The sequence below is a fragment of the Agromyces mediolanus genome, assembly GCF_023715325.1.
In the GTDB taxonomy this organism is placed as follows: Bacteria; Actinomycetota; Actinomycetes; order Actinomycetales; family Microbacteriaceae; genus Agromyces; species Agromyces mediolanus_A.
Genome location: NZ_JAMBNX010000001.1, coordinates 734,929 through 791,187 on the forward strand (window position 1 = coordinate 734,929; position 56,259 = coordinate 791,187).

Consider the following 56,259-nt stretch of genomic DNA (forward strand, 5'->3'; position numbering starts at 1 on the left):
CGGGCGCCGCCGCGGTCTGCGGTCGATCGGCTTCGCGTCCGCCGCGCTCGGCTGAGCGGTGTTGGTTCGCTGAGCGTGTCGAAGCGGGTGGCGTTCCCTTCGACGAGGTGTTGGTTCGCTGAGCTTGTCGAAGCGGGTGGCGTTCCCTTCGACGGGGTGTTGGTTCGCTGAGCTTGTCGAAGCGGGTGGCGTTCCCTTCGACGGGCTCAGGGAACCAACCCTTAGACGGGCTCCCTTCGACGAGCTCAGGGAACCATCCCTTCGACGGGCTCCCTTCGACGGGCTCAGGGAACCAGCGGCCGAGCGCAAGCCCCCCGCGGGCGCTGAGCGGCGGCTGTTAGCCTGGGCGTGAGCCCGAGGAGGGATCTCCATCACCATGCCGGACGCCCAGACACCCAACGCCGCCCGCGGTGTATCCGCCTCCTACGAGATGATCGTCGTGTCGAACCGGCTCCCGGTCGACTACGTCGAGTCCGCTGACGGAACGCCGGGCTGGCGCAGTTCGCCCGGCGGGCTCGTCACCGCCCTCGAGCCGGTGATGCGCGCAGAGGACGGCGCCTGGATCGGCTGGACCGGCGTCGCCGACCGGGAGTTCGAGCCCTTCGCCCACGACGGCATCGAGATCATCCCCGTGCCGCTCACCGCGGACGAGCTCGAGGACTACTACGAGGGCTTCTCGAACGACACCCTCTGGCCGCTCTACCACGACGTCATCGCCCCGCCGTCGTTCCACCGCGAGTGGTGGGACGCCTACGTCCGGGTCAACCGTCGCTTCGCCGACGCCGCGATCGAGGCTGCCGCGGAGGGCGCCGTCGTGTGGGTGCACGACTATCAGCTTCAGCTCGTGCCGAAGATGCTCCGCGAAGCGCGTCCCGATCTCGTGATCGGCTTCTTCAACCACATTCCGTTCCCCGCATACGGCATCTACTCGCAGCTGCCCTGGCGTCGTCAGGTCATCGAGGGGCTGCTGGGGGCCGATGTCGTCGGCTTCCAGCGGGCGGCGGATGCCGGCAACTTCACCCGCGCGGTGCGCCGGCTCTTCGGCTATGCGACGCGGGGATCGATCATCGAGGTGCCGGAGGACGACGGCGAGCTGCGCCGCGTCGTCGCCCGGCACTTCCCGATCTCGATCGACGCCGCGGGCTTCGAGGAGATCGCCCGCCGGCCCGAGGTGCAGGAGCGCGCCGCCGAGATCCGTCGCAATCTGGGCGATCCCGACACGATCATGCTCGGCGTCGACCGGCTCGACTACACGAAGGGCATCCGGCACCGGATGAAGGCCTTCGGCGAGCTGCTGCGCGACGGCCGTCTGTCCGTCGAGGACGCGACGCTCGTGCAGGTGGCGAGCCCGTCCCGCGAGCGCGTCGAGACCTACCGGCAGCTCCGCGACGAGATCGAGCTCATGGTCGGCCGCCTGAACGGCGATCACGGCGAGCTCGGCCATCCCGCCATCTCCTATCTCCACCACGGCTACCCGCGCGAGGAGATGGTCGCCCTCTACCTCGCCGCCGACGTCATGCTCGTGACCGCGCTCCGCGACGGGATGAACCTCGTGGCGAAGGAGTACGTGGCCTGCCGCTTCGACGACGACGGCGTGCTGCTGCTCAGCGAGTTCACCGGGGCATCCGACGAGCTCCGGCAGGCGGTGCTCGTGAACCCGCACGACATCGAGGGCCTGAAGGACGCGATGATCGCGGCCGCGGAGATGCCGAAGAGCGAGCGCACCCGGCGCATGCGGGCGCTGCGCCGTCGCGTGCAGTCGAACGACGTGGCGAACTGGTCGGCCACGTTCCTCGAGGCGCTCACCGGTGCGGGCAAGATCCCCGCCGGGGTGCAGGAAGCGCTCATGGCGGCGGTCTCCCGACTCGCGCAGACCGAGCGTCTGCTCGTCGCACTCGACTTCGACGGTACCCTGGCGCCGCTCGTCGACCGGCCAGAAGACGCACGAGCCACCGCCCGGGCACGGGAGGCCGTCGAGCGGCTCGTCGCGAGCGACGACACGAGGGTCGCGATCGTGTCGGGGCGCGCGCTCGAGAGCCTGCGCGAGGTCGCCGACCCGCCCGAGGGCGTCCTGCTGAGCGGGTCCCACGGCGTCGAGCTGCAACTCGACGACGGGGGAGTGACGATCGAGCTGCGCGATGTCGAGCACGCCCGCCTCGCTCGCCTGACGGAGCTGCTGGAAGATGCCGCCTCCGAGGCCGACGGCGCGTGGGTCGAGCACAAGCCCGCGGGCGTTGCGCTGCACACCCGGAAGCTGCCGGTCGCGGTCGGCGCCGCCCTGCAGCACGCCGCGCGGGAGCGCATCGAGGACGAGCTGCCCGGCATCACCGTCCGCACCGGCAAGTCCGTCATCGAGTTCGCGGTGCGCTCGAGCGACAAGGGCGAGTCGCTCACCCGGGTGCGCCAGTACCTCGGCTCCACGGCCGTGCTCTATGTCGGCGACGACGTCACCGACGAGGACGCCTTCGCCGCCCTCGACGTCGACGATGTGGGTGTGAAGGTCGGCCAGGGCAAGTCGCTCGCCGGGTACCGGCTGCGCGGGCCGGAGGACGTCGCACTGCTGCTGGAGGCCCTCGCGGAGGCGCGGGAGGCGGCGCGCGAACACACCTCGCGCTAGCCATAGACTCGATGCATGTCGGAGTTCGATCCCAAACCGCGTAGCCGCACCGTCACCGACGGCATCGAAGCCATGACCAGCCGGGGCATGCTCCGGGCCGTGGGCATGGGGGATGCAGACTGGGACAAGCCCCAGATCGGCATCGCGAGCTCCTGGAACGAGATCACCCCCTGCAACCTCTCGCTGGGCCGCCTCGCGCAGGCCGCGAAAGAGGGCGTGCACTCGGGCGGTGGCTACCCGCTGCAGTTCGGCACCGTCTCCGTCTCCGACGGCATCTCCATGGGCCACGAGGGCATGCACTTCTCGCTCGTCTCCCGCGAGGTCATCGCCGACTCGGTCGAGGTCGTCATGGAGGCCGAGCGCCTCGACGGCTCCGTGCTGCTCGCCGGCTGCGACAAGTCGATCCCGGGCATGCTGATGGCGGCCGCGCGGCTCGATCTCGCCTCGGTCTTCCTCTACGCCGGCTCGATCGCGCCCGGCTGGGTGCGCCTGTCCGACGGCACCGAGAAGGACATCACGATCATCGACTCCTTCGAGGCGGTCGGCGCGGTGAAGGCCGGCACGATGAGCGCGGCCGACGCGAAGCGCATCGAGTGCGCCTTCGCGCCGGGCGAGGGTGCCTGCGGCGGCATGTACACGGCGAACACGATGGCCTCGGTGGCCGAGGCGCTCGGCCTGTCGCTGCCGGGCTCGGCGTCGCCGGCCTCGGCCGACCGCCGCCGCGACTACTACGCGCACCGTTCCGGCGAGGCGGTCGTCAACCTGCTGAAGCACGGCATCACCGCGCGCCAGATCCTCACGAAGAAGGCGTTCGAGAACGCGATCGCGGTCGGCATGGCGCTCGGCGGCTCGACGAACATCGTGCTGCACCTGCTCGCGATCGCCCGCGAGGCCGAGGTCGACCTGACGCTCGAGGACTTCAACCGCATCGGCTCGAAGGTGCCGCACATCGGCGACCTGAAGCCCTTCGGCAAGTACGTGATGAACGACGTCGACCGTCGCGGCGGTGTCCCGGTGCTCATGAAGGCACTGCTCGAGGCCGGGCTGCTGCACGGCGACGTGCTCACCGTCACCGGCAAGACCATGGCCGAGAACCTCGCCGAGATGGACCTGCCGCCGCTCGACGGCGAGGTGCTGCACACCCTCGACGACCCGATCCACGAGACCGGCGGACTCACGATCCTGCACGGCTCACTCGCGCCCGAGGGCGCGGTCGTCAAGACGGCCGGCTTCGACGCGGCCGTGTTCGAGGGGCCCGCCCGGGTGTTCGAGCGCGAGCGCGGTGCCATGGACGCGCTGACGAACGGCGAGATCAAGCACGGCGACGTCGTCGTCATCCGCTACGAGGGCCCCAAGGGCGGTCCCGGTATGCGGGAGATGCTGGCCATCACCGCGGCCATCAAGGGCGCGGGGCTCGGCAAAGATGTACTACTCTTGACGGACGGTCGATTCTCAGGCGGCACAACCGGCCTGTGCATCGGCCATCTGGCACCCGAAGCAGTCGACGCAGGTCCGATTGCCTTGGTGCGCGATGGTGATCTGATTCGGGTCGATATCGCGGCCCGGTCCATCGACCTACTGGTCGACGAGGCCGAGCTGGCCGCCCGCCGTGAAGGCTGGGCGCCGCTTCCTCCGCGCTACACCCGAGGCGTTCTCGCGAAGTACTCCAAGCTCGTGCGCTCCGCTGCCGAAGGCGCGACCACTGGCTGAGTGCTGCGCTCATTCGCACACCCGTTCACCCAGATAGGAATCGCATGCCCACGGAATCCCACCCCGTGCCGTCGCCTGCCCCAGCACCGCCGGGCGCGCCCGAGATCATCACGGGCGCCGAAGCGGTCGTCCGCTCGCTGGAGAATCTCGGCATCACCGACGTGTTCGGTCTGCCCGGCGGCGCCATCCTCCCCGTCTACGACCCGCTGTTCGAGAGCCGGAAGCTCCGGCACATCCTCGTCCGGCACGAGCAGGGCGCCGGCCACGCCGCCCAGGGCTACGCGTCCTCGTCCGGCAAGCTCGGCGTCGCGATCGCGACCTCGGGCCCCGGCGCGACGAACCTCGTGACGGCGATCGCCGACGCCCACATGGACTCGGTGCCGCTGCTCGCGATCACCGGTCAGGTCTTCTCGAACCTGATGGGCACCGACGCGTTCCAGGAGGCCGACATCGTCGGCATCACCATGCCGATCACGAAGCACTCCTTCCTCGTGAAGCGTGCCGAGGAGATCCCGGCGACGATCGCGGCCGCGTACCACATCGCCACGACCGGCCGCCCGGGCCCCGTGCTCGTCGACATCACGAAGGACGCGCAGCAGAACACCTTCGCGTTCCGCTGGCCGCCGAAGGTCGACCTGCCGGGCTACCGACCGATCACCAAGGCCCACGGCAAGCAGGTGCTCGCGGCCGCGCAGCTCATCGCCGAGGCCGAGCGCCCGGTGCTGTACGTCGGCGGCGGGGTCATCCGCTCCGGCGCCTCCGCCGAGCTCCTCGAGCTCGCCGAGGCGACGAAGACCCCCGTCGTGACCACCCTGATGGCCCGCGGCGCCTTCCCCGACTCCCACTCGCAGCACCTCGGCATGCCCGGCATGCACGGCACGGTGCCCGCGGTGCTCGCGTTGCAGGAGGCCGACCTCGTCGTCTCGCTCGGCGCGCGCTTCGACGACCGGGTGACCGGCAAGGCGGCACTCTTCGCCCCGAACGCGAAGGTCGTGCACGTCGACATCGACCCGGCCGAGATCTCGAAGATCCGCACGGCCGACGTGCCGATCGTGGGCGACCTGAAGGACGTGCTCGTCGACCTCCTCGCGGCCTACCGCGACGTGGCCGCGCGCGGCACGGCCGACACCGCCGAGTGGTGGGCGACGCTCGACGGGCTCCGCAACGAGTACCCGCTCGGCTTCGCACCCACCTCCGACGGACTGCTGTCGCCGCAGTTCGTGATCCAGCGCATCGGCGAGCTCACCGGACCCGAGGCGGTCTACGCCGCGGGCGTCGGCCAGCACCAGATGTGGGCCGCGCAGTTCATCAAGTACGAGCGCCCGAACGCCTGGCTGAACTCGGGCGGCGCGGGCACGATGGGCTATGCGGTGCCGGCGGCGATGGGGGCCAAGGTCGCCCAGCCCGACCGCCACGTGTGGGCGATCGACGGCGACGGCTGCTTCCAGATGACGAATCAGGAGCTCGCCACGTGCACCCTGAACGACATCCCGATCAAGGTCGCGATCATCAACAACTCCTCGCTCGGCATGGTGCGCCAGTGGCAGACGCTGTTCTACGACGGCCGCTACTCGAACACCGACTTGAACACCGGGCACGACTCGGTGCGGGTGCCCGACTTCGTGAAGCTCGCCGAGGCGTACGGTGCACTCGGCATCCGCGTCACGAAGGAGGAGGAGGTCGACGAGGCGATCAAGCTCGCGCTCGAGACGAACGACCGCCCGGTCGTGATCGACTTCGTCGTCTCCGCCGACGCCATGGTGTGGCCGATGGTGCCGCAGGGTGTCTCCAACAGCTACATCCAGTACGCCCGCGATCACTCGCCGGCCTTCAGCGAGGAGGACTGACCATGTCGACCCACGTGCTCTCCCTCCTCGTCGAGGACAAGCCGGGCCTCTTGACCCGAGTGGCGGGGCTGTTCGCCCGTCGCGGCTTCAACATCGAGTCCCTCGCGGTGGGCCACTCCGAGATCGACGGGCTGTCCCGCATCACGGTCGTGGTCGACGTCGAGGAGCTGCCGCTCGAGCAGGTCACGAAGCAGCTGAACAAGCTGATCAACGTGATCAAGATCGTCGAGCTCGACCCGGCCCAGTCGGTGCAGCGCGAGCACCTGCTGATCAAGGTGCGCGTCGACAACACGACCCGCTCGCAGGTGCTCGAGGCGGTGAACCTCTTCCGCGCCCGCGTCGTCGACGTGTCGACCGATGCGCTCGTGATCGAGGTCACGGGCGACTCGGGCAAGACCCAGGCGCTGCTCAAGGTGCTCGAGCCTTACGGCATCAAGGAGATCGCCCAGTCGGGCCTCCTCGCGATCGGCCGCGGCGGCAAGTCCATCACCGAACGCGTCTTCAAGAACTAGCACTCCGCTCCCTGAGCTTGTCGAGGGGAGCACGGACCCCGTGGTCCCCTTCGACAAGCTCAGGGGGCCACACCAAAGGAGAAGGAACAGCAATGGCTGAGATGTACTACGACCAGGACGCGGATCTCTCGATCGTCCAGGGCAAGAAGGTCGCCGTCATCGGCTACGGCTCGCAGGGGCACGCGCACGCGCAGAACCTCCGCGACTCGGGCGTCGAGGTCGTCATCGGCCTGAAGGACGGCTCGAAGTCGATCGCCAAGGCCCAGGAGGCGGGCTTCGAGGTGAAGAACGTCGCCGACGCCGCCGCGTGGGCCGACGTCATCGTCATCCTCGCGCCGGACCAGTACCAGCGTCACATCTACGCCGAGTCGGTGAAGGACAACCTGAAGACGGGCGACGCGCTCGTCTTCGGCCACGGCTTCAACATCCGCTTCGGCTACATCGAGGCGCCCGAGGGCGTCGACGTGATCCTCGTCGCCCCGAAGGCTCCGGGCCACACCGTGCGTCGCGAGTTCGTCGCCGGCCGAGGCATCCCGGACATCATCGCGGTGGAGCAGGACGCCACGGGCACCGCCTGGGACCTCGCGAAGTCGTACGCGAAGGCGATCGGCGGCACGCGCGCCGGCGTCATCAAGACGACCTTCACCGAGGAGACCGAGACCGACCTGTTCGGCGAGCAGGCCGTGCTCTGCGGCGGTACCTCGCAGCTCGTGCAGTACGGCTTCGAGACGCTCGTCGAGGCCGGCTACCAGCCGGAGATCGCCTACTTCGAGGTGCTCCACGAGCTGAAGCTCATCGTCGACCTGATGTGGGAGGGCGGCATCGCCAAGCAGCGCTGGTCGGTCTCCGACACGGCCGAGTACGGCGACTACGTCTCCGGCCCGCGCGTCATCGACTCCTCGGTCAAGGAGCGCATGAAGGAGGTCCTCGGCGACATCCAGAACGGCGCGTTCGCGGAGCGCTTCATCGCCGACCAGGACAACGGCCAGAAGGAGTTCCTCGAGCTCCGCGCCAAGGGCGAGCAGCACCCGATCGAGACGACCGGCCGCGAGCTGCGCAAGCTCTTCGCCTGGAACTCCTCGGACGACGACGACTACGTCGACGGCGAGGTCGCGCGCTGATCCGGCGCTGACCCGCGGGGGCCGCAGAGCTCCCACAGGCATGAACGGCCCGTCCCGGTTCTCCGGGGCGGGCCGTTCCGCGTGCCGGGGAGGCCGGTTCAGCGCGGGCGGGACGCGGCGGATCCGGTGGATCGGCTCCATCTCGAAACATCCGATGTTCCGTGACAGGATGGACGGCGATCGCGGACGGAAGGACGAGATGACCCCGGATTGGTTCACCGAGGCCCGCTTCGGCCTCTTCGTGCACTTCGGCGCCTACAGTGTGGCGGCCCGGCACGAATGGGTGCAGAACTACGAACGGCTGAGCGACGAGGAGTACCGGGAGTACGTCGAGTTCTTCGACCCCGACCGCTTCGACGCGCGCGAGCTCGCCCGCACCGCGAAGGCCGCCGGCGCGGGTTACGTCGTGCTCACGACGAAGCACCACGACGGGTTCGCGCTCTGGGACTCGAAGCTCAGTGACTTCACCTCGATGCGCAGCTGCGGGCGGGACCTCGTGCGCGAGACCGTCGACGCACTCCGCGAGGCGGGGCTCCGAGTGGGGCTCTACTACTCGCTCATCGACTGGCATCACCCCGATTTCGCGGTCGACTGGAATCATCCCCTCCGCGACGACCCGGCGGGTGCCGCGCTGAACGAGGGGCGGGACATGGCACGCTACCGGGCGTTCCTGCACGGCCAGGTCGAGGAGCTGCTCACCGGCTACGGCCCGATCGACTCGCTGTTCTTCGACTTCACCTATCCGGAGACGAAGCAGGGCTGGGCGGGCAAGTCCGCCGCCGACTGGGATGCCGAGCGCCTCCTCGCCCGCTGTCGTGAGCTGCAGCCCGGCATCCTCGTGAACGATCGCCTGGGCATCGAGGGGGACTTCGTGACCCCGGAGCAGTATCAGCCGACGAGCCCGATCCTGCGCGACGGTCGCCCGGTGCGCTGGGAGGCCTGCCAGACGACGAACGGCTCGTGGGGCTATCACCGCGACAACGAGGAGTACAAGAGCGCTGCGCTCCTGCTGCGCATGCTCGTCGACTCCGTCTCGATGGACGGCAACATGCTGCTGAACATCGGGCCGGACGGCCGAGGCGCCATCGCGCCGCGCGACCGCGCGGTCCTCGACGGCATCGGCGAGTGGATGGCCCTGCACGAGCGCGCCGTGGTCGGCGCCGGGCACGCGGAGTTCCTCCCGCCGCGGGAGGGCGTCTACACGCGCCGCGGAGATCGGCTGTATCTGCACCTCTTCACCTGGCCGCTCGGCTACGTGCACCTGCCCGGGCTCGCCGGTCGAGTGCGGCACGCCCGTCTGCTGCATGACGGCTCGTGGCTCCGGCGGAGCGTCACCGACCCGGGCCAGGAGGCGCTGCTGACGCAGCCGGCCGGGCAGGCGGACGGCACGCTGACGCTCACGTTGCCGGTACGCCGCCCCGAGATCGCCGTGCCGGTGATCGAGCTCGTGCTCGACGACGGCGGTGATGGCGGCAATGCCGGGGAGCGTCCCCCGAACGCGGGCTTTGCGTGAGGCATCCGATGTTTGCGCATTCAAACATCGGATGAAAGTTGGCAAATCGCTGATTCCAGTGACATGATTGCACTCGCACCACCGGAGTTCTCGGACTTCGCCCGAGCAAACACCGGATGAATAACGTCCATTGCCTAGGAGGCGACATTCAATGAAGAAGATCCACGTCGGCGCGGTCGCGGCCGCCGCCGCCGCGGCCCTCGTCATGACGGGCTGCAGCACCGGCGGGGGCGACGCGTCGTCCGACACCGTCGTCATCGACATGTGGGCCGGCAGCCAGTCCGACACGGACGCGCTGAACGCCCAGCTCGAGATCGCGCGCAAGCAGAACCCCGACCTCAAGATCGAACTGCGCACCGCGCCGTGGGGCGACTTCTTCACGAAGCTCACCACGAACATGGCTTCGGGCAACATGGCCTGCGTCACCGGAATGAACTCGGGCATGCTCTCGAGCTACACCGACGGCTTCCTCGAGCTGAGCGACGCCGACCTCAAGACCGCCGGAATCGACCTCGCCGACTTCTCGGCCGGCGCCGACGAGATCCTGAGCAACAAGGGCACCATGTACGGCGTCCCCTTCGACATCGCCACGATGCTCGTCTACTACAACGCCGACCTCCTCGACGCGGCCGGCGTCGCGCACCCCGAGGCCGGCTGGACCTTCGACGATTTCGAGGCCACCGCCAAGGCGGCCACGAAGGACGGCAAGTACGGCTTCGCCGTCGGCATGGGCGACTTCCAGTGGCAAGCGCTGCCGATCGCGAAGGCGGGCCAGCAGCCCGTCGAGCAGGACGGCACCCTCGCCCTCACCGACCCGGCCTTCGTCGACGCGGCGAGCTGGTACTCGGGCCTCGTCACCGAGGAGAAGGTCGCGGCGCCCGTCGCGAGCGCTTCCGACACCGGATGGGGCGAGAACCAGTACACCGGCCAGAACGCCGCGATGGCGGTCGACGGCACCTGGAACGCGGTCAGCTACCTGAACAACGACGCCGGCTTCACCGCGGGCATGACGACGCTCCCGAGCGGTGAGAACGGTTCGCTCGGCCTCATCCTCGGCTCGGGCTTCGGCATCGCGAAGAGCTGCAAGAACCCGGACGCCGCGCTCAAGGTGCTCGGCTCCATGCTGAGCCCCGAGGCGCAGGACTACATCGCCTCCTCCGGCCGCAGCTACCCGGCGCGCACCGCCTCGCAGCCGCTCTACTTCGAGTCGATCGACGAGCAGTTCCGCCCGCAGGTCGAGGAGGTCTTCACCAAGGCCTTCGAAGAGGTCCAGGGCCAGTACGTCAGCGACAACTGGTCGAAGGTCGGCACCTACATCCAGCCGCAGCTCGTGAGCGTCTACAACGGTCAGGAGAGCATGGAGAACGTGCTCGAGAGCGCGCAGCAGCAGTTCGGCAAGTAACAGGAACCCCCACGAGATGTCGACCACCACGTACACGCCTCGCAGGGGGACGCTCGCCAGGACCGAGTCCCGTCAGGCGCTGGGCTTCGTCAGCCCGGCCCTGGCGGGCCTCGCCCTGTTCACGATCGTCCCCGTCGTCCTGTCCATCGTCATGGGCTTCTTCAACTGGCCCACCTTCGGTGACAAGGAGTTCGTGGGGTTCGACAACTACGTGCGGCTGTTCACGCAGAGCCCCGACTTCTGGCCGGCGCTGCGCAACACCTTCGTGTTCGCGCTGCTCTACGTGCCGATCAGCGTCATCCTCTCGCTCCTCCTGGCGCTCTCGCTGAGCTCCCGCATCCGGGGGCGCGGCGCGCTGCGCGTACTGTTCTTCATCCCCGTCGTGACGCCCATGGTCGCGAACGTGCTCGTCTGGAAGATGCTGCTGCAGCCGCAGGGCCTCTTCAACGGCCTCGCGCAGAGCTGGTTCGGGGTGCAGCTGCCGAACTTCCTCGCCGACCCGCAGTGGGCCATGATCATGGTTGTCGTGATGAGCGTCTGGCAGGGCCTCGGCTACAACATGCTGATCTTCTCGGCGGCGCTCGAGCAGCTGCCCGAGTCGGTCGTCGAGGCGGCGCGAATCGACGGGGCCAAGGGCTTCCGGATGATCTGGAGCGTCATGCTGCCGATGATCTCGCCGTCGATCTTCTTCGCGAGCATCATGACGATGATCACCTCGCTGCAGGTCTTCGCCCAGCCGCAGCTGCTCACCGGCGGCGGGCCCGGCAACGCGACGCAGCCCCTCGTGCAGTTCATCTACAACCAGGGCTTCAAGTTCCAGGAGCTCGGCCTCGCCGCGGCGGCCGCGTGGATCCTCTTCGCCATCATCATCATCCTGACCGCGCTGCAGTTCCGCGCGCAGAAGAAGTGGGTGCACTATGAGCACTGAGCTGATCTCCCCGGTGACGGCGATGGCCGACGCCGAGCACGACGCCGCACCGGTCGAGCAGTCCGAGCGTCGTGGGCGCGCCCCGCTCACGACCGGCGGGCGCATCCGCCTCGTCTTCGCCCACCTCGGCGTCTACCTCGCGGCGCTCGTCTTCGTCTCACCGCTCGTCTACGCCTTCTTCTCGGCGCTGAAGCCCAACTCGGAGATGTTCGCCATGCCGCCGACGCTCGTCGGCTCCGAGTTGCGCTGGTCGAACTTCGCCGACGTGTTCGCGTACGGTCCGTTCCTCACCTACATCGGGAACTCCTTCTTCGTCGCGGTCTCGGGCACGCTCGTCGTGCTCGCCGTGTCGACGATGGCGGGCTACGCCTTCGGGCGGCTGCGCTGGAAGGGGCGGGACCTCGTCTTCGTGCTCTTCCTCGGCACCCTGATGGTGCCCCAGGAAGTGCTCGTCATCCCGATGTTCCAGGTCATGCAGTGGCTCGGCTGGGTCGACAGTTACCCCGCGCTGATCTTCCCGTTCGCGTTCACCGCGTTCGGCACCTTCCTCATGCGGCAGTTCTTCCGCGGCATCCCCTTCGAACTCGAAGAGGCGGCCCGGGTCGACGGCGCGGGCCCCATCCGCTCGTTCCTGCAGATCATCCTGCCGCTCGCGAAGTCCGCGGTCGCCGTGCTCGCGGTCTTCACCTTCCTCTCCTTCTGGAACAGCTATCTGTGGCCGCTCATCGTCACGGTCGACTACGCCTCGCACGGCACGCTGCCGATCGGTCTGGCCTCGTTCTCGGGGCTGCAGGGCACCCGCTGGGACCTGCAGATGGCGGCCGCGATCATCTCGATGGTGCCGACGACTGTGCTCGTCATCGCCCTTCAGAAGCACCTGGTCAAGGGCATCGCGATGGCGGGGCTCGGCGGCCGCTGAGCCGCCGGCCCGGCCACCGACCTCCGCGACGAGTCCGCCGACCGACCCTCAGACGCAGACGGGACACCCCATGCCTCGCACTCCGCTCGCCGCCGGCATCGATTTCGGTGGCACCAAGATCTCCGCGGTCGTCACCGACGAGGACGGCCGTCGGCTCGCCTTCGATCACGTGCCGGCGCCCGCCGCGGCGGGCGGACCGGCGATGGCGGATGCTGCGGCCGCCCTCGTGCGTCGGCTCGAAGCCGAGGCGGGCGTCGCCGTCGGCCTCGCCGGGGTCGGCGCCGCGGGCGTCATCGATCAGCGCACCGGGACCGTCGTCGCCGCCTCCGCGACATTCGCGGACTGGGCGGGATTCCCGCTCGGGGCCGCGCTCGCGGATCGCCTCGGCGTGCCGGTCGCCGTGGACAACGACGTCAACGCCTTCCTCGTGGGCGAGCTCCGCTGGGGCGCCGCCCGCGGTGAGGCCGACGTGCTCGGCATCATGCTCGGCACCGGCGTCGGTGGGGCGATCGCCCTCGACGGGCGCCTGTTCGCCGGCCATCGCGGCGCCGCCGGTGAGATCGGGCACACCCCGGGCTACGGCGAGCTCGTCTGCACCTGCGGCCGGGTGGGCCACCTGGAGACGCTTGCCTCCGGTCGCTCGATCGAGGCGCGCTACGCGGAGCGCACCGGGGCGGCCGCGCCGAGCGTGCGCGGCGGCGAGATCGCCGAGCGGGCCCGCGCGGGCGAGGAGGATGCGCTCGCCGTCTTCGACGCCGCCGGACGTGCGGTCGGCCTCGCCTCCTCCTCCGCCGCCAGCATGTTCGACCTCTCCGTCGTGGTCGTCGGCGGCGGCGTGCGCGCCGCCTGGGACCTGCTCGAGCCCGCCATCCGCGCCGGGATCGACGGCAATCCGCCCGTCTCCGGGTTCCCGCTCGAGGTTCGTCCGGCGGAGCTCGGCGCGGACGGCGTCGTGCTCGGCGCCGCCGCCCTCGCCTACTCCGACGCGCCGCAGACGATGCCCGCCGAGGCATCCGCCCCGACCGCCCTCGTCACCCACTGAGAGGACCGACCATGCTGAACTTCGAGACCCGCACCGGCCCCGACTTCGGGGCTCTCGCGCCCACGTACCCCGCGAACGCGGTGCCCGAGTGGTACCGCGACGCCAAGCTCGGCTTCTTCGTGCACTGGGGCCTCTACTCCGTGCCTGCCTGGGGCACGGCTCACGGGCCGGGCGGTGTGCCCACCGAGGACGCCTACGCGCACCACCAGTACGCCGAGTGGTACGGCAACACCGTGCGCATCGCAGGCAGCCCCACGTGGAAGCGCCACCAGGACGTGTACGGCACCGGCACGAGCTACGAGGACCTCGCCGATCTCTGGGACGCGAGCGCCTTCGACCCGACCGCCTTCGTCGGCTCCCTCGTCGACGCCGGCGCCCGCTACGTCGTGCCGACGACGAAGCACCACGAGGGCTTCTGTCTCTGGGACACCGCGACGACGCCGTTCAACGCTGCCCGCCGCGGACCGAAGCGCGACCTCATCGCGGAGTTCCACGACGCCACACGCGCCGCCGGCGCCCGCTTCGGCGTGTACTTCTCGGGCGCGCTCGACTGGCACGTGAGCGACTTCCCGCCGATCGAGTCGGACACCGACCTGTTCCGGTTCCGTCGCAACGACGAGCGCTTCGCACGCTACGCGGCCGCTCAGCTCGAGGAGCTCGTCGAGCGCTTCGGCCCCGATGTGCTCTGGAACGACATCGAGTGGCCCGACGGTGGCAAGGGCCGCGAGGAGTACGGCGTCGCCGCGCTGCTCGAACGCTACTTCGCCCGGGTGCCCGACGGCGTCGTGAACGACCGCTGGGGCGTGCCGTACCACGGCTTCCTCACCCGCGAGTACACGCATGTCGAGGACGCCCTCCCGACGCCGTGGGAGTCCACCCGGGGGCTCGGTTTCTCCTTCGGCTACAACCAGGCCGAGGGCCCCGAGCACTCGCTCGCGGGCGAAGCGCTCGTGCGGCTCCTCGTCGACGTCGTCGCGAAGAATGGAAACCTGCTGATCAACGTCGGCCCGCGTGCCGACGGCTCCATCCCCGAGCTGCAGGCCGCGGCGATGGCCGAGATGGGGGCGTGGCTCCGCCGGAACGGTGAGGGCGTCTACGGCACGCGCCCGTGGCTGCGCGCGGCCTCCGAGCACGGGGTGCCGCTGCGCTTCACGAGCGGTACGGGCGGCGCCTTCGTGCACGCGCTCGATCCGGCAGCCGGCGAGTTCGCTCTGCCGACCGAGCTCGAGGGCGCGGCGGCCTCGGCGCACTGGCTGGGCGACGGCGGCGCCGTCGAGCGCGCCGTGCGCGAGGGGCGCACCTGGGTCGCGGTGCCCGAGGCACTGCGCGCTGCGCCGATCGCGGTGCTCGCGGTGCCGGCCTGAGTCAGAGCGCCGCGGAGCGCAGCCACTGCTCGACGCCGGAGACGTGCACCGTCGTCAGCGCCTGGGCGAGCTCCGCGTCGCCGGCCTCGATCGCCTCGAGGATCGCGTGATGCTCGTGCAGGGTGCGGTCGACCGCGTTCTCCTGCGTGATGCCGCGCCAGATCCGCGCGCGGATGGTGTGACTCGAGAGCGAGTCGATGAGGCTCGCGAGATAGCCGTTGCCGCCCGCCTGCGCGATGCCGGAATGGAAGTGGAGATCGTGCTCGACGAGCTGCTCGACATTCGCCTGCCGGTCCACCGCGTCGACCGCCTCGCGCAGCAACTGGATGGCGTCGGCGTCGGCATTCCGGGCGGCGAGCGCCGAGGCGGCGGGCTCGAGGATGCGGCGGACCGCGAGGATCTCGAGCACCGACTGGTCGTCGTGCAGATCGACGACGAAGGACATCGCCTCGAGGAGCAGCGAGGGCTCGAGGCTCGTGACGTAGGTGCCGTCGCCGCGCCGCACGTCGAGCACCCGGATGACCTCGAGCGCCTTCACGGCCTCGCGCAGGGAAGAGCGGGACAGGCCGAGTTGTTCGCTGAGCTCCTTCTCGGGCGGGAGGCGGTCACCGGGGGCCAGTTGGCCCCCGGTGATCATCTCCTTGATACGGAGGATCGCTTCATCGGTGACGGCCATGGGGCGATGTTAGCGTGCGCCGGCGGGTCGGAGCCGCAGGGCCTGCATGCCACCGTCGACGGCGAGCGAGACGCCCGTCGTGGAGCCGGCACGCGGGCTCAGCAGGTATGCCACCGCGTCGGCGACCTCGGCCGCGGAGACGAGGCGTCCGTGCGGTTGCCGGGCCTCGAGCGCAGCGCGCTCGGCGGCGGGGTCGTCGGCCGAGTCGAGCAGGCGCCCGACCCACGGGGTGTCGGCGGTGCCCGGGTTCACGGCGTTCACGCGGATGCCCTCACGGAGGTGATCCGCGGCCATCGCCAACGTGAGCGAGAGCACCGCGCCCTTGCTCGCGCTGTACAGGGCACGCTGCGGGAGCCCGGCGGTCGCGGCGATCGACGAGGTGTTCACGATCGCCGCGGCGGGCGAGCGGCGGAGGTGCGGGAGCGCGGCACGGCTCGTGCGCGCGATGCCGACGACGTTGATGTCGAGCACCCGGTGCCACTCGGCATCCTCGTTGGCGGCCACGTCGCCCTGCGCGCCGATGCCGGCGTTGTTCACCAGCAGGTCGAGTCGGCCGAAGTGGGCGACGACCTGCTCGACAGCCGCACGGACGCTGGCGTCGTCGGCGACGTCGACGGCGACCGCGAGGTCGGCGTGCTCGGCCCCCTCCGGGCGGAGATCGAACACGGCGACCTTCGCGCCGTCGGCGCGCAGGCGCTCCGCGATGGCGGCGCCGATGCCGCTGGCACCTCCCGTGACGACGGCGACGAGTCCGTCGAGGGGGCCGGCCGATGAGTGGGGTGCGGGGTTCATCGTGCGGCCTCCACGTAGTGCTGGCGCTGACGGCCGAGGCCGTCGATCTCGAGCTCGACGACGTCGCCCGCGCCGAGGTAGGGGAAGCGGCCGGAGAGCGCGACGCCTTCCGGGGTGCCGGTGAGGATGAGGTCGCCGGGCTCGAGCACGAGGAACTGGCTGAGCTCGTGCACGATCCGGTCGATGCCGAAGATGAGGTCGGCGGTGCGGGAGTCCTGTCGCGGCCCGCCGTTCACCCAGCTGCGCAGCCGCACATCGTCGGCGTCGACCTCGTCGCCGGTCACGAGCCACGGTCCTGTCGGGCAGAAGCCCGGGCCGCTCTTGCCCTTCGACCACTGGCCGCCGGAGACGGCGAGCTGCCAGTCGCGCTCGGAGAGGTCGTTCGCGAGCACGAAGCCGGCGATGTGCGCCCGCGCGTCCGCGGGGGAGTCGAGGTACGAGGTGCGCTGCCCGATCACGATGCCGAGCTCGACCTCCCAGTCGGTCTTCGTGCTGCCGCGGGGGATCTCCACCTCGTCGTCGGGGCCGACGACCGTGTTCGGCGCTTTCATGAAGAGCACGAGGTGCTCGGGCGGCAGCGAGCCGGACTCGGCTGCGTGCGCCGCGTAGTTCATGCCGACGCAGTAGACGGCGGACGGCCGCGCGATCGGCGCGCCGATGCGGAGTCCCGCGGCGCCGTCGAGCTCGGGGAGCTCGCCCGAGGCCACGGCCGCCCGCGCGCGCGCCACACCGTCCGCGGCGAGGAAGGCCCCGTCGAGCTCGGCGGTCAGCGGCCGCAGGTCGAGGTGGCGCTCCCCGTCGACCACGACGGGGATCTCGGCTCCGGGGGCTCCGAGGCGGGCGAATCTCATCGGGTTCCTTTCGGCGGAAGGTCAGCTCTCTCGCCCGCAAGAATTGGGGCGATTCCGGCATTCTCGCACATTTCACTCCGCTTGACGCGCTAAACATCGGATGTCTATGCTCAGATCGCCAGAAAGGACGCCATGACCACGATCGCCGACGTCGTCACCCGCGACATCCGCTTCCCGACCTCTCGTACGCTCGACGGGTCCGACGCCATGAACCCCGACCCCGACTACTCGGCCGCGTATCTCGCGATCCGCACCGACGCCGGCGACGGGCTCGAGGGCCACGCCTTCGTGTTCACGATCGGGCGCGGCAACGACGTGCAGGTCGCGGCGATCGACACGCTCCGTGAGCACCTCGTCGGCCGCGACGTCGAGGAGCTGCTCGGCGACATGGGCGGCGCCTCCCAACTGCTCATGACGGACTCGCAACTGCGCTGGCTCGGGCCCGAGAAGGGCGTCATGCACATGGCGATCGGCGCCGTCGTCAACGCACTCTGGGACCTTCGCGCCAAGCGCGCGGGGGAGCCGCTCTGGCTGCACCTCGCGCGGCTCTCGCCCGAGGAGCTCGTCTCACTGGTCGACTTCCGCTACCTCAGCGACGCGATCACGCCGGAAGAAGCACTCGCGATCCTCCGCGCCGCGGAGCCCGGCCGGGAGGAGCGCATCGCGGCGCTGCTCGAGCTCGGCTACCCGGCGTACACGACGAGCCCCGGCTGGCTCGGCTACTCGGACGAGAAGCTCGAACGCCTCTGCCGCGAGGCCGTCGCCGACGGCTTCCCCCAGATCAAGCTCAAGGTCGGCGCGAGCCTCGACGACGACCGACGCCGCCTCGCGATCGCCCGCCGCACCGTCGGCCCCGGGTTCCCGATCGCGATCGACGCGAACCAGCGCTGGGACGTCGCCGACGCCATCGCCTGGGTGAACGCCCTCGCCGAACACGACCTCGCCTGGGTCGAGGAGCCCACGAGCCCCGACGACGTGCTCGGCCACGCGGCGATCGCCCGCGGAGTCGAACCGGTGCGCGTCGCGACCGGCGAGCACGTGCAGAACCGCATCGTGTTCAAACAGCTCCTCCAGGCGCGCGGCATGGACGTCATGCAGATCGACGCCGCCCGTGTCGGCGGCGTCAACGAGAACCTCGCGAACCTGCTATTGGCCGCGAAGTTCGGCGTGCCGGTCTGCCCGCACGCCGGCGGCGTGGGCCTCTGCGAGGCGGTGCAGCACCTCTCGATGTTCGACTTCGTCGCGGTCTCGGGCACGATGGAGGGGCGCATGATCGAGTACGTCGACCACCTCCACGAGCACTTCGTCACCCCCGTCGTCATCGAGCGGGGGCGCTACCTCGCGCCCACGGCCGCCGGCGCCGGCACCGAGATGCTGGCCGCCTCGATCGAGCGGCACACCTGGCGCGGCGCGCACACCGAGGTCGGCGCGTGAGCCTCTCCCCGGCCCTCGCCGCCCGCATGGGCCGGCTCGGCTACGGCTCCGCCTCGATCGGCAACCTCTACCGCGAGGTCGACGACGAGGCCGCCGAGGCCGCGCTCGAGGCGGCGTGGGCCGGGGGCATCCGCTACTTCGACACCGCCCCCCACTACGGGCTGGGGCTCTCGGAGCGGCGCCTCGGCGCATTCCTCGGGCGGATGCCTCGGGCCGAGTACGTGCTCTCCACGAAGGTCGGCCGGGTGCTGGAGCCGAACCCCGACTTCGCCGGCGGCGACGACCGGGCGAATGGGTTCGCCGTCCCCGATCGCACGGTGCGCCGCTTCGACCCCAGCTCGGCGGGCGTGCGGCGCAGCATCGAGGACTCGCTCGAACGCCTCGGCGTCAACCGCATCGACCTCGCCTACCTGCACGACCCCGACGTCTACGACCTCGACCGTGGCCTCGCCGAGGGGCTGCCAGCGCTGCAACAGCTGCGCGAGGAAGGGCTCGTCGAGGCCATCGGCATCGGCACGAACGACGCCGCGGCGGCGACCCGCGCCGTGCGTGAGGGCGACCTCGACGTCGTCATGATCGCGGGTCGTTACACGCTGCTCGAACAGCCCGCCCTCGCGGAGCTGCTGCCAGCGTGCGCGGAGCGTGGCGTCGCGGTGGTGGCCGCGGCCGCGTACAACTCGGGACTGCTCGCGAGCGACGAGCCCTCCGCCGCCGCGCACTACGACTACGGGCCGCCGCCTGCGGCGATCCTCGAACGGGCGCAGCGGCTCGCCGCGGCCTGCCGGGCCGCCGGCGTGCCCCTCCCGGTCGCCGCGCTGCACTTCCCGCTGCAGCACCCCGCGGTGCAGGCCGTCGTCGTCGGCTCCGCGCGCGCCGTGGAGGTGCAGGAGAACCTCGCCCGCTTCGGCGCCCCCGTGCCCGAGGGATTCTGGACAGAGCTGCGGGAGGCCGGACTCATCCCGTGACCGTGATCGACACCCACCTGCACCTCTGGGACCTCGACGCCGTCGAGATCCCGTGGCTCACTCCGGCCCTCGGCCCGCTGCACCGCAGCTTCGGGCCGGCTGAGGCTGAGGCCGAGCTGCGTGCGGCGGGCGTCGACGCGGCGGTGCTCGTGCAGGCGGCGGACTCGCTCGACGAGACCCGGTGGCTGCTCCGCACCGCCGAGGCGAACCCCTGGATCGCGGGTGTCGTCGGCTGGGTGGCGCTCGACGACCGCACCGCCGCAGTCGCCGCGCTCGACGGCGAGCTGGCGGGGGAGACGAGGCTGCGAGGCATCCGTCATCTCGTGCACGACGATCCGCGCGACGAGTTCTTCGAGCTGCCCGAGGTGCGCGCGTCGCTCGTCGAACTCGGCCGCCGCGGGCTCGTGCTCGACGTGCCGGACGCCTGGCCCCGCCACCTCGCGGGCGCCACGGCCGCGGCCCGCGCGACGCCGGAGCTCACCGTCGTGATCGACCACCTCGGCAAGCCACCCCTCGGGCGGGCAGGCCTCGACGGGTGGCGCACCGCGCTCGCCGAGGCGGCCGCGCTGCCGAACACCGCCGCGAAGTTCTCCGGCCTGCACCTGCCCGGCACCGTGCTGGACATCGCGCTCGCCTCGGGGCTGCTGGAGGTCGCGCTCGAGCTCTTCGGCGCCGATCGGGTCATGTACGGCGGCGACTGGCCGATGTCGGTGCCGCACGGCGGCTACGCTCCGACCTTCGCCGCGATGCGCGCGGCCATCGACCGATTGAGCACCGACGAGGCGGCCGCCGTGCTGGGCGGCACGGCCACCCGCGTCTACGGCCTCCACGACGTCCCGTCACTACGCACCGCGAGCTGATCGCACCCACGAGAGGATCCCCATGCTGCACGGCATCCACCCGCTGCTCACCGGCGAGCTGCTCGCAGCCCTCGACCGGCTCGGCCACGGTGACGAACTCGTCGTCGCCGATGCGAACTTCCCCGCGTACTCCGCGGGGGCGCCGGTCGTGGAGGCGGCCGGGATCCCGTCGCCCGAGCTCGTCACCGCGATCCGCACCGTACTGCCGGTGGACGCCTACGAGGGGCCGGCCGTGCTGCTGATGACCTCGGAGGATCCGGAGCCGCCCGCCGTGCAGCGCGAACTCGTGACGGCCGCCGCAGCCGCGCCCGGCAGGGTCGACTCCCTCGAGCGCTTCGCGTTCTACGAGCGCGCCGCTCGGGCGCGGCTCGTCGTGCGCAGCGGCGAGCTTCGCGCGTACGGCAACCTCATCCTGCGGAAGGGCGTCGTGCGGGCCGCGGGGCCGATCGCGCCCGCCGAGTAGCGGGCGCGATTCGCTAGTTCGCGGCCGGGGTCTCGGCCGGCTCCTCCTCGGCGGGTGTCTCGGCCGGGGCATCGCTCGCCGGGGTATCCGTGCCGGCCTTGACCGCCTCGACCTCGGCCTCGGTGTAGCCGCAGTAGTTCACGGCCTCGCTCTCCCAGCGCTTGGTGAGCCGGTCCTTGCCCGCGGCGTGCGCCTCGGCGACCGTGCCCTCGTAGATCTGGTTGTCCTGCGACTCCTTGTTCACGTCGGGCACGTCGGCGCAGACGTGGAACACCGATCCGGACTTCGTCCAGTAGACGAGGTCCTCGCCGGTCAGCTGGGCGACGAGGTTCGACTCCTCGGTGTACTGCTCGACCGACGGCGGGTTGTAGTCGACGCCGAGGGCGACGGCACCGCCGCCGATGACGATCGCGATGATGCCGGCGAGCGCCTTCTGCTTGCCGTCCATGTCCTTGTTCGTGAAGATCAGCACGATCAACGGCAGGAACGCGATGACTGCGATGATCGCGCCGAGCTGGTTCTGCACGAAGAAACGCACGGTGTCCTGCTTCGACGCCGGGTCGAGGCGGTTCGCCTTCTTCCACAGCACCGAGCCAGTGATGGCGAGCGCGCCGATCACGACGGTGAGACCGATGAGGAGCCAGAGGTTCACCGGGCTCTGCCGCAGCACCCAGAAGATGGCGACGGCCTCGCCAGCGATGGCGAGCAGCCACAGCCCGCCCGCGATGAGGCGGAAGCGGGTCGCCTTGGCCTTCGCCTCGGGCGTCGGCGTCCAACCGGGGGGCGGCTCGGTGGCGTCGCCGGACCCGCCCGTGGTGCTCGTGCGTCCCGAGGCGCCCTTCGACGCCGCCGTCTCGACGCGGACGACCTTCTTCTTCCGCTGCTCAGCCACGCGATTCCCTCCAGGCGCTCGGATGTCGCGATGAGCCTATTCGACGAGCAGGCCGTGTGCGTAGCCCCCGTGGCACGCGCCGCAATGCTCGTCGAACGGGCATCCCAGCCGCCCGGTAGCCTGGCCCGATGAACCAGGAGCCTCGCCGCCCGCTTCCCGTCGAGATCGCCGTGCAGGACGCGGTCGGCGCCCGGATCGCCCTCGACGCCGGCGCCGCCCGCGTCGAGCTGTGCCTCGCCCTCGGCCTCGGCGGGCTCACCCCATCTGCTGGACTCATCGAGGCGACGGCCGAGCTCGCCACCGAGCGGGGCGTCACCGGCTTCGCGCACGCGCTCATCCGGCCACGTGGAGGCGGCTTCGTCTACGACGCGGAGGAGCGCCGCGAGATCGTGCGCGACATCCGGCTCGCCGTGCGGCTCGGCGCCGACGGGGTCGTCGTCGGCGCGCTCGACGAGTCCGGCCGGCTCGACCTCGACGCGATCGCGGAGTTCCAGGATGCCGCGGGCGACGCCCACGTCACCGTGCACCGGGCGGTCGACGCCGCCGCCGACCAGCTCGCCGCCGTCGCCGCGCTCGCCGAGCTCGGGGTGCGGCGCGTGCTCACCTCGGGCGGCGCGGCCGACTGCCGGGCGGGGCTCCCGACGCTGGAGCGTATGGTCCTCGCCGCCGACGGCCGGATCGAGATCATGGCCGGCGGCGGGGTCCGGATCGAGGACATCCCGGCGCTCGCCGCCGCCGGCGTCGACGCTGTGCACCTCTCGGCGCGCGGCCGCGCCCTCCGCGGGGGAGCGAGCGGCCCCGGCGGCGGGGTCGACGGCTTCGACGAGACTGACGCCGCGCTCGTCGCGGCCGCGGTGGAGGCGGCCGGCGGGGGTGCGACCGGGTGAGTGAGCGAGGCGCTCCGCGGACCCCCGGTGCCGTCCGCGCGGCTTTCGGCTCGCCGCGGACCATCGCCGGCGCCGCGCTCGTGGCCCGGTCGACCTGGACGGCGATCGCGGTCGTACTCATCGTCACACCCGTGTCGCTCGCCGTCCCGTGGTTGGCTTTCGCGGTCGTCTCGTACGCGCCGACGTTCGTCATCGGCACCTGGGCGACGTCGCTCGGCGCGGCCATCGGATCCCGGTTCGGCCGCTCGCTCGGCGGCCGCGCCGGCTTCGGCGCACTCGGCGGCCTGCTCATGCTGCTCGGGGCAGCGGCCGCAGCCGCCCCACTCGGACTCCCAGCGCCCTGGTGGGGCGAGAACACTTCCGGCTCGTGGCTCTGGTTCGCGACGCTGGCCGTCGCCATCTTCGCCGTCGTCGCCGGGACCGGTGCCGTCACCCGGCGGCACCCGGCCGGGCGGCGGGTCTCGGTGGCCGGCGCGTTCGTCGCCACCGCGATCACCGCGGGCATGGTGCAGCTGCTCGTCGCCATGACGGCGCTCGCCGACCCCGGCTGGGCGGAGGAACCCGCCCCGGACTGGGCCGGCCTACCCGATTCGGCCGCGGTGCTGCAGGCCGGCAGCCTTCTCGTGCTCGTCGTCTCAATGCTCGCCGCGCTCGCGACAGCGCTCGCGCCGAGTCGTCGAGCACCGGGCATCGCCGCGATCGCCGCGCTCGTCGTCGCGGCGATCGCCCTCGGCACCGCCACCTGGACGGCCCTCGCACCGCAGCCGACGCGCGGCGCCGGCCTCGCGGGGACCTCCCTCGTTTCGCCCGAACCGGCGCCGCCCGCGCCGCCTGCGATTCCGGATCCGTACCCGGTCGCCGACCTCGACACCGTACGCGCGCAGTTCGCCGAACTGGCCGAGCTCGCGGTCGCCGAGGTCGGCGAGGTCGGCGACGCCGCGGTCTGGCGCGACGCGACGCCGCTCCAGATCGACGAGGAAGCCTGCGGAGGTGGCGGCATCCGGCTCCGGATCGCGGGAGAGTATGCGCTCGGCACCATCACCGACACCACGAGCGACGAGCACGACCGCGACGTCATCGATCGCAACGTCGAGGCTGCCGACCGCATCGCCGACGCCTGGCATGAGGCGGGCCTCGGCACACCCGAGCGGCTGCACGACGAACCACGGCTCGGCGGCGGCTCGGTCGTCGAGGTGGAGTCCGCGGGCGTCGACTTCGAGTTCGGAGTCGCGCAGCCCTTCGTGACGAGCCGCTGCCTCACCACCGGCTGAGCGCCGGTCTCCCCGGACCGGGCGCGGCGCGCACTCGCGACTAGGCTGGGAGCCATGGCCCACCCCGAATCCGACGACGAAGCCCTCAGCTGGGCGGGTGACGACGACGCGACGCTCGCTCCCGGCTGGAAGCGCGTCGGCGCGGCGACCCCGGCGAGCGGCGAGCGCGCAGCGGATGCCCCGTCCGCGACATCGCCCGAAGCCACTGCGGGCGACGCCCCCGCGAGCGAGGCCGCCACGGCCCTCGACGAGGCATCCGACCCCGACGAACCGGACCGCGCCGGGCAGACCGGCTCGGTCGAGCTCGTCGTGCTCGGCATCCTCGGCGGGGTGTACCTGCTCTACGCCGTGGGCTGGCTGATCGTCGCCACGACCCCGGCCCCCGAGCTCGCCGACCCCGTCGCGACCTTCATGTTCGGCCTCGGCCGCTGGTTCGCCGTCCTCGCGCCGGCCCTCTGGTTCGGCGTCACGATGTGGCTCTGCGCCGAGCGGCATCGCGCCCGACTGCTCTGGCTCGTCGCCGGCGCCATCCTGCTCGTCCCGATCCCGTTCCTGCTGCGAGGCTGACATGACCGACGCATCCGCTCCCGCCGAGCAGCCGGAGACCGCGACCGACGCCCGCACCGACGCCGCGGCGGCCGCTGCCGGCGAGGCATCCGTCCGGCCGGCGACGCCGCTCTGGCTCGCCGTCGTCATCGCCGCCGTCACGGGAATCTTCTACGCCTACGACGTATGGGAAGCCGTCGGCAATCTCGTCGGACTGAACCTCTACGCCGACAGCCTCGGCGTCGGGCTCACCGTCTACGGCGTCGTCGTGCTGATCATCGGCGTCGTGCTGCCCTTCGCCGTCTACGCGATCGCCTTCTGGCTCGGCCGCAAGCGCGGTCCCCTCGGCCGGCTCGCGCTGTTCGTCGTCGGCTACGCCCTCGTGCAGGTGCTGGGCGCCGACGTCGCCGTGCTGTTCGGCCTCAACGGCCTCGACCTCGGCTGAGGACGCACGGGCTCGGCGTCACACAACGAGACGCTTCGTCACACTCCAGTAGCATTGGCGCAAGGCGCCCCGACGGCGTGTGGCGCATGCACCCCCACCGCAACCCGCGCTTCGCTGCGCGCATGCCCCGAAGGAACCGTTCGTGTCAAAGCCGGTCGTGCTGATCGCCGAAGAACTCTCGCCCGCCACCGTCGACGCCCTCGGGCCCGACTTCGACGTCCGCAACGTCGACGGCACCGACCGGGCGGCGCTGCTGTCCGCGCTCGCCGACGCCGAGGCGATCCTCATCCGCTCGGCCACCCAGGTCGACGCCGAGGCCATCGCCGCGGCGAAGAAGTTGAAGGTCGTCGCCCGTGCCGGCGTCGGCCTCGACAATGTCGACGTGAAGGCCGCGACCACCGCGGGCGTCATGGTCGTCAACGCGCCGACCTCGAACATCATCTCGGCGGCCGAGCTCACCATCGGGCACATCCTGAGCCTCGCCCGGCACATTCCCGCCGGCCACGTCTCGCTCTCGGCGGGGGAGTGGAAGCGCTCGGCATACACCGGCACCGAGCTCTACGAGAAGACCGTCGGCATCATCGGTCTCGGCCGCATCGGTGCGCTGATCACGGCCCGCCTGCAGGCGTTCGGCATGGAGGTCATCGCCTACGACCCGTACATCACGGCCGCCCGCGCACAGCAGCTCGGCGTGCAGACCGTCTCGCTCGACGAACTGCTCGAGCGCAGCGACTTCGTGACGATCCACATGCCGCGCACGCCCGAGACGCTCGGCATGATCGGCACCGAGCAGCTGAAGAAGATGAAGAACACCGCGTACGTCGTGAACGTCGCACGCGGCGGGCTCATCGACGAGGCGGCGCTGCACGACGCGCTCGTCGCCGGCGAGATCGCCGGTGCCGCGCTCGACGTCTTCGTGCAGGAGCCGCCGAAGGAGTCGCCGCTGCTCGGCCTCCCGAACCTCATCGTCACCCCGCACCTCGGCGCTTCGACCGACGACGCCCAGGAGAAGGCGGGCATCTCGGTCGCGAAGTCGGTGCGGCTCGCGCTCGCCGGCGAGCTCGTGCCCGACGCGGTGAACGTCGCGGGCGGCATCATTGACCCGTACGTGCGCCCCGGCATCCCGCTCGTCGAGAAGCTCGGCCAGCTGTTCTCGGGCCTCGCGCACGGCGCCCTCACGAGCCTCGACGTCGAGGTGCGCGGCGAGCTCGTCGACTACGACGTCAGCGTGCTGAAGCTCGCGGCGTTGAAGGGCGTCTTCACGAACGTGGTTTCGGAGAGCGTCTCCTACGTGAACGCACCGCTCCTCGCCGAGCAGCGCGGCGTGCAGGTGCGCCTCATCACCGAGTCGGACAGCCCCGAGTACCGCAACGTCATCACGCTGAGCGGCGCGCTCGCCGACGGCACCCAGGTGTCGGTCTCGGGCACGCTGACCGGGCCGAAGCAGTCCGAGAAACTCGTCGGCATCGACGGCTACGACCTCGAGGTGCCGATCGCGAAGCACCACATCGTGATGACCTACGCCGACCGCCCGGGCATCGTGGCGATCTACGGCCAGGAGTTCGGCGAGGCCGGCATCAACATCGCGGGCATGCAGATCGCCCGTCGCGAGGCCGGCGGCACCGCGCTCAGCGTCCTGACGGTCGACTCGCCTGTGCCCACCGAGGTGCTCGACCGCGTGCGTGAGGCGATCGACGCGAAGGTCTTCGTCGAGATCGACATCACGGAGTAGCCCCACCTCGTTGCTGTGTTCTCGACTTGCCCGACTTTCATGAAAGTCGGGCAAGTCGCGTTGTGGTGCGTCGCGTCGCGTCGCGTCGCGTTTCTGGGTTGCCCGACTTTCATGAAAGTCGGGCAAGTCGGTGGGGGATGGCGCGCCGGCGTTCGGCGGCGGCATGCGCAGCCGGGGGGAGCGGCTCAGTCGCGCGCGGCGAGTCGCTCGAGCAGGGCGACGAGCTCGTCCATCTGCTTCGGCGTGAAGTCGCCCGTCGACACCGGGCGGTCGACCGCCTCGGCGCGCGTGGCGGCGTGGTAGTACAGCCCGTCGCCGATGAGCGCGATCGCGATGGCGAGCGAGGGGTCGTCGACGTACTCGCCGAGCACATCGAGCCAGCGCTGGCGCACCTCGTCGATGGCGCGGCCCGCTTCACGGTCGCCGCCCTGCGCGAGCCGGACGACGGCGATGAAGCTGCGGTCGAGCGGGGTCTCGATCTGCACGGAGGAGCGCACGAAGTAGGAGATCGGACCGTCGGGGGCCGTGTCGATTCGGGCGACGTCCTCTTCGATGAGACGGTGCAGCCGCTCGATCAGCCCCTCGATGAGCGCCTGGCGGGTGCCGAAGTGATAGAGGAGGCCGCCCTTCGAAACGCCGGCCTCGCGCGCGGTCGCCTCGATCGTGGCGGCGCGTTCGCCCTCGCTCGCGATGAGGTGCTCGAAGGCGTCGAGCACCGCCTCTCTGGCGGCTGGGGGTCGGCTCATCGGCACAATCCTAGGAGCGAAACGGGGCGCATATCTGTTACTATACCAGCCGGACGGTACAGAAACTGAGATGGAAATGAACGAGAACACCAGCACGTCGTCGACCGAACGCCTCGGCCACTCGACGGATCCGACCCCCCGACCGGCCACCCGCCGGAGCGGCGTCGGCGATCCCGCGAGCACGGGCCGTGCGCCCCGCCGCGCCTGGTTCGCGCTGGCGGTGCTCATGCTGCCCACCCTGCTCGTCTCCGTGGACAACACGGTGCTGAGCTTCGCCCTGCCCGAGATCTCGCGCGACCTTGCGCCGACCGCGGCCGAGCAGCTCTGGATCATCGACGCCTACCCGCTCGTGCTCGCGGCGCTCCTCGTCGCCATGGGCAGCGCCGGCGACCGTTGGGGCCGTCGCCGCATGCTGCTGATCGGCTCGATCGGCTTCGCCCTCGTGTCGGTGCTCGCCGCTTTCGCCCCGACGGCGGCCGCGCTTATCGCGGCGCGCGCCGCGCTCGGCTTCTTTGGCGCGATGCTCATGCCCTCGACGCTGTCGCTTCTTCGCTCGCTGTTCACCGACCGTGAGCAGCGCCGGCTCGCGATCGCGGTCTGGGCCTCGGGCTTCGCGGCCGGCAGCGCCCTCGGGCCGCTCGTCGGCGGCGTGCTGCTCGAGCACTTCCCGTGGGGCTCGGTCTTCCTCCTCGCGGTCCCCGTGCTCGTGCCGCTCCTCGTGCTCGTGCCCATCCTGATCACCGAGAGCCGCGACCCGGCGCCCGGCCGTATCGACGTGTGGAGCATCCTGCTCTCGTTCGCGACGATGGCCCCGGTCGTGTTCGGCATCAAGCACATCGCGACCGAGGGCGTCGACCTCATCTCGATCCTGGCGATCGTCATCGGCCTCGTGGCGGGCTACGTCTTCGTGCGGCGCCAGCTCGCGAGCGAGTCGCCGATGCTCGACGTGCGGCTCTTCACTACGGGGCCCTTCGGCGGAGCCGTGCTCGTGAACCTGCTGAGCGTCGTCTCGCTCGTCGGCTTCCTCTACTTCGTGTCGCAGCACCTGCAGATCATCGCGGGCCTGTCGCCCGTGAACGCCGGTCTCGCGTTGCTGCCGGGGCTCGTGGCGATGATCATCGCCGGCCTCACCGTCGTGCCGATCTCGCGCCGCGTCCGCGCCCGCGTGCTCGTGCCGGTGGCGCTCACGCTGTCGGCCGGTGGCTACCTGGTGGTCGCGTTCGGCGCCTCCGAGGGGTCGATGGCCGCGGTCATCATCGCCTTCGTCATGCTCGGCATCGGTATCGGCATGGCCGAGACGGTGTCGAACGAGCTGATCCTGACGAGCGCACCGCCCGCGAAGGCCGGCGCCGCCTCGGCCGTGTCCGAGACGGCGTACGAACTCGGTGCCGTGCTCGGCACCGCGGTGCTCGGCAGCATCATCGCCGCGCACTACGCGAGCTCGATGGTCGTGCCCTCGTCACTCACGGCCGAGCAGGCGCATGCCGCCCGTGAGACGCTCGCGGGTGCAGCGGCGGTCGCCTCTGATCTGCCGGCGAGCCAGGCGCAGCAGCTCATGGACGCGGCGGCGGTCGCGTTCGACGGAGGCGTGCTCGTCACCTCGCTCATCGGGTTCGGCCTCATGCTGGTGGCGGCGACGATCGCGGCCCTGACGCTGCGCAACCCCGACCCGTCGCGGGAGCCCGCCGAGCACTGAGCCGCAGGGGCCCGAGACGAGGCATCCTGACAGCCGAACGGCCGCCGCCCCTCCCGGGCGGCGGCCGTTCACGGTTCCGCGGAGCTGCGTCCGCGGGACGCGGCTCAGTAGACCTCGTCGTCGGGTGCGCTGCGCTCGGTGCGCGTGACGCGATCGCCGGTCGCCGGGTCGATGCTCGTCTGCGACGTCGCGATCGAGCGGCGGCGACGGGCGAGCAGCACGATGCCGATGATCACGATGACCACGCCGGCGCCCATCAGGATGTAGCCGACGAGCTGCAGATCGATCCAGTCGACCGTGAGGTTCAGCGCGAACGCGAGGATCGCCCCGATGACGAACAGCAGGATGCCGAATCCGATACTCATGACGGACCCCTTTCTCTTCCCGGGGCAGATCGTGCCCCGGTTCGATGAGGCGGATGCCTCGTCCGGGCCCGAGCGTAGCGCGCAGCGCGGCACGCGGGACACTACGCTGGAGGGGCTGGCGCTCGAAGGAGAATTCATGGTAACGACGGTCAAACTCGCGGTCATCCCTGGTGACGGCATCGGTCCCGAGGTCGTGGCGGAGGCGCTGAAGGCGCTCGACGCGGCCACCGTCGGCAGCGGTATCGAGTTTGACCGGACCGAGTTCTCGCTCGGCGCCGCACGCTATCTCGAGACCGGCGACGTGCTCACTGACGACGACCTCGCCGCCATCGCGTCGCACGACGCGATCCTGCTCGGCGCCGTCGGCGGCGTGCCGGGCGACCCTCGGTTCGTCGGGGCGAACATCGAGCGCGGGCTGCTCCTGAAGCTCCGTTTCGACCTCGACCACTACGTGAACCTGCGCCCCTCGGTGCTCTACGAGGGTGTCCGGAGCCCGCTCGCCGATCCCGGCGACGTCGACTTCGTCGTGGTCCGCGAGGGCACCGAGGGCCCGTACGTCGGCAACGGTGGTGCGATCCGCGTCGGCACGTCCGCCGAGGTCGCGAACGAGGTCTCGGTGAACACGGCCTACGGCGTCGAGCGCGTCGTCCGCTACGCCTTCGCCCTCGCGGCGAGCCGCCCGCGGCAGAAGCTCACCCTCGTGCACAAGACGAACGTGCTCGTGTTCGCCGGCTCGCTGTGGAAGCGCACCGTCGACCGCGTCGCAGAGGAGTTCCCCGAGGTGACCGTCGACTACCTGCACGTCGACGCCGCGACGATCTTCCTCGTCACGGATCCTGGTAGATTCGACGTCATCGTCACGGACAACCTCTTCGGCGACATCCTCACCGATCTGGCCGGCGCAATCAGCGGCGGCATCGGCCTCGCAGCCTCGGGCAACATCAACCCCGACGGCACGTTCCCGAGCATGTTCGAGCCGGTGCACGGTTCCGCGCCGGACATCGCCGGGAAGGGCATCGCCGACCCGACCGCCGCCATCGGCTCCGTCGCCCTCCTGCTCCGCCATCTCGGCGAGTCCGAGGCGGCCGAGCGGGTCGAGCGGGCGATCGCCGCCGACGTCGCCGAGCGCGGCGATCGGCCCCGATCGACCTCCGAGATCGGCGACCAGATCGCGGCACGCATCCAGGCGCTGCAGCCCGCGCACTCGTAGCATCCGTAGCATCCGAAAGAAGACGACCATGACCATCGACCTTCCGCTCCAGGCCCCCACCGCCGCCGGTCTCATCTGGCAGACGGTCCGCAACCCCGAGGCGAAGCCCGACGCCGAGCGCGAGGCGATCCTCGCCGACCCGGGCTTCGGCCAGCACTTCACCGACCACATGGTCGACGTGTGCTGGAGCGAGCGGGGCGGCTGGCACCGCCCGCGCGTCTCGCCGTACGGGCCGATCCAGCTCGACCCGGCCGCGGCCGTGCTGCACTACGCGCAGGAGATCTTCGAGGGGCTCAAGGCGTACCGTCACGCCGACGGCTCCATCTGGACGTTCCGCCCCGAGGCGAACGCCGCCCGCCTGCAGCGTTCCGCGAAGCGGATGGCCCTGCCGGAGCTGCCCGAGTCGATCTTCCTCGACTCCCTCCGCCAGCTCATCGCGGTCGACGGCGCGTGGGTGCCCGGCCAGGCCGAGACGAGCCTCTACCTGCGCCCGTTCATGTTCGCCAAGGAGGCGTTCCTCGGTGTGCGCCCGGCGAAGAAGGTGGCCTACTACCTCATCGCGAGCCCGGCTGCCGCGTACTTCCCGGGCGGCGTGAAGCCCGTGAGCATCTGGCTCTCGACCGAGTACGCGCGCGCCGGAAAGGGCGGCACGGGGGCGGCGAAGACCGGCGGCAACTACGCGTCGAGCCTCCTGCCGCAGGCCGAGGCCGCCGAGCACGGCTGCCAGCAGGTGCTGTTCCTCGACGACGAACGCAACCTCGAGGAGCTCGGCGGCATGAACGTCGTGCTCGTCACGAAGGACGGCCGCCTGATCACGCCCGAGTCGGACTCGATCCTCGAGGGGATCACCCGCGACTCGATCCTGCAGCTGGCCCGCGATCGCGGCCTCACGGTCGAGCACCGCAAGGTGTCGATCGACGAGTGGCGCGAGGGTGCGGCATCCGGTGAGATCGTCGGCGCCTTCGCCTGCGGCACCGCCGCCGTGGTCGTGCCGATCGGGCGCCTGCTCGCGGAGGACTTCGAGATCGTGCACGAGGGCGACGCCGCGGGCGAGCTCGCGCTCTCGCTCCGCGACGAGCTCACCGGCATCCAGTACGGCCGAGTCGAGGACCGCCACGGCTGGATGGTCCGGCTCGACGCATGACGACGGCTCCCACGGAGCGCGCGACGGCCGGGTCCTTTCGGATCCGGCCGTTCGCCGTCTCGGACACCGAGGAGGTCGTGGCGCTGTGGCGCGCGGCCGGTCTCGTGAAGCCCTGGAACGACCCGTACCTCGACATCGAGCGCAAGCTCACGGTGCAGCCGGAGCTGTTCCTCGTGGCGGAGGCGGCCGCCTCGGGGCCGGGCTCCGCCGGTTCGGGCGCGGGCTCCACCGTCGTCGGCTCCGTGATGGCGGGCTACGACGGGCACCGCGGCTGGGTGAACTACCTCGCGGTCGCCGACCCCGAGCGCGGCACCGGCCTCGGCCGGGCCCTTATGGCCGAGGTCGAACGGCTCCTGCTCGAGCGCGGCTGCCCCAAGCTCAATCTGCAGGTGCGCTCCGCGAACACCGCGGTGATCGCGTTCTACGAACGGCTCGGCTATCGGCTCGACGACGCGGTGAGTCTCGGCAAGCGGCTGATCCCCGACGGGCCGGATGCCTCGTCCGCTTCGGGCGGGGCCGCGGATGCCTCGGCGGCCCCGGGCAGCGCGGCCGCGCGCGGCTAGGCTTGGCGTATGAAGATCGCGCGGTTCAGCCATGACGACACCATCTCCTACGGCATCGTCGACGAGGACGAGCACGAGCTCGTCGTGCTGAAGGCCGACCCGCTGTTCGCCGGCTTCGACCCGACGGGCGACCGCGTGCCGCTGTCGGCCGTGAAGCTGCTCGCCCCGGTGATTCCGCGCTCGAAGATCGTCGCGGTCGGCAAGAACTACCACGAGCACGCCGCCGAGATGGGCGGCGAGGCGCCGGCCGAGCCGCTGCTGTTCCTGAAGCCGAACACCTCGGTCATCGGTCCGGGCGACGCCATCGTCCTGCCGCCGCAGAGCGAGCAGGTCGAGCACGAGGGCGAGCTCGCCGTCGTCATCGGCCGCATCGCGCGCAACGTGCGCGAGGAAGATGCCGAGGACGTCATCTTCGGCTACACGATCGCGAACGACGTCACCGCCCGCGACCTGCAGCGCCGCGACGGCCAGTGGACCCGCGCCAAGGGCTTCGACACGTTCTGCCCGCTCGGCCCCGTCATCGAGACCGACGTGGACTTCGCCGACGGCACGATCGAGACCCGCGTCGGCGAGGAGGTGCGCCAGCAGGGCAAGCTCGCTGACCTCGTGCACTCCGTCGCCGCGATCGTGGCGTACGCCTCCAGCGTGTTCACGCTGCTGCCGGGCGACGTGATCCTCACGGGCACGCCGGCCGGCGTCGGCCCTCTCGTCGACGGCGACTCCGTCGAGGTGACCGTGTCGGGCATCGGCACCCTCCAGAACCCGGTGCGCGCCGCCGTGCAGTAAGGGCGGCGGGCGGGCGCCTCCCGGGGCTCGGACCGGCGTGCGTACCTCTGCGATCGGCCTGTGTGCCGGTCTGCGCTCGTGGCGGTTGCCCGGGGCTGGTGTGCGCCTTCGTCGGTTGCCCGGTGGCCGATCTGCGCTCTCGTCGGTTGCCCGGCAGCGTTTGCGCTCTCGTCGGCTGCCCGGCAGCGTTTGCGCCAGTTCGGTGTCGTTGCGCCACTTGTGCTGGCGCGATGGGGCCGAAGTGGCGCGCGCGGTGGCGGTGGCCCGGTGGATGGCCGATCGGGGTCTCCGTTTGCGCCACTTCTCCTGATGCACGGGTCTGCGCCTTCGTCGGCTGCCGGGGCCGTTTGCGCCAGTTCGGTGTCGTTGCGCCACTTGTGCTGGCGCGACGCGGCCGAAGTGGCGCGCGCGGTGGCGGTGGCCCGGTGGATCGCCGATCCGGGTCTCCGTTTGCGCCACTTCTCTTGATGTACGGGTCTGCGCCTTCGTCGGCTGCCGGGGCCGTTTGCGCCAGTTCGGTGTCGTTGCGCCACTTGTGCTGGCGCGATGGGGCCGAAGTGGCGCGCGCGGTGGGGACGGTCGGGTCAGTGCGACGGATCCGGGCAAGACGGGCTGCGTCCGGCCAACGCGGGGCTGGGCCCGCGCTCGCCGACCAGAAGAGCGGGCTGCCGAAGCCCGTGCTCGTCCCTACCGCGCGGAGACCGCGGCGCCGCGGAGTGCGCGGGCGGCGAGCTCGACGTCCTCCTCGTCGTTCCAGAGGTGGAACGCGACGCGGGCGCGACCGGCGCGGCCGGAAGCGATGATCCCGGCGGCGGTGAGCGCGCCGAGGTCGCAGCCGGTCTCGTCGGGCCAGCTCACGATCGCGCTGTCGGAGGCCTCGAGCCCGATCGCCGCACGGAACGCGTTCGCGAGCGAGAGGTCGAAGTCGCGCACGCCCGCGAGGTCGAGCGAGGCGGCGAAGCCGAGGGCGGCCTCGGCGCCCGCCCAGGCGTTCCAGGCGGGGGAGACCTCGAAGCGGCGCGCGCCCTCGGCGAGGTGCAGCTCGGGTCCGTAGCACGACGCCCAGGGGTCGCCGCCCGAGTACCAGCCGGCCATCGTGTGCGTGGCGAACTCGGCGATCGCGCGGTCTGAGAACGCGGCGAACGCGGCCCCGCGCGGCGCGCCGAGCCACTTGTAGGCGTGGCAGACCAGGAGGTCGGCGTCGAGGCCGGTGGTCGGCATCCAGCCGGTGGCCTGCGTCGTGTCGACGAGCAGCAGAGCGCCGTTCGCCCGGGCGGCGGTGGAGATCTCGGCCATCCGCGCCACTTCACCCGTCGCGGACTGCACGAGCGAGCAGGAGACGAGCCAGGTGCGCTCGCTGATCGCGTCGGCGAGGGCGTCGAGCGGCACGTGCCGCACGCGGAGGTCGCCGCGGGCGAGGAACGGCGCGACGACCGAGGAGAAGTCCCCGTCGACGCAGAGCACCTCGGCGCCGGCCGGGGCGGAGGCCGCGGCGATGCCGGTGAAGACGGAGACCTGCGATCCGGTGGCGATGCGCTCGGCGGCGGTGCCGAGGAGCGTCGCGGCGTGACCGCGGGCCCGTTCGAGGGCGGCGGAGTAGTCGGGGGCGGTGGCCTGGCCGGCGCTCCAGCGCTCGAGGTCGGCGCGCACGGCGTCGCGGGTCGCGGCGGCCGGCAGGCCGAGGGTGCAGGCGGCGAGGTAGCCGCGCCCCGCCTGGAATGCTGATCGAACCGGATGCATGCCATGAGTCTCCGCCGCGGGTATTCATTCGACAAGGCCAGGTATTCGATCAATCACATGCCGTTTGGTTATGATTCGAGCATGTCGAATGCCTCCACCGAAGCTCTCGCGGACGCGATCGAGCTGCAGACCGTGCGGGTCGTGCGCGCCATCGCGGAGCATCGCACCTTGACGGCGGCCGCCGCGGCCCTCGGCTACAGCCAGCCCGCGGTGAGCCAGCAGCTGCGCCGCTTCGAGCAGCGCACCGGAGTCGCGCTCGTCGAACGGGTGGGCCGAGGCATCCGCCTCACCGAAGCGGGGCGCGCCCTCGCCCGGCACGCGCACGCCGTCGCGACGAGCCTCGAAGCGGCTGCGGGGGAGCTCGCCGCCCTCCGCGGGCTCCGGGCCGGACGGGTGCGGCTCGTCGCGTTCCCCTCGGCGTCGCCGAGCCTCGTGCCCCGGCTCATCGCGGCGCTCACGGCGAGCCATCCCGGCGTCGAGGTCACCTACGTCGAGGCGGAGCCGCCCGAGGCGGTCGCCGCCGTGCGCGAGGACCGCGCCGACCTCGCGATCACCTTCAGCTACCCGGGCGACCGCAACGATCCGCACCGCGAGAGTGCCCGCGGGCTCGAGGTGCGGTCGTACGCGCACGAGCCGATGCGGCTCGTGCTGCCGGGCGACCATCCCGCCGCAGGCGCCGACGTCGTCTCGCTCGCCGAGCTCGGCGGAGAGCCGTGGATCGCCGGCTGCCCGCGCTGCCGCGGGCACCTTCTCGAACTCTGCGCCGAGGCGGGCTTCTCGCCGCGTATCGCCTTCGAGACCGACAACTTCGTCGCCGTCGAGGGCATGGTCGCGCAGGGCCTCGGAGTGGCGCTGCTGCCCGCGCTCGCGCTCGCGGCCGCGCCGAGGCATCCGGCCGTCGTCACCCGGCCCACCGATCATGGCGACGAACGCTCCCTGCACCTCGTCACCGCGCGCGGAGCGGAGCGGGTGCCGGCGATCGCCGCGGCCCTCGCGGCGCTCGCCGTGCTGCGGGAGGGCGCCGCCACTACGATTGACGGTGATGTCTGACACGGCCCACCCCACGACCACGGCGAGCGGAAGCGACATCCGCGTCCGCTTCTGCCCCTCACCCACCGGCACCCCGCACGTCGGGCTCGTGCGCACCGCCCTGTTCAACTGGGCGTACGCACGGCACACCGGCGGCACCTTCGTCTTCCGCATCGAAGACACCGACGCCGCGCGCGACAGCGAGGAGAGCTACCAGCAGATCCTCGAAGCGCTCGGATGGCTCGGCCTGAACTGGGACGAGGGTATCGGCGTCGGTGGTCCGCACGAGCCCTACCGGCAGTCGCAGCGCGGCGGGATCTACGCCGAGGTGATCGAGAAGCTGAAGGCCTCGGGGCACCTCTACGAGTCGTTCTCCACCGCGGAGGAGATCGACGCCCGCAACGAGGCCGCCGGCCGACCCAAGCAGCTCGGCTACGACAACTTCGACCGCGAGCTCACCGAGGAGCAGAAGGCCGCGTTCCGCGCCGAGGGGCGCGAGCCCGCGCTGCGGCTCCGCGTGCCCGAAGCTGACCTCGGCTTCGACGACCTGGTGCGCGGCCGCATCGACTTCCCGGTCGGCTCGACCACCGACTTCGTCGTCGTGCGCCCGAACGGCGCACCGCTGTACACGCTCGTGAACCCGGTCGACGACGCGCTCATGGGCATTACGCACGTGCTGCGCGGCGAGGACCTGCTGAGCTCCACGCCGCGCCAGATCGCGCTGTACCGTGCGCTCATCGACGTGGGCGTGGCGAGCTTCATCCCGCGCTTCGGGCACCTGCCGTACGTGATGGGGGAGGGCAACAAGAAGCTCTCCAAGCGCGACCCCGAGTCGAACCTGTTCCACCACCGCGACCGGGGCTTCATCCCCGAGGGCCTCGTGAACTACCTCGCATTGCTCGGCTGGGGCTTCTCGGCCGACCGCGACGTGTTCAGCCGCGAGGAGCTCGTCGAGAAGTTCGACGTCGCCGACGTGAACCCGAACCCCGCGCGCTTCGACCAGAAGAAGGCCGACGCGATCAACGGTGACCACATCCGCCTGCTGGAGCTCGCCGACTTCACCGCGCGCACCGTGCCCTACCTGCAGACCGCCGGCGTCGTCGAGACGCCGATCACGCCCGCGCAGGAGGCCGTGCTCGTCGAGGTCGCCCCGCTCGTGCAGGAGCGCATCACCGTGCTCGGCGAGGTGCCCGGGCTCGTGTCGTTCCTGTTCACGGATGCCTCGGCGCTCGCCTATGACGCCGATGCGGTCTCGGGCCTGCCCGCGAACGCTTCGGAGGTGCTCACCGCGGCGCGCAACGCGCTCGAGGCGCTGCCCGCGGAGTCGTGGACGCACACCGAGATCGAGGAGGCCCTGCGCGGCGCCCTCATCGACGGGCTCGGTCTGAAGCCCCGCGTGGCCTTCGGCCCCGTGCGCGTCGCTGTCTCCGGACGCCGGGTGTCGCCGCCGCTCTTCGAGTCGATGCAGATCCTCGGCAAGATCGATTCGCTCGCGCGGATCGACCGCCTCGCGGGGGAGATCGCCGGGGCGTAACCGGCCTCGTTTCGCGTCGTGTGGCCCCGGCCGGCTGAGCCCCGCTCAGTTTGGCCGGGGCCCCGGCGTAGGCTACAGTTGACTCTCGGCCCGGTACTCCGGTTTCGGGCCATTGGGGTATGGTGTAATTGGCAACACGGCTGATTCTGGTTCAGTTGTTCTTGGTTCGAGTCCAGGTACCCCAGCCAATGTAGAAGCCCGGAATACCGCGGAAGTAGCGGTGATTCGGGCTTCAGTGTTTCCGGGCGCGATCGGGCGATCCCCTCGGAAACCCCTCGGGTTCATTGGCGGGGCGAGGGCCTGGTGTTGGCAGTCTCCGCCACAATGGAGGCGTGAACTGGACCCCCATCGGTGCCGACCCGTCGACTCATCACACTCTCGTAGAAGGCGTGCCGCCGTACATGCGTAGTTCATTGCGCTCGTGGCTCGGCCAAGCATTTACCTACCCGAATGGATATACCCGCGTGAACCACCTTGAGCGCATGCGCAAGTTTGACTTGGCTTCTCGGGGGACGCCGTTGGTAGGCAAGCTCAGCAAGGATGGGCCCAACGGGGTCTTCAACTCTCTTGGTGAGGACGAGATTATCCGCCTCCTGGACTGGACGGTCTATGACTACGCGGCCCTGTACGCCGGTAAGGAACGCAACAAGGAGCTCGAATCCATCCTCAGCGCGGGATCGTCGGCATGGAAGGTTGGGGAACGCGACGGTTTCGCGGGACTGGAGCGTCGCGTTCCTGAGGGCATGCAGATCGCTGCCGAGTCCGCGATGAACCGCCCCGGCGATGGTGGACGTCTGCTTGCGGAAGCATGGCATGCGACATACGGAGTGAACCGACAGCCTGATCTCGGCTACCGGAAGTCCATTGAGGCGGTTGAAGCTGTGGTGCTGCCGCTCGTGGCACCGAAGGATGACACCGCTACTCTCGGCAAGGCCATCGGTCAGATGCGGGCGGAGGGCAATTGGAAGCTCCCCTTCATTAAGGAGCACAAGGAAAACCCGAGTCAAGGCGTCGTATTGGGCATGATGCAGGCGCTCTGGTCTGGACACAGTGACCGCCATCCGGGTACTGCAAGTTACGTTCTGTCGACCCAGGAGGCAGCGGAGGCTGCGGTTTCCCTTGCGGTGACGCTCGTCAACCTGTTCTCGAATGGCGGCATCGCTCGTCGTTAGTTCGCGCCCTCGACATCGTCGACCAGAATGAGAGCGTGACGGATCCGATCAGCGACCTCTTCGATCTGACGAGGGACGAACCTGCGCCGAGCCTGGACCTGGATACCCTGCGGGTGCTCCTTCAGACGCAGGCGAACACCATCGTCTCGGTCGGAACGGGCGGTCCTCGAATCCAAGCGGTGGAGGCTGAGTACAAGCGGAACGCCCGCCGACTGGACACGAACTTCAAGCGGCTTGGACTTGACCCGCCGTTCCCGTGGGCGACGCTCTGGGGCTGGCACGGGTTCTACTCGCAGAACCTCAGCACGTATCGAGAACGACGTGAGCATATCGTCGATTTGACGCAGTCGGCCTTGTCCGCCCTTGATGACCTCGAATCGCGCGGTGAGGTGCATGACCCTGCGGCAGGCGATGAGACGCCCACGTGGGAAAACCTGAACGCGCGCATCGCTGGTCTCGTCAAGGAGTACTCGGCTGCGCGAGATCGAGACGACTGGCAGGACGTGGGTCGTCGTAGTCGCGAGATACTCATCGACTTCGGCAAGCTAATCGCCGATCCCGCGATCGTGCCGAGCGGCCAGGAGGTGCCGAAGGGGGCCGACGCCAAGTCTTGGTTCGACCTGTTCCTTGCACGGCATGCGGTAGGTCGTGACAAGTCAGAGTTACGCGCCACGATGCGGGCCGTCTGGGACCTCTCGCAGAAGGTCACCCATGGCGACATTGCAGAAGTGGATGCCTTCGCGGCAGCGCAGGCGACGGTGCTCGTCGTCCGCACTGCGCAGAAGCTGCTCCGCGACGACGGTCAGCGGTAGGTTGACCTCGTGGGGACATTCGATGACGCAACGCTTCAGGCCGTTGGCGAGCTGATCGCGCTCGGCGAGCAAGAAGGGTTTGCCATCACCTTCCAGCCGGATGAAGACGGGTGGACGATCGGCTACATGCGCGGGATGAGCGGCGGCGATTTGCACAGCGGCTACGACCTTGAGAGCACAGCGCGCGGCGCGGTTCGTCCACTGCTCGATCTGTCTGCCCAATACATCGCCAACCGTCGAGACCGCCAGCGCTAGCTGATCTGAGAGACAGGTCGAAGTGCAGGGCGGGCTGCGACAGCAGCAAGGCGGTCCATGTCGTCGGTCAGATCATCGTTGAACGAGTGCAGATCGTGCTTGTACATCGTGGCGATGTCTGCGTGGCCCATGAACTTGGCGACGCGCTCGATGGGCAGACCGGCTGAGGCGCACGCGCTGGCGTAGAAGTGTCGAAGGTCGTGCCAACGGACAGCCGGGATGCCTAGCTCTGCGAGCGCCGGGGCGAAGTGCTTCTTGTACATGTTCCCGTGGTTGAACTGGATCGAGTAGTCCAGCGCGCCTCGGCTCTTGCCATGCCCGCCTCGACGCCTGCCGGGCCAGAGCGGAGCGTCCGGGTTCGAGAGGGAAGGGTGGTGTTGCTTCAGATGAGCGCGGAGCCGCTCGACCAGCACGGGGTGCAGCGGCACGTTCTGGATCGATTTGTTCGGCTTCGGCGCGATGTACTCCCAGCCGACGCCTGCCGTGAACTGAGCTTGACGCTGCACGCGAACGTATGGCTGCCGAGCGAACAGGTTTACATCGCCGATGCGCAGCCCCTCCAGCTCTCCTGTTCGCAGCCCCGTGTAGGCAGCGAACTGCACAATCAGCCCGTCCGGCGGTGTCACGTCCAGCCAATCCACGAGGGTCGCGCGGATCGCCGCGCCGTAGGTGGTGATCTCGCCGTTGTCGTCGCGGGGCAGATCGCCGAAGGTGTCGAGGCCGAACTCCAGGCCCTCGAAGTCGTTCATGATGCTCTCCTTGTGAATGTCGTGTCGTCGTTCACGCGTGGACGGCTTTGCCGCCTTGGATGATCTGCGCCGGGGTGCGCCCGGTGAGCCGCCAGTCGTCGGCGTCGTCCGCGAGTAGCTCGCGGACCCTCGGGGCCACCTTCTCGCCGAACAGGCGGATGCTGCGGGCGCGAGCCTCGCGCGGAAGGTGCAGCACGTCGTACTTCAGGTCGAAACGCGACAGATGGTTCGCCTGCACGATGCCGGCGATCTTGCGCGCCACGGTCTCAGGCGATCCGACGTAGAGCGCCCGGTGTCGACCTCTTCGGCGTACCGCTCCGCGGTCGGAGCGTAGAAGCCGCGCTCCTCGCTGACTTGCTTCACCACCGGCTGCCAGTGCTTCCAGTGCACGTTCTTCGCCTCGTCGTCGGTGTCGGCGATGAAGCCGAGGGAGTGCTGGGCGATCGGCAGCTCCGGCTGCCCGAACTGCGCCAGCGCCCGCAGGTACAGCTCGGCGTGGCCGGCGAACCGCTCGGGCCGGCCGCCGATGATCGCCATCATCAGGGGCAGCCCGTGCCGGGCCGCGCGGATCACCGAGTCGGGGCTGCCACCGATGCCGATCCAGGCGGGAATGCCGCCCTCGGGCATGCGCGGATGCAGGCGGACGGCCTCGAGCGGCGTGCGATAGGTTCCGGACCAGGTGACGCGGTCCTCGCGCATGAGCCGGAGGAACAGGTCGAGCTTCTCCTCGAAGATGTCCTCGTAGTCGGCGATGTCGTAGCCGAACAGCGGGAACGACTCGATCGCCGACGCCCGGCCGAGCACCAGCTGGGCACGCCCGCCGGAGATGCCGTCGACCGTCGCGAACTGCTGGTACAGCCGCACCGGATCCTGCGTCGACAGCACCGTGACGGAGGTGCCGAGGCGGATCTTCGAGGTGGCCTGTGCGGCGGCCGCGAGCAGCACCGGGGTGGCCGAGTCGACCATGCCCTCGCGGTAGTGCTCGCCGACGCTGAAGACGTCCAGCCCGACCGACTCGGCGAGCTGCGCCTCCTCGATCATCAGGCGCAGTGTCTCCGCGTCCGACAGCACGCGTCCGCCGTCCGTCGCGACGTCGCCGAAGGAGTTCAGTCCGAACTCGAGCTCTGCCATGTCGATCACGACCTCTCCCGCCGCCCGGCCTCTCCGGATTGACGTGTCAACTCTGCAACAATAGACTTGACATGTCAATTCCCATGGAGGGCGACTGCGATGAACGACGACAGGCACCGGTCGATGCCGACAGCCCAGCAGCTGCGCATCTGGCGGAACTACATCGAGACCGCCGAGGTGCTGCGCACTCGCCTGGCGAGTCGCCTGCAGAGCGAGTCGGACCTGTCGGCGGGCGATTATCAGGTGCTGCTCGCCCTCACCGAGGCCGAGGGGCGCACCGTCCGCTCCTCCGAGCTGGCAGATCTCATCGGATGGGAGCGCAGCAGGCTCTCGCACCATCTCGGCCGCATGGAGAAGCGTGGGCTGATCGGCCGCCAGGCCTGCGTCGACGACGTGCACGGCATCGACGTGGTCGCCACGGATGCCGGGGCGGCCGCGTTCCGTGCGGGATCCGTTCCGCATCTGCGGGCCATCCGGGAGCTCTTCATCGACGCCCTCACGCCCGCGCAGCTCGGCGAGGTCGAGGACCTCACCGCCGCGCTACGCCGGCATCTTGAGCGCGACCCGGCCTCGGGGGATGGGCGATGAACGATCCGAACCTCGCCGCGGGATCGAATGAACAGGGCCGTCCGATCCGCGAATACGCGGCCCCGGGAGTCGTGGTGACGTGGGAGCCGGGGCGCTGTCGGCATGCCGCGGAGTGCGTCCGCGGACTCCCGCAAGTCTTCGACTCGGATGCCAGGCCGTGGATCGATCCGTCCGCCGCGACCGTGGATGAGATCGTCGAGGTCATCGATCGGTGCCCGAGCTTCGCGCTCGGATACCGGGCCGACGACGGCCGCGTCAGATTCGCACCACTCGAGTGAACGAGCTAGGCCACTTGGTCGAGTCCAGGTACCCCAGTCAGTCTTGATGTGAACGTAGCCCCGGTGTTCCGCGGCCATTTGGTTTCGATGTACCTCGCGCTCGGGGTGCTCGGGGCGCTCGGGGCGCTCGGGGCGGCCGGGGCGGCCGGGGCGGCCGGGGTGCTGTGGCGCTCGGACTCGGCATCGCGATGCTCATTCCCGGGAGTGGCGACCGGCCCGCGGCAGGGCGGCTCAGCCGTCGTGGCGCAGGTGCAGGCCGGGCAACCGTGCTGCGCTCAGGAGTCCGGTGAGGTCGATGATGGTGCCGTGTTCCCGCACCGAGTTCAGCAGCTCGGCCTCGAGTGTGCCTCGTTCGTCGCGGTGGACCACGGTGACGAGAGCGACCTCGACGGGCGCGGCGCGGAGTGCCGCGAGTGTGGTCTCGTACTCCAACGGATCGTCGGTGAGCGGGTCGGCGATGACCACCGCGTAGCCGCGACGGGCCAGTGCGGCGCGGAGCTGCTCGGCTCCGGCGTTGCGGGTGTCCGCAACGTCGGCTTTGTAGGTGCGGCCGTGGATCAGCACCGGTCCGCCGGCCGGGTCGGGCTGCAGCGAGGCGACGGCATCCGCAATGTCCTCGGCCCGGGTCGCGTTCGTCTCGCGCGCGGCGGCCACGGTGGGCAGGGCGACGCCGTTCGACCGCGCAGCGGCCAGCAGATAATACGGGTCCTCGGCGATGCAATGCCCGCCGACCAGGCCGGGGGAGAAGTCGGCGAAGTTCCACTTCGTGCGTGCCGCGTCTAGGACATCGCTCCAGTCCATCCCCAGTGCGCCGCACAGCCTGGCCACTTCGTTCATCAGCGCGATGTTGACGTCGCGTTGGGTGTTCTCGACGAGCTTCGCGAGCTCGGCGACTTCGAGTGAGGGCGCAAGGTGTACGGGGGCGATCTGCCCGTAGAGCGCGGCGGCGGCCTGAGCCGATGCCGAGTCGTAGCCCGCGACCACTTTCACCACCGAGCGAACCGAGTGAAGTGCGTCGCCGGGGTTCACGCGCTCCGGCGAGAAGGCAAGGAGGAAGTCGGTCCCCGCCGTCATCCCGGAGACCGCCTCGAGGATGGGCAGGCAGAGTGTCCGGGTCGTGCCCGGGGCTACCGTGCTCTCGACCACGACGAGGGCCCCGGGGCCGATCGCCGCGCCGACGCTCCGGCTGGCATCGCGAACGAAGCGCAGCTCGGGCCGGCCATCGATCGTCGGCGTGGGCACGGCGATGATGAACACGTCGCATCCGTCGAGGCCCGCGGCCGTCGCGACGGCCGCGAAGCGGCCGGAGGCGCCTCGCGCTCGCACCCGCGCCCGCGCGGCGTGGCGGCGATCCGGGTCGACATCGAATCCCCGCACGGTGTGGCCGACGGCGACGAAGGCCTCGGCCAGCGACGATCCGACGTACCCGAGGCCGACGATGCCGACGCGGAGCACCTTCGACGCGTCGGCGTCGTCGTGTGCCAGCCGTTCGCGTTCCCGTGCGATGGTCATGACGGCCGCCCGGCGACGGCGACTTCGACCTTGCGGCGGGTGCCCCACGATCCCCTGCGCAGCGTCAGGAGCGCGTAGAAGCGCAGCCAGATCAGGAGGCAGAGGTGCATGAGGCCGTAGAGCGGGGCAAGGAGGTAGCCGATGGCCACGTCGGATGCGGGTCTGCGGATGCCGGTGACTTCGAAGTAGCGCGCGGACCGGGCATAGGCGAGGAGCACCGTGTAGATGAGGTACGGGCCGATGAGAATGCTGCCGGTGAGGACGGGTGCCATCACGAGCGCGTACGCGAGCAGCAACGAGAAGAGCAACCACGAGGCGAGCTCGATGAAGGTGAGCCAGAAGGCCGGACGGGAGACCGGAAGGTTCGCCAGCGCCCAGAGCGTCTCGCGGAAGTAGGACTTGTTCCAGCGGATCTGCTGCCGGATGTAGTGCCCCAGGCGTTCTGGAACGGCCGTGTAAGCGACCGAGTGGGCTTGGAATCGCACGGTGCCCTCGGTGAGCGCGTAGTTGGTCAGTCGACGATCGTCACCGAACTCGGCAGGCTTGCCGAGGAAGGTCTGGCCGAGGAAGTCCTCGCGGTACTTCGAGAGCAGGCTCACGCGGTAGAACGCGAGCGCGCCGCAGACGCACAGCACGGAACCCAGTCGCGAGTACGCCGAGCGCTCGAAGAGGAACGCATTCGCGTATCGCACATCCATCAACCGGGTGAAGAGATTGGTGCGATAGTTCAGCGGCAGCACCATGCCCGTGCTGGCCTGGACCGCCGAGTCGGCGAACGGCGCGAGGCCGTGCTCGATCGCGTCGGGGGCCAAGACGGTATCCGAGTCCAGGCTCAGCAGGATGTCGGTGGCCGCCTGTGCGTCGAGCGCCGTGACGATGGCACGGCGCTTTCCGTGGTTCGAGTCCTCGCGCACCAGCTGCAGCTCGATTCCCGCGTCGGTGAATCTGGGGATCATCGCCGTGACGAGGGCGGCGGCCGTCGCATCCATCGAGCCGTCGTCGACCACGACGACCGAGTCGGGTTTGCGTGTCTGTACGAGGATCGACTCGAGGGTGCGCTCGATCAAAGCCGGGTCTTCGTTGTACATGGGGATCGCCACGCCCAGGCGTGAATGCTCGATCACCCCGCGGGAGGCCGCGTCTGTCACGTCGACGTCGCTGTGCGACCACGACAGCACCGATTTCGCCGCGAGGATGCCGATCATGGCAAGCCCGAACCAGGAGAATCGACCCGAGATCGCCCACGATCCGGCGACGATCGCGCCGACGAGTCCGAGCGTGAGGAAGGAGAGCGCTTTCACCGGTTCGTGTCGGCGCGGCGCCTGAAGAGCCTGGCGGCGACCACCCCGGCCGCCATGAGGCCGATTCCGATCAGGGCCACCCACCAGATGTCGACGAAGACGGAGCCGATCACAATCCCACCGACGCCCGTCGCTGCCAAGGTTTCGTCATACATGAGCACCCCCCAATCGGGCTCTCTGTCGAACCGTGGTTCCAGGATGGCACTGAGCTTTCCTCGCTACAAGTGCAGCGTGCCGATCTGGCGAAGTACCTGAGGCGGCGCGTTCCCGCGAGGCTCGGGGTCGACGAGGGCGCGGCGGAGGAAACACGGGATGGAACAGCAGGAAGGGCACGACCGACTCGGTCGTGCCCTTCCCGTCTACTCAGCCGGCTGCTTCAGCCGTTCACGCCCGCTTGGCGAACCTCCGCGCCAGGAACGCGCCGAGACCGGCGAGCAGCAGTGCGCCCGCGCCGACGGCGAGGTAGCCGCCGCCGTCGATGCCGGTGCTCGCCAGGCCGGCGCTCGCGGCCGGAGCCGGAGCGGGCTTCACGGTGTCGATCGCCGCGTCGGCCTGCTCGCTCACCACGGAGCGTCCCATCGGCGTCGCACCGTCAGCCGTGGCCGTGTTCGTCAGCGCAGCTCCGCTGAGGTCGGCGGCGACCACGGTGTAGTCCGCGGTGCAGGTGATGCTCGCACCGGGCTCGACCGGGGTCGTCGGGCAGCTCGGAACGGGAGCGGTGCCCTTGCCGCTGAAGGTGCCCTCGGTGATCGCGATGTCGCGAAGCTCGATGTTCCCGGTGTTGGTGACCTTGAAGGAGTAGACGACCTTCTGGCCCACGGTCGTCGCACGCTCCGTGTCGGCGGTCTTCGTCAGCGCGAGCGACGGCGCAGCGGGGGCGATCGTCGCTTCTGCGGCGTTGTTGCTGGCGTCGCCGCGGTCCGTGACGGTGACGGTGTTGACGACCGGCTCGGTACCGGTGACGACCACGTCGTAGACGATCTCGACGCTCTCGCCCACGGCGAGCCCTCGCGGGCGCTCCACGGCCGGGTCGTCGGGCGCGGCCAGATTGACGACGTCGAACGCCTCGATTCCGGCATCCGTGATCGTCTCACCCACCTCGGGAGTCGACTGCTCGAGCCCGGTCACCGAGACGAGCACGCCGCCGGTGGCGAGTTCGTCGACCACCGAGACGGTGTCGCCGATCGCCATGTCGTCGGCTCCCTGGTTGGTGACGGTCACGGCGTAGCGCACCGTCGCGCCATCCTCGTAGACCGGGGTGCCGACCACTTGCTTGCTCACGGCGAGGTCGTACGAGCACATCACCCAGTCGAACTCGACGAACCCGCGCTGGGCCTCGCCGTCCGCGTCGCGGTTCTTCGAGAGGTCGAGCGTGTCGGGCACGAGCAGGCCGGAGTCGGACACGAAGCTGGAGCCGCCACCGCCGCCGCCGCCCGCGAAGTAGCCGATCGAGGCGTTGCCGACCTGGCCGTCGGTGCTGGCGCCGCCGCCACCGCCGAAGTACCCGCCGCCGCCGCCGGCACCGGTGTCAGCCGTGTTGTCGGCGCCGCCGTTGCCGCCCTGCAGCGACGAGCCGGCGGTCGCGTCCCAGTTGAAGCCGGGCTGGTCCGGATCGGTCTGGCTGCGCGGGTTGGTACCGCCGGCGCCGCCGACGGTGGATCCGCCGATGCCGCCACCCGGTGCGGTGGGGAGGGCGCCCGTGTCGGGGTCTCCCGTGACGCCGTTGTCCTGCCCGGCCGCGCCGTCGCCACCGGGGATCACGGTGCCGCCGGTGACCGCGATGCCGTCGCCGAGCACCGAGCCGCCGTCGCCGCCGTGGCCGAAGTCGGGCGTGTGCCCACCGCCGGTCGCGCCGCCGCCGGCCGCGAGGAGGAGCAGCTCGCCGCCGACCGTCAGCTCCGAGTATCCGCCGCCGCCACCGCCCGGGTGGACGCCGGCGCCGCCCTTACCGCCACCGGGCAGTCCGCCGGGACCGCTGTTGCTGCCGTTGCCGCCGACCTGGCCTTCCAGGATGGTGCCGGCGGTCACGGCCAGCTGCGTCGAGATCACGGCGCCAGCGCCGTTCGCGCCGCGGAGGCCGCCGGGGTTGTCCGGGTCCGGCTCGGCGTCGCCGTCGGCGATCGCGACACCACCGGCCGCGCCGGCGATGCGCACGTTGACGGCGCACACGCCGTCGGGAACGGTCTGCGTGAACGCGCCGGCGGCGGTGATCGAGGTCGCGGTGGCGTCGGGGGCGGGTGCGGCGGATGCCGCGGGCATTCCCGCGAGCGGGAAGAGCAAGGTCAGCGCTCCGGCACCCACCAGCATGGGCACCCGGGAACGCCCGTGGCCCTGGGCTCGTCGTACGGTCATAGTCGTTGAACACTCCTTCTCGTGGTCGTGGCGCTCAGCGGGCCGCCGTCGTCGGCAGACCTGAATCGCCATTCCAGAGAGAAGGAGTATTGAATCGGCGAGAAGTGACGCCGGATCGATCGGAGAATGCGCTTACTGCGGCTCCACCGTGAAGGTCATCTCGTCGGGGCTCGGCCCCCAGGGGTCGAAAATGATGAGGGGATCGTAGACGTCGAGCGCCCGCTCGGCCTCAGGCCCCACGTAGCCCTCCTCGTCCACGACTCGGAAGGTGAAGTAGTACCAGCCGCGCGATTGCATCGTGAGCCGCTGTCGGGTGTAGCCGTTCGCATCCAGGGGGATGTACGCCGTATGGCCTTCGATCGTGGAGACGTAGACCGTGCCGTTCGCCGGACCGGTCAGTGCGATGACGAGGCCAGTCGTGCTCGCCTCCTCGACCGTCATGTCCTCGGTGCCGCGGATCTGCTCGAATCCCTCCACCACCGGGGGCAGGATCGTGAAGCTGCCCGCGGTCGCCGCGGACTGGGTCTCGGCGTCGTAGACCCAGGCCTTGAACGGATACGTCCCGGCGCGGAGCTCGAGGCCGCGCGGATTGAAGTTCCACGAGCCGTCCGGCGCCACCGTCGGCGCGTACCGTTCGTCGACGAGCTCGATGGCGACCTGCTGGCCCGGGGTGGCCTTCCCCGCGAGGACGGGGGCGAGGTACCCGGTCGAATCGAGCGGGGTCGACACCCCCGGCGTCGAGTTCGGCGTGGGCTCGGAGCCGGGCGAGGGGGCCGAGTCGGTCGGATGCGGGCGTCCTGGCGAGGTCGGCCCCTCCGCGCTCGGGTCGATGACGAGCGGAAGCACCGGAACCGTCGGGTCTCCGACCTGACGCCCGGTCGCGGGAGACTCGGGTGGCGACTGGGGCGCAGCGGCCTCCGGCTCCTGGGCGGTCACCGCTTCGGGGCCGGTCGCCGCGACCGGCGTCGGTCGAGGCGTCGCGGTGATCGCCGGGGGAGCGGGCGGTCCGGCGACCGACTGATCGGCCACGGAGTACGGGATGGCGATCCCGCCCACAGTCGCGGCCACGCCGCCGGCGAGCAGCCAGGCGACGACCGCGGTTCCGGCGGCAGCGGCAGGCGGAGCGGCCAGCCACGCCACCCCGGGGCCGCCGGTGCCGAACGCGCCGAGAAGCGCCGCCGAGAAGGCGCCACCCCGCACCCGCGCGAGCGAGCCTCGCATCGCCGAGAGGACGTCGCGGCAGCGCAGGCACGCGGCCAGATGGACTCCGACCTCGGCGGCGAGCGACGCGTTCTTCGGCTCGGTCAAGTGCTGCGGGAGGAGGCGCGCGACGTGGTCGACATCGGCTCGGAGCGACACGGGGATCTGCCGTTCCAGCCAGCTCAACCGCATCCCCGCCCGTGCTCGTCGCTGCAGGGCTGACACGGCGTTCGGCTTGATGCCCAGCTCTTTCGCGAGCTGCGGGCGCCCGAGATCTTCGACCTCGGTGAGCCAGAGCACGCGCTGCCACCGCTGCGGCAGCTCCTCGAAGGTGGCGATCACCTCCACCGCGTCGGCATCCCGCGCCACTTGGCTGAGTCCGTCCCGGTCGTCGATCTGGTCGATCTCGTCTGAGACGAGCACTCGATCCCCGTCCCTCCGCCACGAGATCGCGGTGTTGCGGATCACGGTCTTCAGATAGGAGCGGAACGCGAACGTCGGCCCGGCCTCCGTGGTCGTCAGCTGCTGGAAGATCGCCAGGAACGCCTCGGAGACGAGATCGTCTGCCTGGGCCGGCAGCGCGTGCCGTGCATATCGGTAGGCCGCGTCCACGTGGCGTTCCCAGAGCGCCTGGAACGCCGCTCGGTCGCCGCCACGTACTGCCGCGATCAACTCCGAATCGTCACCACGACTTCGCACATTTCCTCCCCGGAAAGGAACATCAACATCGCGCGGCTCATCCGCCGATGACGTGGCGGCACCGCACGGCACCCCCACGATCAGAAGGAGTGTCCCGCGGTCGAAAAGTGACGCGACGTTTTCGATGCCGGCCGCGTCGAAGCTCAGCGACGAGCGCGGTCAGCTGTGCGTAGTCTACGAAGAGGCTCGAGCTGCGCCTGCGGCGGGCGGCTCGCACGGGCCGCCGGGGGCCGCTCGGCTCACCCCTCCGGGTCGAGCACCGCCGAGTTGCGGATGCCGAGGAGCGACACCAGCGCGCCGGCCGCCATCAGTGCCGCGGTGAAGATCGCGATGCGGTGGAAGCCCTCGAGGTCGAGCACGCCGCCCACGACGACGCCGAGGAGGGCGACGCCGATGAGGCCCGCGATCCTCGCGACGGCGTTGTTCACGGCCGAGGCGATGCCGGAGCGGGCGGGCTCGATCGAGCCGAGGATCGCCGAGGTCAGCGGCGCGACCGTGATGACGAGGCCGAAGCCGGTGAGCACGACCGAGGGCAGCACCTGCGTCCAGTAGTTGAACTCGGGCGTCACGGTGAGCAGCAGCAGATAGCCGACGGCCATGATCGCGGGACCGACGGTCATGAACAGGCGCGGGCCCCACTTGCCGCTGAGCGTGCCGATCGGCGAGCTCAGCGCCATCATGATGATCGTCGTCGGCAGGCTCGCGAGCCCCGCGAGCGTCGCCGAGAGCCCGGCGCCCTGCTGCAGGTACAGCGCGACGACGAGGCCGTTCAGCGAGAGCGCCCCGTAGATGAAGATGGTCGCGATGTTGCCCGACCAGAAGTTGCGCACCTTGAACAGCGAGAGCGGCAGCATCGGCTGTTTCGCGGTCGCCTGGCGTACGACGAAGCCGATGAGCGCGAGGATGCCGAGCGTGAGCGTGCCCCAGATCGCGGGATTCGACCAGCCGAGGTTCTGCTGCTCGATGAGGGCGAACACGGTGCCGCCCAGGCCGACGGTGCAGAGCACGGCGCCGGCCCAATCGATCGTGGCGCCGGGCTGGCGTACGTCGCGCTGGCGCAGCACGACGAGAAGCCACAGCGTCACCGCGATCGGCACCACGTTGATGAGGAACACGAAGCGCCACGACAGGTAGTCGACGAACAGCCCGCCCATCACGGGCCCGACGAGCATGGCCGCGGTCGTCGACGCCGTCCAGATGCCGATGGCGCGGGCCTGCGCCGGCCCCCGGAAGTTCGAGGTGATGAGGGCGAGCGAGCTCGGCACGAGCAGCGCCCCGGCGATGCCCTGCAGGCCGCGCGCGATGACGAGGAACAGGGGATCGGGAGCGGCGGCGATCGCGATCGAGGTGAGGCCGAAGCCGATGAGGCCGACCCGGAGGATCACGATGCGACCGAACACATCGCTCAGCGATCCCGCGACGAGGATGAGGGCCCCGAGGGTGATCAGGTAGGCGTCGACGACCCACTGCTGGGTGATGAGCCCGCCGCCGAGCTCCCGCTGGATGGCGGGCAGCGCGACGTTCACGACGGTGCCGTCGAGGAACGAGACGAACGACGCCAGGATCGCGATCAGCAGCACGAGCCGCTGCGCCCGCGAGGTCGGCGGCAGCGCGGCATCCTTGCCACCTGAGGCCGCGGCCCCGGCCGGGGCGCCGGCCGGAACGTCGGCACCAGTGGGCTCCGCGCCCGTCACTTCTGCAGCTCCTCGGCGAGCATCACGATGATGCCGCTCGGGCCGCGCAGATAGGTGAGTCGGTAGATGTCCTGGTAGGTGCCGACACCGCGCAGCGGGAAGCAGCCGTGCTTCGCCGCGACCTCGAGTGCCGCGTCGAGGTCGTCGACCGAGAACGCGACGCGGTGCATGCCGATCTCGTTCGGCAGCGTCGGCTCGGTCTCGATCGCGTCGGGGTGCAGGTACTCGAAGAGCTCGAGCCGCCCGTGCCCGTCGGGCGTCTGCAGCATCGCGATCTTCGCGTGGTTGCCGTCGAGGCCGACGGCGGTGTCGGTCCACTCGCCGCTGACGGTGTCGCGGCCGATCACGCTGAGCCCGAGGTCGGTGAAGAACGCGATCGTCTGGTCGAGGTCGCGCACGGCGATGGCGACGTTCTCGAGTCTGATGGCCATACTGCGCATGCTACTCAGCACGGCCGACGACGGCACGGATCATCCGACCGCGGTGCGGACGCGAACCTCGCGCTCCATGCGCTTCTCGTGGCGTTCGCGCCCCTTGAGCGCCTCGGTCTCGCGGTTCTTCGGCGGCGCGTTCGTGGTGAGTCCGTCGAGCAGCCGCCGGGTCGCGACGGCGATCTCCTCGATCGCCAGCTCGAACGCCTCGGCGTTCGCCCGGGAGGGATGCGTCGAGCCGCTCACCTTGCGCACGAACTGCAAGGCGGCCTTGCGCACCTCGTCGTCGGTCGTGGGCGGCTCGAAATTGTGGAGCACGCGAATGTTCCGGCACATGCGCGCCACGATACGCCCCGCCTGCGTCGGCGGCGAGGGGGCGAGAGGGGCGGACGCGACCCGGATGCCGCGCCCACCCCTCGCCGGGCGACTAGATGATGCTGCGCCCCTCCCGCTTCGCCTGGCGCCACTCCTTCACGAAGGCGCGCACGATGACGGCGAGCACGCCGAGCACGATCACGGGCCAGATCAGCACGTACAGGGTGAGCAGGGCGGTCATGCGCGGTCCTTTCCGTCGTTCGCGAATTCGAGCCGGTCATCCACCCCGGCAGGGCCGGACGAACCGGCGATGCCGGCGCCGGCCGAGGCATCCGTCCCGTCCGCACCGCCGTCCCGGGTGTCGAAGTCGCCCGTACGCTCCTTGATCAGGGCGAAGTCAAAGCGTCTGGTGGTGTTCATCATCGTGAGCGCGACGCAGACGATCGTCGACGCGGCGTAGGCCACGAGCGATCCCGAGAGCACCGGGTAGGTGTGCAGGAAGCCGATCGCGAACGGTGCCGCCGCGAGCGTCGCGACCGTGCCGACGACGAGCGCCACCCGGCGGCCGAAGAAGCCGAACGCCATGAGCCCGAGCACCACGCCGATGCCGATCGTCGCGAGCACGTCGCTCGCGATGCCGATCCCGCCGGAGAGGTCGATCCACTCGAAGCGCACCGGCAGGAAGCACGCGAGTCCGGCGATCACCGCGGCGCTGAAGGCGAGGTTCGTCACCCGGTTCCAGTAGAAGCTCGAGATCACCGGGAACACGAGGGCACCCCAGAGCGCGCCCACGAACACCAGCAGGTCGAGGATGTTGAACTGCGAACTCGCGAAGAACAGCCCGGCGGCGGTCGCGACGATCATCGTGATGCGGCCGACCCAGATCATCGTCTGCGGGTTCGCCCGCCTCTTGCCGGCGATGTTCTGCCCGTAGATGTCGGCCATCATGATCGAGGCCAGGGCGGTCAGGTCGGCATCCGCCGTCGACGACAGCGAGCCGATGATCATCACGAAGAACACGCAGAGCAGCACGGGCGGCAGGTAGTTCGCCGCGAGCTGCGGGATCAGGTTGTTCACGTCGTCGTTCAGCGGCTGGATGCCGGCATACAGCGCGAGCACGCCGAGCATGCCGACGCCGATGATCGTCGCCCCGTAGCCGACCGTCGCGGTGACGAAGGTCTTCTTGATCAGGTCCTCGCGCACGGCGAAGAGGCGCTGCGCGATCGTCTGGTTGCCGATCGCGTAGGCCAGCACGGCCGCGATGTACGGCGCACCCTGGTTGAAGAACGCGTCGGAGGAGAAGAAGTCCTGCTGCTGGGGCGTCAGGTTGTGCGCGCCGGTCTCGAAGAGCGACGGCCCGCCGGCGGCGAAGAACACCACCGGGATGATGATCACCACCGCGCCGAGCATCGCCACGACCTGCGCGAAGTCGGTGAGCACCGAAGCGCGGAATCCCGACCACAGGGTGTACAGCAGCACGCCGGCGGCGATCGCGATGATGCCCTGCGTGAAGGTGAACGGCGACAGCATGTCGATGAGCGCGCCGCCCGCGATCAGGTTCGAGGTGAGGCTGATCACGCTGCCGAGCACGTTGGATCCGGCGAGCATGAGCTGGCTCGACCGCCCGTGCCGGGCGAACATGACCTCGGCGATGGTGTGTGCCCGCGGCGCGACCTGCCGGATCCGCCGCCCGAAGGGGTAGATCAGGAGGATCATCAGCGCGCCCCAGAGCCCGTAGTGGATGGGCCCGGAGATGCCGTAGGTGAACCCCGAGGTCGCCGAGGCGTACATCGACGACGCCCAGATCCAGGTGGCGGTCATCGACGCGGCCGAGATGCCGTAGCCGATCTTGCCGCCGCCGGTCATGTAGCCGTCGGCGTTCTCGCGCTTTCGGCTGATCCGGATGGACATGTAGAGGCTGCCGCCGAAGAACAGCAGCATGAGGGTGACCACGATGGGTCCGGACAGCTGTTGGAGCTGTTCCATGTCGACTCGCTTTCGTCAGGGCGTCCCGCGTCGGTGCGGGACGCGGGAGGCAGGGACGAGAAACGGTCAGTCGGGAGGGATGCGGGTCGCTGCGGCGTGTTCGTGGTGCCGCCCGGTGGTGCCGAGGCGGGTCCCGCAGGGCGGGAAGAACGTTCGTGCAGCTACGAGCACGCGGTCCCTTTCGTCGGTGGTCGGGGCGGTGCGTGGCGCGCGCAACGCGCGGCGCGATCCGGGGGATCGCTGACGCACCGGGGCTGGCGAGACGGCGGGAATCGGGATGCCGGAAACGAGGTTCCTGGCTCCGCCATGACGAGGCCGGACTCCCGTGGAAGTCCGGCGCAGCCTCGTTCGACCGTAGCGGACCCCGGGCCGGGGAGCCAGTCGGGCCCGCTCGCTCCTCCGCTCACGTGACGGCAAGCCTTGCGGCCGTCGCCACCCACCCCGACTTGCCCGACTTTCATGAAAGTCAGGCAAGTCGGGGTGGGGCTCAGCCGAGCAGCAGGCGCGCCCGGTCGAGGGCGGGGGCGAGGCCCGCGAGCACGGCGACGTGGCCGTCGCCCTCGCGGGCGAGCAGCTCGGGGCGGGGGAGTGCGGCGGCGGTCCGATCGGCATGGGCGAAGGGGATGACTCGGTCGGCGGTGCCGTGCACGAGCAGCACCGGCGGCGTCACCTCGGCGAGTGCGACGCCCCAATCGGTGACGAAGGCGACGTCGTCGTCGACGGCGCCATCCGGTTCGAACGCGTCCGCGGCCTGGGCGTCCTCGCCGACCGCGCCCCACTCGCCCTCGAGCGCAGCCCAGTCCACCGGCAGGAACTGCTCCGGGTCGAACACCTCGTGCTCGGCGTAGCCGAGGCGCGCGGCCCGGCCCTCGCGCGCAGCTCGCAGCCCGCCGGGCGCACGCATGCCGGCGAACCATCCAGCACCGTTCAGGCCCGTGTCGCCCTCGAACGGTGCCGGGCTCGCGACCGCGACGACCGCGCCGACGAGCTCCGGCGCGAGGGCCGCGAGTGCGAGGGCGTGCGGACCGCCGCCCGAGTAGCCGACCGCGATCGCCCGGGATACCCCGGCTGCGTCGAGCACGGTGAGTGCGTCGTGCGCGGCGCTCGCCACGGTGCGTCCGGGGTGCGGGGTGGAGCCGCCGAAGCCCGGCCGGGCGATCGAGACGAGCCGCAGCCCCAGCCGTTCCGCGTGCGCGACGAGCGGAGCGGGCGGCCGGCCGGTGTGCGGCGTGCCCGGATGCCACACGATCGCGGCGGAGGCATCCGCCGGTCCGGTCGCGTAGCTGCGGATCGTGCGTCCGTCGGGCAGCAGGGTGTTACTGGCTCGCATGCCTGCACGCTACCCGAGCGGCGTCACCGGCCGTTCACGATCCGTTCGATTCGGAGTCCGCCGGTCTCGCAATTGCCGGACACCTTCCGGAGTTGGAATACCGATGGTCTCGGAATGCCGAGGCATCCCCCTTCCGAAAGGTCATCATGCGCCGCTTCACCCTGCCCGCCGTCGGCGTCCTCGGCGTCGCCGCCCTCGCCCTCACCGGCTGCCAGAGCACGTCCGGTGAGGCGGCCGCCGCCGACCCGAACGCCCCCATCACGATCGCGACGATCCCCGTCGGCGAGGACCCCACGGCCGAGAACCCGGTCGAGGTGTTCGCCGAGCTCCTCGAGGAGGCGACGGGCCGCGATGTCGAGATCACCGACGTGCCCGACTACCTGAGCGTCGTCGAGGCGATCCGGGCCGATCACGTCGACATCGGCATCATGAGCGGCTTCCCCTCGGCGCTCGCCGTGAACACCGGCGAGGTCGATGCGCTCGTCGCGTTCCAGGGCGACGAGGCGCCGGTATCCACCTGCGTCGTGCTCGACGACTCGCCGATCCAGGAGGTCGAGGACCTCGCCGGCAAGACGGTCGCCTTCGCCGACCAGGCGTCGAGCTCCGGCTACTTCATGCCGGTGTACATGCTGCACGAGGCGGGCCTCGAGCGGGACGCCGACTACGAGGCGATCTTCGCCGGCGGCCACGAGGGCAGCTTCGCCGCGCTCGCGCAGGGTCAGGTCGACGCCGCCTGCACCGCGGTCATGCTCACCCAGCTCGGCAAGCCCATGTTCCCCTTCGAGGACGGCGAATGGCGCGCCGTCGGCGAGAGCCCGGCCATGCCGATCGCCGGGGCGGTGCTCGGCCGCC

General features: G+C 70.5%; 55 protein-coding genes and 1 tRNA gene (2 of these 56 cut by a window edge). 35 read left to right on the plus strand and 21 right to left on the minus strand.

All coding sequences use genetic code 11. The features are described 5' to 3' along the window. The 12 genes from M3147_RS03440 to M3147_RS03495 form a co-directional block, all read left to right on the plus strand. A protein-coding gene (locus M3147_RS03440) for a YhgE/Pip family protein (protein ID WP_251202050.1) crosses the window boundary here: on the plus strand, nt 1-55 show its 3' end. It extends 1,904 nt beyond the left edge of the window; only the last 55 of its 1,959 coding nucleotides appear in the window; the start codon falls outside the window, past its left edge; its stop codon occupies nt 53-55. A 321-nt stretch (nt 56-376) separates the two neighbouring features. Continuing rightward, complete coding sequence (locus tag M3147_RS03445; RefSeq protein WP_251202051.1) at nt 377-2,617, plus strand: bifunctional alpha,alpha-trehalose-phosphate synthase (UDP-forming)/trehalose-phosphatase; 2,241 nt, start codon at nt 377-379, stop codon at nt 2,615-2,617. 15 nt (nt 2,618-2,632) lie between these two features. Continuing rightward, nucleotides 2,633-4,327 (plus strand): dihydroxy-acid dehydratase, encoded by a 1,695-nt coding sequence (ilvD, locus tag M3147_RS03450; protein WP_251202052.1) that lies wholly within the window; start codon nt 2,633-2,635, stop codon nt 4,325-4,327. A gap of 44 nt (nt 4,328-4,371) precedes the next feature. Next, the gene (locus tag M3147_RS03455) at nt 4,372-6,174 is read left to right on the plus strand and encodes an acetolactate synthase large subunit (protein WP_251202053.1); all 1,803 of its coding nucleotides are present in this window, start codon (nt 4,372-4,374) and stop codon (nt 6,172-6,174) included. A 2-nt stretch (nt 6,175-6,176) separates the two neighbouring features. Then, entirely contained in the window at nt 6,177-6,686 is a 510-nt protein-coding gene (gene ilvN / locus M3147_RS03460) for an acetolactate synthase small subunit (protein ID WP_189084689.1), read from the plus strand. Nucleotides 6,687-6,778: 92 nt separating this feature from the next. Beyond that, nucleotides 6,779-7,807 carry a ketol-acid reductoisomerase gene (gene ilvC, locus M3147_RS03465; RefSeq protein WP_251202054.1) on the plus strand — a complete coding sequence of 343 codons (1,029 nt, stop codon included), beginning with the start codon at nt 6,779-6,781 and terminating at the stop codon, nt 7,805-7,807. Nucleotides 7,808-8,006: 199 nt separating this feature from the next. Then, a complete protein-coding gene (locus M3147_RS03470; RefSeq protein ID WP_251202055.1) occupies nt 8,007-9,320 on the plus strand; it encodes an alpha-L-fucosidase in 1,314 nt (437 codons plus the stop codon). A 151-nt stretch (nt 9,321-9,471) separates the two neighbouring features. Further along, entirely contained in the window at nt 9,472-10,722 is a 1,251-nt protein-coding gene (locus tag M3147_RS03475) for an ABC transporter substrate-binding protein (RefSeq protein ID WP_251202056.1), read from the plus strand. 16 nt (nt 10,723-10,738) lie between these two features. Then, nucleotides 10,739-11,650: a carbohydrate ABC transporter permease gene (locus tag M3147_RS03480; protein ID WP_230762980.1), complete on the plus strand. Its 912-nt coding sequence runs from the start codon at nt 10,739-10,741 to the stop codon at nt 11,648-11,650. After that, a complete protein-coding gene (locus M3147_RS03485; protein ID WP_251202057.1) occupies nt 11,640-12,569 on the plus strand; it encodes a carbohydrate ABC transporter permease in 930 nt (309 codons plus the stop codon). The genes M3147_RS03480 and M3147_RS03485 overlap by 11 nt, the downstream gene beginning before the upstream one ends. 70 nt (nt 12,570-12,639) lie before the next feature. Beyond that, complete coding sequence (locus M3147_RS03490) at nt 12,640-13,611, plus strand: ROK family protein (protein ID WP_251202058.1); 972 nt, start codon at nt 12,640-12,642, stop codon at nt 13,609-13,611. Nucleotides 13,612-13,622: 11 nt separating this feature from the next. Beyond that, nucleotides 13,623-14,975, plus strand: a complete 1,353-nt coding sequence (locus tag M3147_RS03495) for an alpha-L-fucosidase (RefSeq protein WP_251202059.1) — start codon at nt 13,623-13,625, stop codon at nt 14,973-14,975. A gap of 1 nt (nt 14,976) precedes the next feature. On the opposite strand, the gene M3147_RS03500 is transcribed toward M3147_RS03495, so the two are convergent. The 3 genes from M3147_RS03500 to M3147_RS03510 are packed head-to-tail and all read right to left on the minus strand — an operon-like array spanning nt 14,977 to nt 17,294. Then, the gene (locus tag M3147_RS03500; protein WP_189084697.1) at nt 14,977-15,651 is read right to left on the minus strand and encodes a FadR/GntR family transcriptional regulator; all 675 of its coding nucleotides are present in this window, start codon (nt 15,649-15,651) and stop codon (nt 14,977-14,979) included. 9 nt (nt 15,652-15,660) lie between these two features. Continuing rightward, a complete protein-coding gene (locus M3147_RS03505) occupies nt 15,661-16,443 on the minus strand; it encodes an SDR family NAD(P)-dependent oxidoreductase (protein WP_251202060.1) in 783 nt (260 codons plus the stop codon). Further along, complete coding sequence (locus M3147_RS03510; RefSeq protein WP_251202061.1) at nt 16,440-17,294, minus strand: fumarylacetoacetate hydrolase family protein; 855 nt, start codon at nt 17,292-17,294, stop codon at nt 16,440-16,442. The genes M3147_RS03505 and M3147_RS03510 overlap by 4 nt, the downstream gene beginning before the upstream one ends. A 132-nt stretch (nt 17,295-17,426) precedes the next feature. Here M3147_RS03510 and M3147_RS03515 point away from each other — a divergent pair, with 132 nt between their 5' ends. The 4 genes from M3147_RS03515 to M3147_RS03530 are packed head-to-tail and all read left to right on the plus strand — an operon-like array spanning nt 17,427 to nt 21,016. After that, entirely contained in the window at nt 17,427-18,728 is a 1,302-nt protein-coding gene (locus tag M3147_RS03515; protein ID WP_251202062.1) for an enolase C-terminal domain-like protein, read from the plus strand. Then, entirely contained in the window at nt 18,725-19,693 is a 969-nt protein-coding gene (locus M3147_RS03520) for an aldo/keto reductase (RefSeq protein ID WP_251202063.1), read from the plus strand. Before M3147_RS03515 ends, M3147_RS03520 begins: the two co-directional genes overlap by 4 nt. Then, a complete protein-coding gene (locus M3147_RS03525) occupies nt 19,690-20,553 on the plus strand; it encodes an amidohydrolase family protein (RefSeq protein WP_251202064.1) in 864 nt (287 codons plus the stop codon). The genes M3147_RS03520 and M3147_RS03525 overlap by 4 nt, the downstream gene beginning before the upstream one ends. A 22-nt stretch (nt 20,554-20,575) precedes the next feature. Next, a complete protein-coding gene (locus M3147_RS03530) occupies nt 20,576-21,016 on the plus strand; it encodes an RbsD/FucU family protein (RefSeq protein WP_251202065.1) in 441 nt (146 codons plus the stop codon). A gap of 13 nt (nt 21,017-21,029) precedes the next feature. On the opposite strand, the gene M3147_RS03535 is transcribed toward M3147_RS03530, so the two are convergent. After that, complete coding sequence (locus M3147_RS03535) at nt 21,030-21,908, minus strand: hypothetical protein (RefSeq protein ID WP_251202066.1); 879 nt, start codon at nt 21,906-21,908, stop codon at nt 21,030-21,032. A gap of 128 nt (nt 21,909-22,036) precedes the next feature. Between M3147_RS03535 and M3147_RS03540 the strand changes: the two genes are divergently transcribed. The 5 genes from M3147_RS03540 (at nt 22,037) to serA (ending at nt 26,789) form a co-directional block, all read left to right on the plus strand. Next, on the plus strand, nt 22,037-22,795 hold the full coding sequence (locus M3147_RS03540; RefSeq protein WP_251202067.1) for a copper homeostasis protein CutC: 759 nt from the start codon (nt 22,037-22,039) through the stop codon (nt 22,793-22,795). Between the two features lie 80 nt (nt 22,796-22,875). Then, on the plus strand, nt 22,876-24,066 hold the full coding sequence (locus M3147_RS03545; RefSeq protein WP_251202068.1) for a hypothetical protein: 1,191 nt from the start codon (nt 22,876-22,878) through the stop codon (nt 24,064-24,066). A 54-nt stretch (nt 24,067-24,120) separates the two neighbouring features. Beyond that, nucleotides 24,121-24,633, plus strand: a complete 513-nt coding sequence (locus M3147_RS03550; protein WP_251202069.1) for a hypothetical protein — start codon at nt 24,121-24,123, stop codon at nt 24,631-24,633. Between the two features lies 1 nt (nt 24,634). Further along, a complete protein-coding gene (locus M3147_RS03555) occupies nt 24,635-25,057 on the plus strand; it encodes a hypothetical protein (protein ID WP_251202070.1) in 423 nt (140 codons plus the stop codon). Nucleotides 25,058-25,199: 142 nt separating this feature from the next. Continuing rightward, nucleotides 25,200-26,789 carry a phosphoglycerate dehydrogenase gene (gene serA, locus M3147_RS03560; RefSeq protein ID WP_251202071.1) on the plus strand — a complete coding sequence of 530 codons (1,590 nt, stop codon included), beginning with the start codon at nt 25,200-25,202 and terminating at the stop codon, nt 26,787-26,789. A 185-nt stretch (nt 26,790-26,974) separates the two neighbouring features. Here serA and M3147_RS03565 read toward each other — a convergent pair whose 3' ends face one another. Further along, a complete protein-coding gene (locus tag M3147_RS03565) occupies nt 26,975-27,535 on the minus strand; it encodes a TetR/AcrR family transcriptional regulator (RefSeq protein WP_243568018.1) in 561 nt (186 codons plus the stop codon). Nucleotides 27,536-27,611: 76 nt separating this feature from the next. Here M3147_RS03565 and M3147_RS03570 point away from each other — a divergent pair, with 76 nt between their 5' ends. Beyond that, the gene (locus M3147_RS03570) at nt 27,612-29,231 is read left to right on the plus strand and encodes an MFS transporter (protein WP_251202072.1); all 1,620 of its coding nucleotides are present in this window, start codon (nt 27,612-27,614) and stop codon (nt 29,229-29,231) included. 104 nt (nt 29,232-29,335) lie between these two features. On the opposite strand, the gene M3147_RS03575 is transcribed toward M3147_RS03570, so the two are convergent. Next, nucleotides 29,336-29,596, minus strand: a complete 261-nt coding sequence (locus tag M3147_RS03575) for a DUF6458 family protein (protein ID WP_251202073.1) — start codon at nt 29,594-29,596, stop codon at nt 29,336-29,338. A 136-nt stretch (nt 29,597-29,732) separates the two neighbouring features. On the opposite strand from M3147_RS03575, the gene M3147_RS03580 reads away from it, so the two are divergent. The 4 genes from M3147_RS03580 to M3147_RS03595 are packed head-to-tail and all read left to right on the plus strand — an operon-like array spanning nt 29,733 to nt 33,299. Beyond that, entirely contained in the window at nt 29,733-30,806 is a 1,074-nt protein-coding gene (locus M3147_RS03580; protein WP_251202074.1) for a 3-isopropylmalate dehydrogenase, read from the plus strand. 28 nt (nt 30,807-30,834) lie between these two features. Then, the gene (locus tag M3147_RS03585; protein ID WP_251202075.1) at nt 30,835-31,950 is read left to right on the plus strand and encodes a branched-chain amino acid aminotransferase; all 1,116 of its coding nucleotides are present in this window, start codon (nt 30,835-30,837) and stop codon (nt 31,948-31,950) included. Further along, nucleotides 31,947-32,513, plus strand: a complete 567-nt coding sequence (locus tag M3147_RS03590) for a GNAT family acetyltransferase (protein WP_251202076.1) — start codon at nt 31,947-31,949, stop codon at nt 32,511-32,513. Before M3147_RS03585 ends, M3147_RS03590 begins: the two co-directional genes overlap by 4 nt. A gap of 9 nt (nt 32,514-32,522) precedes the next feature. Further along, a complete protein-coding gene (locus M3147_RS03595; protein WP_251202077.1) occupies nt 32,523-33,299 on the plus strand; it encodes a fumarylacetoacetate hydrolase family protein in 777 nt (258 codons plus the stop codon). A 687-nt stretch (nt 33,300-33,986) separates the two neighbouring features. On the opposite strand, the gene M3147_RS03600 is transcribed toward M3147_RS03595, so the two are convergent. Then, entirely contained in the window at nt 33,987-35,039 is a 1,053-nt protein-coding gene (locus M3147_RS03600) for an aminotransferase class V-fold PLP-dependent enzyme (protein ID WP_251202078.1), read from the minus strand. Between the two features lie 81 nt (nt 35,040-35,120). Between M3147_RS03600 and M3147_RS03605 the strand changes: the two genes are divergently transcribed. From M3147_RS03605 to M3147_RS03630, 6 genes are all read left to right on the plus strand, one after another. Continuing rightward, nucleotides 35,121-36,089: a LysR family transcriptional regulator gene (locus M3147_RS03605; RefSeq protein ID WP_251202079.1), complete on the plus strand. Its 969-nt coding sequence runs from the start codon at nt 35,121-35,123 to the stop codon at nt 36,087-36,089. Then, complete coding sequence (gltX, locus tag M3147_RS03610; RefSeq protein WP_251202080.1) at nt 36,082-37,602, plus strand: glutamate--tRNA ligase; 1,521 nt, start codon at nt 36,082-36,084, stop codon at nt 37,600-37,602. Before M3147_RS03605 ends, gltX begins: the two co-directional genes overlap by 8 nt. A gap of 113 nt (nt 37,603-37,715) precedes the next feature. Next, nucleotides 37,716-37,790: transfer RNA gene (locus M3147_RS03615), tRNA-Gln, on the plus strand. Between the two features lie 144 nt (nt 37,791-37,934). Then, complete coding sequence (locus tag M3147_RS03620) at nt 37,935-38,774, plus strand: hypothetical protein (RefSeq protein WP_251202081.1); 840 nt, start codon at nt 37,935-37,937, stop codon at nt 38,772-38,774. A gap of 35 nt (nt 38,775-38,809) precedes the next feature. Beyond that, nucleotides 38,810-39,586 carry a hypothetical protein gene (locus tag M3147_RS03625; protein ID WP_251202082.1) on the plus strand — a complete coding sequence of 259 codons (777 nt, stop codon included), beginning with the start codon at nt 38,810-38,812 and terminating at the stop codon, nt 39,584-39,586. Nucleotides 39,587-39,595: 9 nt separating this feature from the next. Then, nucleotides 39,596-39,841, plus strand: coding sequence for a hypothetical protein (locus M3147_RS03630; protein ID WP_251202083.1), 246 nt, complete (start codon nt 39,596-39,598; stop codon nt 39,839-39,841). On the opposite strand, the gene M3147_RS03635 is transcribed toward M3147_RS03630, so the two are convergent. From M3147_RS03635 to M3147_RS03645, 3 genes are read right to left on the minus strand one after another with little or no spacing between them, the layout of a single operon-like run. Beyond that, nucleotides 39,838-40,590 carry a site-specific integrase gene (locus tag M3147_RS03635; protein WP_251202084.1) on the minus strand — a complete coding sequence of 251 codons (753 nt, stop codon included), beginning with the start codon at nt 40,588-40,590 and terminating at the stop codon, nt 39,838-39,840. The genes M3147_RS03630 and M3147_RS03635 overlap by 4 nt on opposite strands. 31 nt (nt 40,591-40,621) lie before the next feature. Next, entirely contained in the window at nt 40,622-40,852 is a 231-nt protein-coding gene (locus M3147_RS03640; protein WP_251202085.1) for a hypothetical protein, read from the minus strand. Further along, nucleotides 40,795-41,721: an LLM class flavin-dependent oxidoreductase gene (locus tag M3147_RS03645; RefSeq protein WP_251202153.1), complete on the minus strand. Its 927-nt coding sequence runs from the start codon at nt 41,719-41,721 to the stop codon at nt 40,795-40,797. Before M3147_RS03645 ends, M3147_RS03640 begins: the two co-directional genes overlap by 58 nt. 123 nt (nt 41,722-41,844) lie before the next feature. Between M3147_RS03645 and M3147_RS03650 the strand changes: the two genes are divergently transcribed. Both M3147_RS03650 and M3147_RS19615 read left to right on the plus strand, forming a co-directional pair. Continuing rightward, nucleotides 41,845-42,309 carry a MarR family winged helix-turn-helix transcriptional regulator gene (locus tag M3147_RS03650; RefSeq protein ID WP_251202086.1) on the plus strand — a complete coding sequence of 155 codons (465 nt, stop codon included), beginning with the start codon at nt 41,845-41,847 and terminating at the stop codon, nt 42,307-42,309. Further along, complete coding sequence (locus M3147_RS19615) at nt 42,306-42,587, plus strand: (4Fe-4S)-binding protein (RefSeq protein ID WP_368859822.1); 282 nt, start codon at nt 42,306-42,308, stop codon at nt 42,585-42,587. The genes M3147_RS03650 and M3147_RS19615 overlap by 4 nt, the downstream gene beginning before the upstream one ends. A 231-nt stretch (nt 42,588-42,818) precedes the next feature. Here the strand turns inward: M3147_RS19615 and M3147_RS03655 are convergent, their stop codons facing one another. From M3147_RS03655 to M3147_RS03705, 11 genes are all read right to left on the minus strand, one after another. Beyond that, complete coding sequence (locus M3147_RS03655; protein WP_251202087.1) at nt 42,819-44,099, minus strand: nucleotide sugar dehydrogenase; 1,281 nt, start codon at nt 44,097-44,099, stop codon at nt 42,819-42,821. Next, the gene (locus M3147_RS03660) at nt 44,096-45,400 is read right to left on the minus strand and encodes a glycosyltransferase (protein ID WP_251202088.1); all 1,305 of its coding nucleotides are present in this window, start codon (nt 45,398-45,400) and stop codon (nt 44,096-44,098) included. Before M3147_RS03660 ends, M3147_RS03655 begins: the two co-directional genes overlap by 4 nt. Then, nucleotides 45,397-45,555: a hypothetical protein gene (locus tag M3147_RS03665; RefSeq protein ID WP_251202089.1), complete on the minus strand. Its 159-nt coding sequence runs from the start codon at nt 45,553-45,555 to the stop codon at nt 45,397-45,399. Before M3147_RS03665 ends, M3147_RS03660 begins: the two co-directional genes overlap by 4 nt. Before the next feature lie 229 nt (nt 45,556-45,784). Beyond that, on the minus strand, nt 45,785-47,752 hold the full coding sequence (locus tag M3147_RS19255; RefSeq protein WP_285873070.1) for a DUF7507 domain-containing protein: 1,968 nt from the start codon (nt 47,750-47,752) through the stop codon (nt 45,785-45,787). Nucleotides 47,753-47,884: 132 nt separating this feature from the next. After that, nucleotides 47,885-49,624 (minus strand): RNA polymerase sigma factor, encoded by a 1,740-nt coding sequence (locus M3147_RS03675; RefSeq protein WP_251202090.1) that lies wholly within the window; start codon nt 49,622-49,624, stop codon nt 47,885-47,887. A gap of 266 nt (nt 49,625-49,890) precedes the next feature. Continuing rightward, on the minus strand, nt 49,891-51,261 hold the full coding sequence (locus tag M3147_RS03680) for an MFS transporter (protein WP_251202155.1): 1,371 nt from the start codon (nt 51,259-51,261) through the stop codon (nt 49,891-49,893). An 80-nt stretch (nt 51,262-51,341) separates the two neighbouring features. Continuing rightward, a complete protein-coding gene (locus M3147_RS03685) occupies nt 51,342-51,776 on the minus strand; it encodes a VOC family protein (RefSeq protein ID WP_251202091.1) in 435 nt (144 codons plus the stop codon). A gap of 39 nt (nt 51,777-51,815) precedes the next feature. After that, complete coding sequence (locus M3147_RS03690; RefSeq protein WP_251202092.1) at nt 51,816-52,112, minus strand: DUF2277 domain-containing protein; 297 nt, start codon at nt 52,110-52,112, stop codon at nt 51,816-51,818. Nucleotides 52,113-52,203: 91 nt separating this feature from the next. Next, a complete protein-coding gene (locus M3147_RS03695; RefSeq protein WP_229781582.1) occupies nt 52,204-52,332 on the minus strand; it encodes a putative transporter small subunit in 129 nt (42 codons plus the stop codon). Then, nucleotides 52,329-54,077, minus strand: coding sequence for a sodium:solute symporter family protein (locus M3147_RS03700; RefSeq protein ID WP_251202093.1), 1,749 nt, complete (start codon nt 54,075-54,077; stop codon nt 52,329-52,331). Before M3147_RS03700 ends, M3147_RS03695 begins: the two co-directional genes overlap by 4 nt. Before the next feature lie 487 nt (nt 54,078-54,564). Next, complete coding sequence (locus M3147_RS03705) at nt 54,565-55,407, minus strand: alpha/beta fold hydrolase (protein ID WP_251202094.1); 843 nt, start codon at nt 55,405-55,407, stop codon at nt 54,565-54,567. Nucleotides 55,408-55,553: 146 nt separating this feature from the next. On the opposite strand from M3147_RS03705, the gene phnD reads away from it, so the two are divergent. Beyond that, on the plus strand, nt 55,554-56,259 hold the 5' portion of the coding sequence (gene phnD, locus M3147_RS03710) for a phosphate/phosphite/phosphonate ABC transporter substrate-binding protein (RefSeq protein ID WP_251202095.1). 197 nt of this gene lie beyond the right edge of the window; 706 of the gene's 903 nt are visible here — the first part of the coding sequence; the start codon lies at nt 55,554-55,556; its stop codon lies beyond the right edge, outside the window.

Bases quoted from the DNA above. Each gene is read 5' to 3' on its own strand.
- M3147_RS03685 (WP_251202091.1), bottom strand. From the start codon at position 51,776: ATGGCCATCAGACTCGAGAACGTCGCCATCGCCGTGCGCGACCTCGAC.
- ilvC (WP_251202054.1), top strand. From the start codon at position 6,779: ATGGCTGAGATGTACTACGACCAGGACGCGGATCTCTCGATCGTCCAG.
- M3147_RS03690 (WP_251202092.1), bottom strand. From the start codon at position 52,112: ATGTGCCGGAACATTCGCGTGCTCCACAATTTCGAGCCGCCCACGACC.
- M3147_RS03570 (WP_251202072.1), top strand. From the start codon at position 27,612: ATGAACGAGAACACCAGCACGTCGTCGACCGAACGCCTCGGCCACTCG.
- M3147_RS19255 (WP_285873070.1), bottom strand. From the start codon at position 47,752: ATGACCGTACGACGAGCCCAGGGCCACGGGCGTTCCCGGGTGCCCATG.
- M3147_RS03645 (WP_251202153.1), bottom strand. From the start codon at position 41,721: ATGGCAGAGCTCGAGTTCGGACTGAACTCCTTCGGCGACGTCGCGACG.
- M3147_RS03480 (WP_230762980.1), top strand. From the start codon at position 10,739: ATGTCGACCACCACGTACACGCCTCGCAGGGGGACGCTCGCCAGGACC.
- M3147_RS03540 (WP_251202067.1), top strand. From the start codon at position 22,037: ATGAACCAGGAGCCTCGCCGCCCGCTTCCCGTCGAGATCGCCGTGCAG.
- gltX (WP_251202080.1), top strand. From the start codon at position 36,082: ATGTCTGACACGGCCCACCCCACGACCACGGCGAGCGGAAGCGACATC.
- M3147_RS03665 (WP_251202089.1), bottom strand. From the start codon at position 45,555: ATGTATGACGAAACCTTGGCAGCGACGGGCGTCGGTGGGATTGTGATC.
- M3147_RS03455 (WP_251202053.1), top strand. From the start codon at position 4,372: ATGCCCACGGAATCCCACCCCGTGCCGTCGCCTGCCCCAGCACCGCCG.
- M3147_RS03495 (WP_251202059.1), top strand. From the start codon at position 13,623: ATGCTGAACTTCGAGACCCGCACCGGCCCCGACTTCGGGGCTCTCGCG.
- M3147_RS03515 (WP_251202062.1), top strand. From the start codon at position 17,427: ATGACCACGATCGCCGACGTCGTCACCCGCGACATCCGCTTCCCGACC.
- M3147_RS03655 (WP_251202087.1), bottom strand. From the start codon at position 44,099: ATGACCATCGCACGGGAACGCGAACGGCTGGCACACGACGACGCCGAC.
- M3147_RS03580 (WP_251202074.1), top strand. From the start codon at position 29,733: ATGGTAACGACGGTCAAACTCGCGGTCATCCCTGGTGACGGCATCGGT.
- ilvN (WP_189084689.1), top strand. From the start codon at position 6,177: ATGTCGACCCACGTGCTCTCCCTCCTCGTCGAGGACAAGCCGGGCCTC.
- M3147_RS03490 (WP_251202058.1), top strand. From the start codon at position 12,640: ATGCCTCGCACTCCGCTCGCCGCCGGCATCGATTTCGGTGGCACCAAG.
- ilvD (WP_251202052.1), top strand. From the start codon at position 2,633: ATGTCGGAGTTCGATCCCAAACCGCGTAGCCGCACCGTCACCGACGGC.
- M3147_RS03485 (WP_251202057.1), top strand. From the start codon at position 11,640: ATGAGCACTGAGCTGATCTCCCCGGTGACGGCGATGGCCGACGCCGAG.
- M3147_RS03595 (WP_251202077.1), top strand. From the start codon at position 32,523: ATGAAGATCGCGCGGTTCAGCCATGACGACACCATCTCCTACGGCATC.
- M3147_RS03600 (WP_251202078.1), bottom strand. From the start codon at position 35,039: ATGCATCCGGTTCGATCAGCATTCCAGGCGGGGCGCGGCTACCTCGCC.
- M3147_RS03635 (WP_251202084.1), bottom strand. From the start codon at position 40,590: ATGAACGACTTCGAGGGCCTGGAGTTCGGCCTCGACACCTTCGGCGAT.
- M3147_RS03605 (WP_251202079.1), top strand. From the start codon at position 35,121: ATGTCGAATGCCTCCACCGAAGCTCTCGCGGACGCGATCGAGCTGCAG.
- M3147_RS03445 (WP_251202051.1), top strand. From the start codon at position 377: ATGCCGGACGCCCAGACACCCAACGCCGCCCGCGGTGTATCCGCCTCC.
- M3147_RS03500 (WP_189084697.1), bottom strand. From the start codon at position 15,651: ATGGCCGTCACCGATGAAGCGATCCTCCGTATCAAGGAGATGATCACC.
- M3147_RS03505 (WP_251202060.1), bottom strand. From the start codon at position 16,443: ATGAACCCCGCACCCCACTCATCGGCCGGCCCCCTCGACGGACTCGTC.
- M3147_RS03530 (WP_251202065.1), top strand. From the start codon at position 20,576: ATGCTGCACGGCATCCACCCGCTGCTCACCGGCGAGCTGCTCGCAGCC.
- M3147_RS03705 (WP_251202094.1), bottom strand. From the start codon at position 55,407: ATGCGAGCCAGTAACACCCTGCTGCCCGACGGACGCACGATCCGCAGC.
- M3147_RS03650 (WP_251202086.1), top strand. From the start codon at position 41,845: ATGCCGACAGCCCAGCAGCTGCGCATCTGGCGGAACTACATCGAGACC.
- M3147_RS03475 (WP_251202056.1), top strand. From the start codon at position 9,472: ATGAAGAAGATCCACGTCGGCGCGGTCGCGGCCGCCGCCGCCGCGGCC.
- M3147_RS03470 (WP_251202055.1), top strand. From the start codon at position 8,007: ATGACCCCGGATTGGTTCACCGAGGCCCGCTTCGGCCTCTTCGTGCAC.
- M3147_RS03555 (WP_251202070.1), top strand. From the start codon at position 24,635: ATGACCGACGCATCCGCTCCCGCCGAGCAGCCGGAGACCGCGACCGAC.
- M3147_RS03565 (WP_243568018.1), bottom strand. From the start codon at position 27,535: ATGAGCCGACCCCCAGCCGCCAGAGAGGCGGTGCTCGACGCCTTCGAG.
- M3147_RS03575 (WP_251202073.1), bottom strand. From the start codon at position 29,596: ATGAGTATCGGATTCGGCATCCTGCTGTTCGTCATCGGGGCGATCCTC.
- M3147_RS03590 (WP_251202076.1), top strand. From the start codon at position 31,947: ATGACGACGGCTCCCACGGAGCGCGCGACGGCCGGGTCCTTTCGGATC.
- M3147_RS03695 (WP_229781582.1), bottom strand. From the start codon at position 52,332: ATGACCGCCCTGCTCACCCTGTACGTGCTGATCTGGCCCGTGATCGTG.
- M3147_RS03585 (WP_251202075.1), top strand. From the start codon at position 30,835: ATGACCATCGACCTTCCGCTCCAGGCCCCCACCGCCGCCGGTCTCATC.
- M3147_RS03550 (WP_251202069.1), top strand. From the start codon at position 24,121: ATGGCCCACCCCGAATCCGACGACGAAGCCCTCAGCTGGGCGGGTGAC.
- M3147_RS03510 (WP_251202061.1), bottom strand. From the start codon at position 17,294: ATGAGATTCGCCCGCCTCGGAGCCCCCGGAGCCGAGATCCCCGTCGTG.
- M3147_RS03700 (WP_251202093.1), bottom strand. From the start codon at position 54,077: ATGGAACAGCTCCAACAGCTGTCCGGACCCATCGTGGTCACCCTCATG.
- M3147_RS19615 (WP_368859822.1), top strand. From the start codon at position 42,306: ATGAACGATCCGAACCTCGCCGCGGGATCGAATGAACAGGGCCGTCCG.